The 57,671-nt window shown below is 44.6% G+C and carries 45 protein-coding genes, 1 tRNA gene, 1 pseudogene and 1 riboswitch (1 of these 48 running past the window's edge); of the genes and pseudogenes, 4 read left to right on the top strand and 43 right to left on the bottom strand.

Annotated elements, in window-relative coordinates; all coding sequences use genetic code 11:
- From DW251_RS12165 to DW251_RS12095, 15 genes are all read right to left on the bottom strand, one after another.
- Nucleotides 1-451 carry the 5' end (the start) of an efflux RND transporter periplasmic adaptor subunit gene (locus tag DW251_RS12165; protein ID WP_118301297.1) on the bottom strand. 1,250 nt of this gene lie to the left of the window's left edge, so the window shows 451 of its 1,701 coding nt (coding positions 1-451); it begins with the start codon at nucleotides 449-451; its stop codon lies off the left edge, out of view.
- A 10-nt stretch (nucleotides 452-461) separates the two neighbouring features.
- Entirely contained in the window at nucleotides 462-1,634 is a 1,173-nt protein-coding gene (locus DW251_RS12160; protein ID WP_021869127.1) for an S-layer homology domain-containing protein, read from the bottom strand.
- Between the two features lie 219 nt (nucleotides 1,635-1,853).
- Nucleotides 1,854-3,422, bottom strand: a complete 1,569-nt coding sequence (gene cls / locus DW251_RS12155) for a cardiolipin synthase (protein WP_118301296.1) — start codon at nucleotides 3,420-3,422, stop codon at nucleotides 1,854-1,856.
- Between the two features lie 251 nt (nucleotides 3,423-3,673).
- Nucleotides 3,674-5,014: a nucleobase:cation symporter-2 family protein gene (locus tag DW251_RS12150; protein ID WP_118301295.1), complete on the bottom strand. Its 1,341-nt coding sequence runs from the start codon at nucleotides 5,012-5,014 to the stop codon at nucleotides 3,674-3,676.
- Nucleotides 5,015-5,043: 29 nt separating this feature from the next.
- Complete coding sequence (xdhC, locus tag DW251_RS12145) at nucleotides 5,044-5,532, bottom strand: xanthine dehydrogenase subunit XdhC (protein WP_021869129.1); 489 nt, start codon at nucleotides 5,530-5,532, stop codon at nucleotides 5,044-5,046.
- Nucleotides 5,525-6,415 (bottom strand): xanthine dehydrogenase subunit XdhB, encoded by an 891-nt coding sequence (xdhB, locus tag DW251_RS12140; RefSeq protein ID WP_021869130.1) that lies wholly within the window; start codon nucleotides 6,413-6,415, stop codon nucleotides 5,525-5,527. The genes xdhC and xdhB overlap by 8 nt, the downstream gene beginning before the upstream one ends.
- Before the next feature lie 14 nt (nucleotides 6,416-6,429).
- Entirely contained in the window at nucleotides 6,430-8,856 is a 2,427-nt protein-coding gene (gene xdhA, locus DW251_RS12135) for a xanthine dehydrogenase subunit XdhA (RefSeq protein ID WP_118301294.1), read from the bottom strand.
- 208 nt (nucleotides 8,857-9,064) lie between these two features.
- Nucleotides 9,065-9,160: riboswitch (purine riboswitch) on the bottom strand.
- A 157-nt stretch (nucleotides 9,161-9,317) separates the two neighbouring features.
- Complete coding sequence (locus DW251_RS12130; protein WP_021869132.1) at nucleotides 9,318-10,595, bottom strand: aminotransferase class I/II-fold pyridoxal phosphate-dependent enzyme; 1,278 nt, start codon at nucleotides 10,593-10,595, stop codon at nucleotides 9,318-9,320.
- 206 nt (nucleotides 10,596-10,801) lie between these two features.
- Entirely contained in the window at nucleotides 10,802-12,109 is a 1,308-nt protein-coding gene (locus tag DW251_RS12125) for an O-antigen polymerase (protein WP_118301293.1), read from the bottom strand.
- Complete coding sequence (gene ptsP / locus DW251_RS12120) at nucleotides 12,109-13,830, bottom strand: phosphoenolpyruvate--protein phosphotransferase (RefSeq protein ID WP_021869134.1); 1,722 nt, start codon at nucleotides 13,828-13,830, stop codon at nucleotides 12,109-12,111. The genes DW251_RS12125 and ptsP overlap by 1 nt, the downstream gene beginning before the upstream one ends.
- 28 nt (nucleotides 13,831-13,858) lie before the next feature.
- Complete coding sequence (locus DW251_RS12115; RefSeq protein ID WP_021869135.1) at nucleotides 13,859-14,122, bottom strand: HPr family phosphocarrier protein; 264 nt, start codon at nucleotides 14,120-14,122, stop codon at nucleotides 13,859-13,861.
- Nucleotides 14,123-14,181: 59 nt separating this feature from the next.
- Nucleotides 14,182-15,531, bottom strand: coding sequence for a CdaR family protein (locus DW251_RS12110; RefSeq protein ID WP_021869136.1), 1,350 nt, complete (start codon nucleotides 15,529-15,531; stop codon nucleotides 14,182-14,184).
- Nucleotides 15,509-16,372: a diadenylate cyclase CdaA gene (gene cdaA, locus DW251_RS12105; protein ID WP_118301310.1), complete on the bottom strand. Its 864-nt coding sequence runs from the start codon at nucleotides 16,370-16,372 to the stop codon at nucleotides 15,509-15,511. Before cdaA ends, DW251_RS12110 begins: the two co-directional genes overlap by 23 nt.
- Before the next feature lie 78 nt (nucleotides 16,373-16,450).
- Nucleotides 16,451-17,434, bottom strand: a complete 984-nt coding sequence (locus DW251_RS12100; RefSeq protein ID WP_118301292.1) for an ABC transporter permease — start codon at nucleotides 17,432-17,434, stop codon at nucleotides 16,451-16,453.
- Nucleotides 17,431-17,853, bottom strand: coding sequence for a hypothetical protein (locus tag DW251_RS12095; protein WP_021869139.1), 423 nt, complete (start codon nucleotides 17,851-17,853; stop codon nucleotides 17,431-17,433). Before DW251_RS12095 ends, DW251_RS12100 begins: the two co-directional genes overlap by 4 nt.
- Nucleotides 17,854-18,127: 274 nt before the next feature.
- Here DW251_RS12095 and DW251_RS12090 point away from each other — a divergent pair, with 274 nt between their 5' ends.
- Complete coding sequence (locus tag DW251_RS12090) at nucleotides 18,128-19,417, top strand: glycosyltransferase family 2 protein (protein WP_021869140.1); 1,290 nt, start codon at nucleotides 18,128-18,130, stop codon at nucleotides 19,415-19,417.
- 171 nt (nucleotides 19,418-19,588) lie between these two features.
- On the opposite strand, the gene DW251_RS12085 is transcribed toward DW251_RS12090, so the two are convergent.
- From DW251_RS12085 to DW251_RS17985, 21 genes are all read right to left on the bottom strand, one after another.
- Nucleotides 19,589-19,921, bottom strand: a complete 333-nt coding sequence (locus DW251_RS12085) for an AzlD domain-containing protein (RefSeq protein WP_118301291.1) — start codon at nucleotides 19,919-19,921, stop codon at nucleotides 19,589-19,591.
- Complete coding sequence (locus tag DW251_RS12080; RefSeq protein ID WP_021870223.1) at nucleotides 19,922-20,605, bottom strand: AzlC family ABC transporter permease; 684 nt, start codon at nucleotides 20,603-20,605, stop codon at nucleotides 19,922-19,924.
- A 345-nt stretch (nucleotides 20,606-20,950) separates the two neighbouring features.
- On the bottom strand, nucleotides 20,951-21,475 hold the full coding sequence (locus DW251_RS12075; protein WP_118301290.1) for a 4Fe-4S dicluster domain-containing protein: 525 nt from the start codon (nucleotides 21,473-21,475) through the stop codon (nucleotides 20,951-20,953).
- Nucleotides 21,472-23,607, bottom strand: a complete 2,136-nt coding sequence (locus DW251_RS12070; protein ID WP_118301289.1) for a molybdopterin-dependent oxidoreductase — start codon at nucleotides 23,605-23,607, stop codon at nucleotides 21,472-21,474. Before DW251_RS12070 ends, DW251_RS12075 begins: the two co-directional genes overlap by 4 nt.
- A complete protein-coding gene (locus DW251_RS12065) occupies nucleotides 23,600-24,859 on the bottom strand; it encodes an NAD(P)/FAD-dependent oxidoreductase (protein WP_118301288.1) in 1,260 nt (419 codons plus the stop codon). Before DW251_RS12065 ends, DW251_RS12070 begins: the two co-directional genes overlap by 8 nt.
- A gap of 83 nt (nucleotides 24,860-24,942) precedes the next feature.
- Nucleotides 24,943-26,250: an APC family permease gene (locus tag DW251_RS12060; protein WP_118301287.1), complete on the bottom strand. Its 1,308-nt coding sequence runs from the start codon at nucleotides 26,248-26,250 to the stop codon at nucleotides 24,943-24,945.
- 2 nt (nucleotides 26,251-26,252) lie between these two features.
- The gene (locus DW251_RS12055) at nucleotides 26,253-27,434 is read right to left on the bottom strand and encodes a MalY/PatB family protein (protein ID WP_118301286.1); all 1,182 of its coding nucleotides are present in this window, start codon (nucleotides 27,432-27,434) and stop codon (nucleotides 26,253-26,255) included.
- Between the two features lie 297 nt (nucleotides 27,435-27,731).
- Nucleotides 27,732-28,457 carry a GntR family transcriptional regulator gene (locus DW251_RS12050; protein ID WP_021870230.1) on the bottom strand — a complete coding sequence of 242 codons (726 nt, stop codon included), beginning with the start codon at nucleotides 28,455-28,457 and terminating at the stop codon, nucleotides 27,732-27,734.
- Between the two features lie 387 nt (nucleotides 28,458-28,844).
- Entirely contained in the window at nucleotides 28,845-29,813 is a 969-nt protein-coding gene (dusB, locus tag DW251_RS12045) for a tRNA dihydrouridine synthase DusB (RefSeq protein ID WP_118301285.1), read from the bottom strand.
- Nucleotides 29,803-30,189: a DUF6145 family protein gene (locus DW251_RS12040; protein ID WP_118301284.1), complete on the bottom strand. Its 387-nt coding sequence runs from the start codon at nucleotides 30,187-30,189 to the stop codon at nucleotides 29,803-29,805. The genes dusB and DW251_RS12040 overlap by 11 nt, the downstream gene beginning before the upstream one ends.
- Before the next feature lie 188 nt (nucleotides 30,190-30,377).
- The gene (gene pfkA, locus DW251_RS12035) at nucleotides 30,378-31,352 is read right to left on the bottom strand and encodes a 6-phosphofructokinase (protein WP_021870233.1); all 975 of its coding nucleotides are present in this window, start codon (nucleotides 31,350-31,352) and stop codon (nucleotides 30,378-30,380) included.
- 87 nt (nucleotides 31,353-31,439) lie between these two features.
- Entirely contained in the window at nucleotides 31,440-34,919 is a 3,480-nt protein-coding gene (locus DW251_RS12030; RefSeq protein ID WP_118301283.1) for a DNA polymerase III subunit alpha, read from the bottom strand.
- A 111-nt stretch (nucleotides 34,920-35,030) separates the two neighbouring features.
- Complete coding sequence (locus tag DW251_RS12025; protein WP_021870235.1) at nucleotides 35,031-35,285, bottom strand: HPr family phosphocarrier protein; 255 nt, start codon at nucleotides 35,283-35,285, stop codon at nucleotides 35,031-35,033.
- A 51-nt stretch (nucleotides 35,286-35,336) separates the two neighbouring features.
- Entirely contained in the window at nucleotides 35,337-36,287 is a 951-nt protein-coding gene (whiA, locus tag DW251_RS12020; protein WP_021870236.1) for a DNA-binding protein WhiA, read from the bottom strand.
- A gap of 32 nt (nucleotides 36,288-36,319) precedes the next feature.
- Nucleotides 36,320-37,189, bottom strand: a complete 870-nt coding sequence (gene rapZ / locus DW251_RS12015) for an RNase adapter RapZ (RefSeq protein WP_021870237.1) — start codon at nucleotides 37,187-37,189, stop codon at nucleotides 36,320-36,322.
- The gene (murB, locus tag DW251_RS12010) at nucleotides 37,186-38,136 is read right to left on the bottom strand and encodes a UDP-N-acetylmuramate dehydrogenase (RefSeq protein ID WP_118301282.1); all 951 of its coding nucleotides are present in this window, start codon (nucleotides 38,134-38,136) and stop codon (nucleotides 37,186-37,188) included. The genes rapZ and murB overlap by 4 nt, the downstream gene beginning before the upstream one ends.
- Before the next feature lie 42 nt (nucleotides 38,137-38,178).
- Nucleotides 38,179-39,114: an HPr(Ser) kinase/phosphatase gene (gene hprK, locus DW251_RS12005; protein WP_021870239.1), complete on the bottom strand. Its 936-nt coding sequence runs from the start codon at nucleotides 39,112-39,114 to the stop codon at nucleotides 38,179-38,181.
- 102 nt (nucleotides 39,115-39,216) lie between these two features.
- The gene (gene uvrC, locus DW251_RS12000; protein ID WP_118301281.1) at nucleotides 39,217-41,136 is read right to left on the bottom strand and encodes an excinuclease ABC subunit UvrC; all 1,920 of its coding nucleotides are present in this window, start codon (nucleotides 41,134-41,136) and stop codon (nucleotides 39,217-39,219) included.
- A 21-nt stretch (nucleotides 41,137-41,157) separates the two neighbouring features.
- Entirely contained in the window at nucleotides 41,158-41,703 is a 546-nt protein-coding gene (locus DW251_RS11995) for a DUF1653 domain-containing protein (RefSeq protein WP_118301280.1), read from the bottom strand.
- A 182-nt stretch (nucleotides 41,704-41,885) separates the two neighbouring features.
- Nucleotides 41,886-43,505 carry a mannitol dehydrogenase family protein gene (locus DW251_RS11990; RefSeq protein ID WP_118301279.1) on the bottom strand — a complete coding sequence of 540 codons (1,620 nt, stop codon included), beginning with the start codon at nucleotides 43,503-43,505 and terminating at the stop codon, nucleotides 41,886-41,888.
- A 285-nt stretch (nucleotides 43,506-43,790) separates the two neighbouring features.
- Nucleotides 43,791-43,931 carry a hypothetical protein gene (locus DW251_RS17985; protein WP_182433615.1) on the bottom strand — a complete coding sequence of 47 codons (141 nt, stop codon included), beginning with the start codon at nucleotides 43,929-43,931 and terminating at the stop codon, nucleotides 43,791-43,793.
- Nucleotides 43,932-44,118: 187 nt separating this feature from the next.
- Here DW251_RS17985 and DW251_RS11985 point away from each other — a divergent pair, with 187 nt between their 5' ends.
- The gene (locus DW251_RS11985) at nucleotides 44,119-44,382 is read left to right on the top strand and encodes a helix-turn-helix transcriptional regulator (RefSeq protein ID WP_021870244.1); all 264 of its coding nucleotides are present in this window, start codon (nucleotides 44,119-44,121) and stop codon (nucleotides 44,380-44,382) included.
- 116 nt (nucleotides 44,383-44,498) lie between these two features.
- Nucleotides 44,499-45,371 (top strand): methionyl aminopeptidase, encoded by an 873-nt coding sequence (locus DW251_RS11980; protein WP_021870245.1) that lies wholly within the window; start codon nucleotides 44,499-44,501, stop codon nucleotides 45,369-45,371.
- 91 nt (nucleotides 45,372-45,462) lie between these two features.
- On the opposite strand, the gene DW251_RS11975 is transcribed toward DW251_RS11980, so the two are convergent.
- A complete protein-coding gene (locus DW251_RS11975) occupies nucleotides 45,463-46,863 on the bottom strand; it encodes an alpha-glucosidase/alpha-galactosidase (RefSeq protein ID WP_021870246.1) in 1,401 nt (466 codons plus the stop codon).
- 199 nt (nucleotides 46,864-47,062) lie between these two features.
- On the opposite strand from DW251_RS11975, the gene DW251_RS11970 reads away from it, so the two are divergent.
- Nucleotides 47,063-48,019, top strand: coding sequence for an AraC family transcriptional regulator (locus tag DW251_RS11970; RefSeq protein ID WP_021870247.1), 957 nt, complete (start codon nucleotides 47,063-47,065; stop codon nucleotides 48,017-48,019).
- Here DW251_RS11970 and DW251_RS11965 read toward each other — a convergent pair.
- The 6 genes and pseudogenes from DW251_RS11965 to DW251_RS11940 form a co-directional block, all read right to left on the bottom strand.
- The gene (locus tag DW251_RS11965) at nucleotides 47,998-49,452 is read right to left on the bottom strand and encodes a glycoside hydrolase family 32 protein (protein WP_118301276.1); all 1,455 of its coding nucleotides are present in this window, start codon (nucleotides 49,450-49,452) and stop codon (nucleotides 47,998-48,000) included. The genes DW251_RS11970 and DW251_RS11965 overlap by 22 nt on opposite strands.
- A 40-nt stretch (nucleotides 49,453-49,492) precedes the next feature.
- Nucleotides 49,493-51,487 (bottom strand): sucrose-specific PTS transporter subunit IIBC, encoded by a 1,995-nt coding sequence (locus DW251_RS11960; protein ID WP_118301275.1) that lies wholly within the window; start codon nucleotides 51,485-51,487, stop codon nucleotides 49,493-49,495.
- Nucleotides 51,488-51,840: 353 nt separating this feature from the next.
- Nucleotides 51,841-52,839, bottom strand: coding sequence for a LacI family DNA-binding transcriptional regulator (locus tag DW251_RS11955; protein ID WP_118301274.1), 999 nt, complete (start codon nucleotides 52,837-52,839; stop codon nucleotides 51,841-51,843).
- Between the two features lie 96 nt (nucleotides 52,840-52,935).
- Nucleotides 52,936-56,472: a pyruvate:ferredoxin (flavodoxin) oxidoreductase gene (gene nifJ, locus DW251_RS11950; RefSeq protein ID WP_021870251.1), complete on the bottom strand. Its 3,537-nt coding sequence runs from the start codon at nucleotides 56,470-56,472 to the stop codon at nucleotides 52,936-52,938.
- A 477-nt stretch (nucleotides 56,473-56,949) separates the two neighbouring features.
- Nucleotides 56,950-57,219 (bottom strand): annotated as a pseudogene (locus tag DW251_RS18345) (recombinase family protein); the annotation flags it as partial.
- Nucleotides 57,220-57,414: 195 nt separating this feature from the next.
- Nucleotides 57,415-57,488, bottom strand: a tRNA-Asp gene (locus DW251_RS11940).
- Nucleotides 57,489-57,671 lie beyond the last annotated feature (183 nt).

The raw sequence follows: 57,671 nt of genomic DNA, 5'->3' as shown, positions 1-57,671 counted from the left end.
GTTCCTTAATATAGCCTGTATCAGTTGCCTTATATGTATTTCCGCTGTAATCCGATGCTGCCTGGTTATAATCATCCAGTGCGTCTGCATAAGAGGTCTGGGACCGGGTAACAGAATTCTGGGCACTGTTTAAGTCTGTATCCATACTGGATCGGTCGATCTCATAAAGGACCTGATCCTTCTCCACCTGGTCACCTTCCTCAAAGTTGGCAGATACTACCTCACCTTCCACCATGGAAGTGATGCTGTAAGTATCCTTTGCCTCCAATGTGCCGGAAGAAGACAGCTGGGAACTGATGCTTCTTTTTTCTACGGTTGCTGTATTTTCTGCTGTTGCAGCTGCCGCTGCTGCCTTAGCCTTATGACTTTTCCATACAAAGATAGCTCTTGCTGCAATGGCGATCACAAGAAGGATGATCACCAGTTTGATCCACTTTTTCTTCTTTTTCATAATATCCCCCTTAGTATTCAAGTGCATCAACCGCTGTATAAGAGCTTCCGTTGCGGTTACATACCAGGACTACGTCATCGCCTACTTCCAGATCTCCATAAATAGAGAACATATACTGGAGTTCCGAAGAGTCAAGGCTGATGGTCAGGTAACCATCAGAGTCTACATCCTCGCTGGTATCAAAGCTGTCATCTGAATTTGCCTGATCTACTTCAATACGAACAGAAGTTGGTGTCATAACATCCGTGGATTTATAATAAATATTTTTGATCTCACCCTTTAAGAGGATATAAGAGTTATTGCCGGAATTATCATCATTGTCCCAGCCCATGGTGGTATAAGCCCAGATCGTCTTTGATTTTACATTGTAATATAAAACTGCAAAACCAGCCTGCTGCTGGGCGGATTTTACTGCAGATAAAGTACTTGCCACACCATTTAAGAACACATTTGCGTCTTCTGTATCAAAAGGTACAGACTGGGAAACGCTGAAGTTTTTATGTACCAGAATCGGGCCTTTCCGCTCATCATCCAGAATAGTGATGGGATTGATCTCACCGTCAGAATTTAACTCACAGTCTAAGATCGTACCATAGATCTCATTGCTGTCCTTTTTCTTGGTCTTTAACAGGTTATAAAAAATATTCATGCAGTCTGTCTGGTTCACCTCATCGGCAGCCTGACGGCTTACATCCTCGTTTAATTCCAGATAGTTAAACTTGGATATGCGGGAAGAGACCAGATCTCCTGTAAAATCATCATCTGTATAACCTAACATGGTAAGGATAGCCTTTACTGCATCTTTATAAAGGACCGGATCCTCCGGTTTGAATTTTCCACCTAAGTACCCACTCATCCAGCCTTCTCTTGCTGCAATGCGGATATACACTGCATTTGGATCCGTTGCCGGCACATCTGCGTAAACAGAAACATTGGAAGTTGGCAGATTTTCGCGGTAACTGGATGCCTTTACCAGCATTTTTGCAAAGTCCGCTCTGGTAACACTTTCCCTGAAACTGGATATCTCCATGATACCGGTCAGCTTTACAACCTGCTGGCGCAGATTAAAATTGGCTGTGGAAATATTGTCTGCCCATGCAGTTATACTCAGTATAGGAGAAATAGCCGCTGCAGCCGCCAGAGAGCCGCACAGGAAACGTGTGTGGTTTTTTCGTACTTTCATAATGGAAAACTCCTCTCAAACAATTCACATCTGTTTAAACAACTTTTTCGTATTTGTTCATGTTTCGTTCATTGTTTGAAAGTTTATCATTGGTTTGTGAACAAAATGTGTTCTGGTTGTGTTTTTTTGGTCAAAAATAGTCACAGGCGGGACCTTCGTTAATAGCCCAAGAAAAACAAATGCCACCTTGCGGTGGCGCTTGTTTTTCTTTTGGGCTTGTTACATGAGAGGTGCAATCAATCTTAAAAATCTTCCTGCCTTGGTCCCGAACCAGTTGTACTGTGCGCAGTCCTTTAACGTAACAGGAATACATTTTTCCAGTGTATTTTCAAAATCCTTCTCCACATCTGCAACTGTACTGTTTCTGTATAAATAGGTTCCACATTCAAAATGCAGATATAAACTTCTGAAATCCAGGTTGATGCTTCCCACTGCTGCCTTTTCATCATCACTGACAAAGATCTTTGCATGGGTAAAACCAGGCTCATACTCGTAGATCTTCACTCCGGAAGCGATCAGTTCCGGATAGTACGTCCTTGCCAGGAGATAAGCATACTTTTTATCCGGGATATGGGGCATAATGATCTTTACATCAATGCCACGCTTGGCTGCATAAGCCATGGCATTTTTCATCCCGTCATCCAGGATCAGATAAGGGGTGATAATGTGTACATAGGACTTTGCCTGGTTTAATATATCCAGATAGACCTGCTCTCCCACCTGTTCTTCATCTAAGGGACTGTCTGCATAAGGCATGACAAAGCCATCTGCCTTATATACCTCCGGCAGTTTGTAATCCGCCGGCACCAGATACTGCTCATAATTTTCTTCATTCTTACTTTTGGAGCTGGCTGCATCCCACATCTGCAAAAACATCATGGTAAAACTTTTTACAGCATCTCCCTTGATCATGATGGCTGTATCTTTCCAGTGTCCAAAACGTTCTTTCCTGTTAATATACTCATCTGCCAGGTTCACACCTCCTGTAAAGGCGGTATGTCCATCGATCACTGTAACCTTTCTGTGATCCCTGTAATTCTGGTGTGTGGAAAGCACTGGTTTGATTGGTGAAAACATCTGGCACCGGATGCCCATATTTTCCAGTTTCTGGGGATAATGATAAGGAAGGAGCATAAGACAGCACATACCATCATACATGACACGTACTTCTACTCCCTCTGCCGCTTTCTGCCTTAAAACCTCCAGGATACTGTCCCACATATAGCCCCGGTCAATGATAAAATATTCCATGAAGATAAAATGCTTTGCTGCTTTTAATTCTTCCATCAGCTGCTCAAACATATCTTCTCCCAGAGGGAAGAATTTCGCTGCTGTATTTTCATACACAGGGAAACCTGCAATGTGGTTCATATAATCTACCAGACGGCTTCCACGCACACTGGCTGCCCGCAGCCGCTTCTGCACCTGTGGGTCCTGGACAAGATAAGGTTTTGTTTTTTCAACAGACAGATTGACCCGTCTTGCCAGCGCCCTTGTCTGGAACTGGACCTGCACAAACACATATAAGATAATGCCGAAAATAGGGATCAGCAGTACCGGTATGATCCATGCCATTTTAAAGCTGGAATCCATAGGCCGGTTTAAAATAGCGATGACAACAGATGAGCTTACCAGTACATAAGTAATATAAACAAAATGAATATAATTTCCCAACCAGCGGAAAATGCTGAAGAAAAAGGCGATCTGCAAAAGCAATCCCAGGATCACAAAAGTGGTCCTTCCAAAAATGATCCTGAAAAGGCTTCTCGGTCTCGGCTGTGATTTCATGTATATCGCTCCTCATTTCACATTTTTCAACAATAAAATCTACTTCTATCATAACTTATTTAAACAATAATTATCCCACTTTTTTCCATAAAATGCAATGTACACATGTAAGATCATTGTCAAATCTATGTCAGATCACTGGATCACCCTGTTTTGATACACACAAAAGGCCCGGAGCCATATTCTGACTCCGGACCTTTGTCACGTTCTTTTTCCCGTATACATTATATATGTATGTTTTCCTATTTCCCTTATTTATCCAGTTTTTCCACTTCCATATTCTTTGGAAGGATCAGGTTCATGATAATTGCTACTACAAACACAACTGCTACTACGTTTGCAGAGAATACAGACTGAACAACTGGTGAGAATTCAGCCCAGATACCACTTTCACTGGTAGTGGTAAATCCAATACCAATGGATAATGCCATTGCAACAATAGTGATATTTCTCTGGGTAAATCCACAGTTAGCGATCATCTGCATACCAGATGTTAAAATGGTACCAAACATCATGATGGTACATCCGCCCAGTACAGACTGAGGAAGGGATGCAAAGAAGTTACCGATCGGTGGGAACAGACCTGCCAGGATCATTGCAACTGCACCAGTCATGATAGTGAAACGGTTTACAACTTTTGTCATTGCTACCAGACCTACGTTCTGAGAGAAAGAGGTAACTGGCGGGCATCCGAACAGACCGGAAATAAAGGAACCATAGCCATCACATGCTAAGGAACCGGAAATCTCTTCTCCTGTGATCTCACGTCCCAAACCGCCTGCTACCAGTGCAGAAGTGTCACCAATGGTCTCAGCAGCAGATACCAGGAAGATAATGCATGCTGACATGATGGCTCCTGCGTGGAATTCCGGTTTGATCGGCAGCAGATGTGGAAGTGCCACGATGCCGCCGGACATGATCATACTTAAATCTACTTTACCCATAAAGATTGCAACAATATAACCAACGATCAGACCAGCTAATACTGAAAGCTGTTTTAAATATCCCTTAGCAAACATATTCCAAAGCAGACAGGTTGCTAATGTGATCAGACCTAACAGCAGGTTTGAAACGGAACCAAAGTCGGTTGCATAGCCACCGCCAAAGGATCTGGCACCTACAGTAAACAGTGAGAAACCAATAGCGGTTACTACAGATGCTGCTACGATCGGGCTTATGATCTTTCTCCAGTACTTTGCAGAAAGTCCCAAAGTTCCTTCAAACAGACCACCGATCAATACGGCTCCTATTACTGCCGGATACCCGTAATTAGCTGAGATCGTACTAAGTACAGTTACGAAGGTAAAGCTGACACCCATTACAACGGGAAGTCTGGATCCGATCTTCCATAAAGGATATAACTGGATCATCGTTGCGATACCTGCTGCGAACATTGCGTTCTGAAGAAGCATACCAAGCTCTGCTCCGGTAACCGGTACCTTTGCGGCACCTGCGATCATGGTGATCGGTGCCAGGTTAGATACGAACATTGCCAAAATATGCTGAAGACCAAATGGAATGGCCTTTCCAATGGGCACCCGCCCGTCTAGTTTGTAAATGTTGCTGATACTGCAGTTTGCATTCTCTTTCATAGTTTTTGCTGCCTCCAATCTTCCCCCGATTATTCTTTATGGCTTACCTTGTAAACCTCCTCCACAATACGTTCCATGGCATTTAAGATATTCTCATATCCTGTGCAGCGGCACAGATGCCCGGAGATCAGTTTTTTCAGCTCCTCTCTGTTATATTTTTTTCCTGTTCCTACAATTTCTACTGCACTCATGATCAGGCCCGGAGTACAGAAGCCGCACTGCACAGCTGCTTCTTCAATGAACGCCCTTTGGATCGGAGACAATTCCCCGTTTGGTCCCTTCAATCCTTCTACGGTCATTACACTCTTTCCGTCTGCCCACATGGTGAGATATATACAGCTGTCAATGGCTTCTCCATTGACCAGCACAGTACAGGCACCACATTCTCCTACTTCACATCCTTTTTTTACGGATGTAAGTCCTAAGCGGTTGCGCAGTGTATCCAGAAGAGACTCTCTCTCATCCACTGCAAGTTCTGTTTCCTTTCCGTTTACTGTCATATGAATGATCTTAAGCATCCTCTTCACCTCCTGCTCTTCTTATAGCCTCTGCCAGGCCACGTTTTGCCAGCTCTTCGATCAGCTGAAGACGGAACTCCTTAGAAGCTCTCCAGGAAGATCTTGGATTTACTTCTGTGAGCGCCAGCTTGGCAAACTCTGCTGCTGCCTCTTTATCAGAAACAGCCTTTCCTCTTAAATACTCTTCTGCTGCGTGACATCTTAAAGGTGTAGGTCCGGCAACCCCGTATCCCAGTCTTACATCTTCAATGGTCTTTTTGTCAGCAGACAGTTTTACACGTACAGCGCAGCCTAAGGTCGCGATCTCCATGGCTTTACGCTTTCCATATTTAATATACTGTCCGTACCAGCCTTCATAGTCCTCTTTTTTGATAATGAAACCGGTGCAGACCTCACATCTGTCTCTTACTGTGCGTCCTGGTCCTGTATAGAACTCATGGATCGGCACCTCTCTGTGTCCTTCTGGTCCTTCTAACTGGATCAGCGCGTTTAGGGTCCACATACTTGCTGCGGAGTCTGCGGATGTAGCGCCGTTGCAGATATTTCCGCCAATGGTACCGGTATTACGGATCTGAGGTCCGCCTACCATATCTACTGCTTCGCCTAACATAGGAACCAGCTTCTGGATGGTGGGATCATTGGTAATATGGGAAAATGCAGTTGCAGCTCCGATCCACAGATCTCCGTTTTCCAGGACTTTTACGCCCTTTAATTCTTTAATATTGTGGATGGATACCAGGGCTCTTCCTGCATCCTTTCCCTCTCTTACACGGATGAGTACGTCGGTACCGCCGCTGATGACTTCTGCCTCAGGCTCCCGTACCAGTGCTTCCACTGCATCCTTTACATCTTTTGCTTCATAAAATGATTTAATATCAAACATACTCATTCACCTCCCTAGATCAGACCTTTTTCCTTGAATTTTTCGATCAGTCTCTGTGCTGTCATAGGACTTACGTTCATATGAACACCGGTAGCATTTAAGATCGCATTTCTTACTGCAGGCGCAACCGGGATTGCAGGTGGCTCACCCAGAGACTTGTTTCCATAAGGGCCTGTTGGGTCATCTAACTGGATAAACTCCACATGAAGATCCGGCGCATCCATAGCAGTCGGGATCTTATAATCCAGCAGGTTGTTGTTTAATGGACGTCCTGTCTTTTCATCCACTAATAATTCCTCGGAAAGTCCAAATCCAAGGCTCATGCTCATACCGCCATGTACCTGTGCCTCTGCTGTCTTTGGATTGATCAGGATACCGGAGTCATGAACATTGATGATATCCTTTACAGTTACCAGTCCCAGTGGCATATCTACTTCTACGTCTACAAAGCAGCAGCCGGAGGAGAATGTATTATCCAGACACTGGTTGGTCACTTCTGCAGTCAGATGAATGGATTTATCTAATGAATAGAAGGCTGTATCTGCTACTACTGCCACATCAAAGAGGACCGGATCACCACCGTGTACAACGATCTTGCTGTCAACGATGTCTAACATATCTTCCTTAACCTCATCTTCCGGATGGAGTCCTAATGCTTCACGAAGCTTTCCAGCTGACTCTTTTACCAGATCTGCGTACACAGTCTTGGAAAGATCCGTCACATCATGATTTAACATGTATGCTGCATAGTCCAGAATACGGTGTCTTAATTCCGTTGCACATTTCTTGCAGGCCATACCGGATACATAAGTCTGTCTGGAAGCATACGCACCTGTATCAAATGGTGTCAGGTCTGTATCCTGGGTGGATACGATAAATACCTTGTCAAAGGAAATGCCTGTAGTCTCAGAGGCCATCTGGCTGAATACTGTATCTGCGCCCTGACCGATCTCTGTAGCACCCATGGATACCTGCATGGAGCCGTCCTGGTTTAATACCATACGTACAGAAGATGTCTCAAGTGAGATCGGATGTACACCTGTCTTGTAACAGAAAATAGACATTCCCACACCACGTCTTACAGGACCGGTCTGGTTTGCATACTCTTTTCTCTTTTCATCCCAGTGGATGTATTTCTTTCCTGCTTCCATACATTTCTTTAAGCCATATGTATGGAATGTAATACCATTTGCAGGATCTACGAAACCGTCTTCCATACAGTTCTTCATACGGAATTCATAGGGATCCATGCCAATAGCTGTTGCCATATCATCTGTAAGACATTCTGCAAACCATGCTGCCTGTGGGATACCATATCCACGCATAGCACCGGCAGTCGGTGAAGAAGTATAAACAGTCCAGCAGTCAATCTCAGCACCTAAACGGTCTCTGTACAGATCCTTAAATACGTTTCCGCAGTTAGCGCAGATTGCATGGCCATGGGAAGCATAACCTCCGTTGTTTGCATAAGCGTCTAACTGTCTTGCAAGAACCGTACCGTCCTTTGTTACCAGACCACGGCATACACCTTCGATGGCATGACGGGTTCTGGTTCCGGAAATGGTCTCCTCACGGCTGATCTCCAGTCTTACAGGTCTTCCGCCTACGCTCATTGTCAGGAACGCATTTAACGGTTCATACAGCACATCCTGCTTATTTCCAAATCCGCCGCCGATATATGGCTTGATAATACGGACTTTACCGATCGGAATACCCAACGCCTGCGCTGTACAGCGGCGTACAATATGCGGGATCTGGGTAGAAGAAACAACGGTTACTTTTCCGTTTACATCTACATAAGCCCAGGAAACAGGAAGTTCGATATGGCAGTGGGAAATACGTGGTGTATCGTATACTTCATTGATCTCCACCAGATCTTCCTCTTTATATTTTTCTTTTGCCTGTTTTAAGCCGTCTTCAAAGGTAAAATCCTTTGGTCCCATAGTCATATGGGAGTGAACGATCACATTATCTTTACGGATATCCTGATGCAGTGGTGTTGCCCCCGGTGCCATAGCTGCCTTTACGGTAACGATCGGCTCATATTCCTCATATTCTACCTTTACCAGACGGGCTGCCTGTGCAGCTGCTACCTCATTTTCAGCTACAACTGCTGCAATATCATCTCCATACAGCCTTACTCTCTGGTTTAATACTCTTCTGTCGCAGATATCCTGATGCTTTGCCTCTACGCTCCATGGATGACCTGCAGTTGGAAACTGGCAGTCCGGTGCGTCAAAGCAGGTAAGGATCTTTACAACACCAGGTACCTTTAATGCTTCTGTAAGATCAAAGCTTTTTACAAGACCATTTGCAATAGTAGAATGGATCACCTTTCCATGAAGGATATCCCTTGGCTCTAAATCTGCGCTGTATTTCGCTTCGCCAGTTACTTTTCCATATGCATCAACACGGTTCAATCCCTGACCTACAACTTTCATAAACGCTTCCTCCTTTACTAACCTTATGTTCTCCCGGAATCTTTCTGTACTTAATCATGTGAGAAGTTTTTTGTCTGCTGTACCTGAGAGGACAGCCCCTATCTGATGAAAAACAGCCCTTTCCACTTCCCCATTTTGACCTGCCAAACCCCATCGCAGATGCTTACAGGATAACTACGGAAAATGTACCCTGAGGGTAGAAAAAAAGAGCTGACTACATAAACTATGTAGTCAACTCTTAAGGTAGTTGGTAGAGACTCTGGGCCGATCCCCAGGATATACATATCAGACAATTGGTTTATTTGATTGTCTTTATTATATATCTAACTATTTTTTTAGTCTAGATTGAAATTTCTCAAAAATATTTTATTGTATTTGTGCATATTGCACAATTTTATGTAGTTTTTATTAATGATTAATCGCTATTCTCAACAAAAAATAACGAATTTCTTTCATTTTGTCTACTCCAGAGCCTGCCGGATATCCTCAATAATATCGTCTGCACCTTCAATACCTACACTAAGGCGGATCATAGACGGGTCTACGCCTGCTTCTACTAACTGCTCATCTGTCAGCTGTCTGTGGGTATGGCTTGCAGGATGAAGAACAGCTGTACGGGAGTCAGCCACATGAGTCTCAATGGAGCACAGCTTTAACTTATCCATAAAGTCTGCTGCGCCCTTTCTTCCGGACTTTAAGCCAAAAGAGATAACGCCGCAGGTACCGTTTGGCATGTATTTCTTTGCCAGCTCGTAGTACTTATCTCCCTCCAGTCCCGGATAGTTGACCCAGGCAACATCTTCCCTGGATTTTAAGTAAGTAGCTACCTTTAAGGCATTTTCACAGTGCTTTGGCATACGAAGGTGCAGTGTTTCCAGTCCTACATTGATCAGGAAAGCATTCTGCGGGGACTGGATGGATCCCAGATCACGCATCAGCTGGGAAGTTGCCTTTGTGATATAAGCCAGTTTTCCAAACTTCTGTGTATAGATAATGCCATGATAAGACTCATCCGGCTCTGTTAAACCGGTAAACTTATCATGATGGGCTTCCCAGTCAAAGTTTCCACTGTCTACGATACAGCCGCCTACTGTCATAGCATGTCCATCCATGTACTTGGTGGTACTGTGGGTAACAATATCTGCGCCCCACTCAAACGGACGGCAGTTGATCGGGGTTGCGAAGGTATTGTCCACGATCAGAGGTACACCATGCTCATGAGCTACCTTTGCAAACTTCTCAATATCCAGAACTGTTAAAGCCGGGTTTGCAATGGTCTCAGCAAATAATGCCTTTGTATTTGGACGGAAAGCTGCTGCCAGCTCTTCTTCTGTTGCATCCGGGCTTACCAGAGTGCATTCTACGCCCATTTTCGGGATCGTAACCGTAAACAGGTTGGTGGTTCCGCCGTAGATTGCTGCAGAGCTGACTACATGGTCACCTGCCTGGCATAAGTTCATGATCGCATAAAAGTTAGCTGCCTGACCGGAAGAGGTAAGCATAGCGCCTACGCCACCTTCCAGAGCGCAGATCTTTGCTGCTACTGCGTCATTGGTTGGATTTGCCAGTCTTGTATAAAAATAGCCATTTTCCTCTAAGTCAAACAGACGTCCCATCTGTTCGCTTGTAGTATATTTAAAAGTAGTACTCTGATAGATTGGAAGCTGTCTGGGCTCTCCGTTTTTCGGCTGCCAGCCGCCCTGGATACAAATGGTATCTAATGATTGTTTCTTTTCCATGTTCCTTCTCCTTGTATGAGTTTAATGGCTTGCGAAAAACAAATGTCTGCTACGCAGCCGCTTATTTTTCTCTGCACTCATTCCATTATAAATCACTCATACAGGTGCTTCAACCAACCGTTTTGGTCTGTTAGTCAATGGTACAGCAGCAAAAAGGCCCTGCAGCCGCAGAGCCTAAACAGTTTATTTTTCAATTTTATCCATTATTAAGAATTCACATACACATACACGATCCCGGACACGATCAGGTAAAACCAGGTAGTAGGATTGGAAAACCATGTTGTAAAGAAAGACAACATCATGTACATGGCGATCTGGGCGTAGATCACATGACCGGCGGGGCAGGTGAGTTTTCTTCTGAAACGTCCCAACAGATAGCAGACACCCCCTAAAAAACCGCCGAAAAATACCATTCCCACAACACCAAAATCATAAAACGCATCATAAAACAGTGTTACTGTAGTCAGTTCTTCTTTTGTCACAAACAGTGGAAAATCTGCCAGTGACGGGAAGATAAATTTAAGTCCTGTCAGCGCCCATAACGGGAACAGTCCCTTAAGTCCAAAGGAGAAATGTTTTAACTCCGCTGCCATACAATTAAAGTTGTCATAGTTATTAGCGATATACATATATGGCTGAGTGATAAAAATCGGCATATGGCTATTCTTCATCTCAAAAATGCCGTTTAAGTACTCGACGCTATGGCTGCGAAGCACAGTCAAGGCAACATAAGCCGGGATCAGTGCCACAAACAACACTCCCACATAAACCAGGCTGAAGCTTCCTGTCATGGAAATGTAGGTAAATACAGCCATTCCCACTGCAAGGATCAGCTGGAAACGGGAAACGCATAACAGCGGGATCATCACTGCCACAATATCACAGATCACTGCCAGCCAGAAGCCCTTGTATCTTACCAGTCCTCTTCCTCTTCTTGCCATCATCAGACAGTATACGACGGAAAGACTTGGGACCAGTACGCAGGATACAGTAAAGTAATGGATCCCTTTAATATGAAAATAAGAATATGCATGTGGTACGCCATAGGAAAACATCGGCACAAAGCCCAGTCTCCATGCTTCAAAAGCAAAGGCCAGGATAGAAACCAGAGTGATCACTGCCATGGAGATCAGAATACGGTTTGCCTGTAAAGGGGAGTCAGCAGATGAATAATATTTGTATACAGAACCCATATCCGCTGCACTCCAGCCGTCATACAATCTGGTCAGCACCTCAAATACCCACCAGAATGCCATAACTGCCAGAAAGAAGCTGATCCATGTAATAAGCAGCCAGTCCGTCTGCAGATAGGAAAGCTTAAAGCAGGAAATTCCCTGCCCTCCTACAAAAAACAGACAGAACAGACCTCGCAGGTGGATCAGGTTTCCTGTCCGGATATAATCTCTGATATACAGCCATACTGCTGCTCCAACTAAAACAAGGCCGGACAGCACATATAAGTGCTGCCAGGCCAGAATAAAACTGATTCCATAACAAATAAGATAAACTGCCATTAACCTGTAATCTTCTCCACAAACTTTCTCATGTAGTCTTCTACTTCTGCTGTTGTTGCAAAGCTCATAGCCTTGTCAGCTACTGCCTGAAGTTCTTCTACACTGTATTCTGTTACCATCTTTCTTGCGCGCAGGATGGCGGATGCGCTCATACTGAATTCATTTAAACCAAAGGCAAGTAACAGCGGGATCATCATCGGATCACTGGCTGCTTCACCACACATACCTACCATAATGCCTGCTTCACGTCCGCATGCGATAATGTGGCGGATGCTTCTGAGTACTGCAGGATTGAAGGTAGAGTACAGATAGGATACCTTCTTGTTTCCTCTGTCTACTGACATGGTATACTGGGTCAGGTCATTGGTACCGATACTGAAGAAATCTGCCTCTTTTGCAAAGATATCTGCGATCAGGGAAGCGGCTGCTGTCTCTACCATGATACCTACCTGGATGTCTTTCTTGTATGCAATGTTCTTTTCATCTAATTCAGCCTTGATCTCTTCAATCAGTGCTTTTGCCTCTCTTAACTCGTCAATGCAGGTTACAAGAGGGATCATAATACGGATATTGCCATATGCGCTGGCTCTTAAAAGGGCACGCAGCTGTGGCTTGTAAATATCCTCTTTTCTGTCCAGGCACAGACGGATGGCACGATAGCCCAGGAATGGGTTCTCATCCTTTTCCAGTCCCATATACGGGATCTCTTTGTCACCGCCGATATCTAATGTACGGATGATCACCGGCTTGCCGTTTAATGCAATAGCTACTTTCTTGTATGCTTCAAACTGCTCTTCTTCTGTAGGCATGGCAGTACGGTCCATAAACAGGAACTCGGTACGGAACAGACCAACGCCTTCTCCATCGTACTGTAACACCTTGTCCACATCTTCCGGTTTACCGATATTGGCAACGATCTCTACCTGTACGCCGTCTTTTGTAACAGAAGGCTGTCCAATGTATTTTTCCAGTTCTTTTTTGTCTTTTAAGAACTGGCTTCTCTTTTCTTCGTATTCTTTTTCAACAGAAGCCTCCGGATTTACAAATACCTCTCCGGTGCTTCCGTCAAGGACTACACTGTCTCCGTCCTTTACTGCATCCATCAGGCCATTTACTGCAACTACTGCCGGGATCTCCAGTGCCCTTGCTAAAATAGCGCTGTGTGAGGTTTTTCCTCCCAGCTCTGTTACGATACCGGAAACATTTTCCGGATTGATGCCTGCTGTCATGGACGGGGTCAGATCCTTTGCTACCAGTATGCTTCCCTTTGGCAGTAAAGATACATCTACAGACTCCAGACCCATTAATGTACGCTGCATACGCACTTTGATATCCCTCATATCCGTAGCGCGCTGCTGCATCAATTCGTCTCCCATAGACGCAAACATATCTGCATACATATTGCATACATTTTCAATTGCAAACTCACAGTTTACCTTGTCATTTTTCACGCTATTTTCAATCTCCCCTGTAAGCATGGGATCTGATAACAGCATCATGTGTCCCTGCATAATCTCTGCTTCCTTCTCTCCCACGCGGGAAGCCAGATCGTCTGCCATCTTCTGTGTAGCTGCAATGGTCTTTTCCAGAGCCCCCTTAAAGCGCTGGATCTCAGCCTCTGCATCTGCTACCTCATTTCTTGTGATCACTAATTCTGCTTCTTCTACGATCACAGCTTTGCCAATGCCAATACCGGCAGAAGCACTTGTTCCCTTAAACATATGTGTGTCCTCCTTATTAATTTATGGTTTACTCCCCTAATCCGTCCTCCACAATTTTGATCATTGCTGCAAGAGCTTTTTCCTCATCAGGGCCGGTACAGTTAAATTCGATCTCTTCTCCGCATTTTACACATGCTCCAAGCACACTGAGCACACTTTTTGCATTTGCTGTCACATTGCGTACCTTAAAAGAGATTTTTGATTTATAAAGCAGAGCCTCTTTGCAAAGGATGCCTGCAGGTCTTAAATGAAGACCGGATGGGTTCTTGATCACTGTTGTTCCACTTACCATATTTATTCTCCTGATTTCCCGCAGCATATAAACTGCCTTTTTTCTTATTTTCCCCTTAATTAATGACTTGTTTCAGCCGCTGTTGTATGATTGGATGCACCGGAGCTGCTTTCAGCTGCTGTTGTCTCCCTTGTACTGCTTCCTGTCTCTTCCTGAGTAGGTGCCGGTACAGTATCTCCCGGTTCCCTGTCATGGACAATGATCTGAAGATCATCCTGACTTACCAGTTCATAAGCTGCACCCAGTTCAAATGTAACAGTTCCAGGATGGGTTCCAGGTCCCATATCGCTTACATCTACCTCTGCCTCTAAATCATCATCGGTCAGCTGGTCTAAATCTTCCTGTAAGCCCTTGATGCTTAAACGGATAGCATCTCTGTCATACTGGTAACTGTAACGGCTGGAAGCGCCTACCTGGCGGATCTTGCTTGTTTTTAACTCAATGGTCCTGGTCTCTAAAGGTTCTACCTTTAAAGTCACATGGATCTTGCTGTTAGAGTCTGCCAGTTCTACATTTTCCGGAAGATATTTGTTTAAATCAATGATCACTTCTTTGTCTGCAGAAGCACCGTCCATATTTAACTCTGACTTAGGAATGTTGATGGCATTGATCTCTGCCAGATCAGACTTAAGTCCTACTACATCTACGGAATTTACATTACTCTCGATCCCTGTAAAACGGTATCCGTCTGCAACTCTTCCCTCTGTCTCAAAATTCAGCCCCAGAGTCTTTACTTTTAAGATAGAAAGTGTGTAATCTGCCTCTGACCGGCTTAAAGTCACACGATCATCCAGAGTGATCTTATTGCGGTTCGCATCAAAGCACTGGATCTGGGCTGTACCGGAAAGATCAGAGTTTGCACCGTCTAAACGAATGGTGATACCAACGGTACTGATCCGTCCTACCTGTGATTCAGGTCCGCTTACATAAATACTGGTGGGCACGATATTGACGGTTCCCTCTCTGTACCCGGACTCGGTCTTTCCCTCTGTATAGGCAGTCAGGTCAAACTTTTTCTGCTGTACATCTTCCGTAGTCACACGGATCACCATAGGTTTTGCTGTTACAGCATCTACTTTATTATTCTTTACATCTACCTTAACAGGAACTGCTCCTGTAGGCTCGTACATATCTGCCAGATCGATATAGGCCCGGAAGTCAGAAGCAGAAATACTTCCTGCATCCAGTGTACGCACTTTGTATGCTACCGTCACTGTCGTGCGGTTGTCGATCAGTTCATAGGTTTTTCCGTTTGTGGAAAGCACATCTTCGTTCAGCACCTCCAAAGGTACTTCCTTGGTAGCAGTTACGTCCGGGTTGGAAATGTTGGTCACTGCCAGCCACACAAAAAAGGCAAGGAAAACGGAAAGTATCTTTAGTTTTAAGTTATTTGTCAGCTTTTTTCCCATTGATCAGCCTTCCCTTCCATATCTTAAACCGGTTGGAAGAAACCGGCTCTTCTTTCATCAGTCCGGAAAGAATATTCCGAAGTGCCTCTGCTGTTGGAACACTGCGGAGCATTCCTCCTTCTGCAACAGATACCCGTCCTGTTTCCTCAGAAACAACAATGGTAAGGCTGTCTGTTGTCTCGCTGACACCTACTGCTGCACGGTGTCTGGTTCCCAATGCCTTATTAATAGACATATTGTCAGAAAGAGGCAGGTAACAGGTAGCCGCTGCCACCCGGTTTCCGCGGATCACCACCGCTCCGTCATGAAGAGGTGTATTGTGTTCAAAAATATTGATAAGAAGCTGGCTTGTGACCAGTCCGCTGATCTCAATACCGGTCCTCTCGATCTCCTTTAAGGAAGTTCCTCTTTCAATGACCATTAAGGCTCCTGTTTTCACCTTTGCCATCTCAAAAGTAGCACGTACCAGTTCATTGACTGTGCGGTCATTAAATTCCTGACTGCTCTTTCCGTCATCCTGAGCCAGAATACCGGATAACAGGTTCTGGCTGCCTAACTGTTCCAGTGCTTTTCGCAGTTCCGGCTGGAAAACGACCAGAAATGCCGTTACTGCGATCGTTGTAATATTTTTAAGGATCCAGACAATGGTATCCAGACGTAAAAGGACCGCCACAATGGCAAATACCATGATCGTTAAAAGTCCCTTCAGTAAGGTCCATGCCCTTGTATTTTTTATCCAGAAAAGGATCTCATATACCAGGAATGAGATAATCGCTATCTCAAACAAATTCCGGAGGGAGATCCTTGGCAATAGCGTCAGCCAGGATGAGGCTTTCATCATAAGTTCTGTTAAGATTCCCACCTTATATCATCCTCCTTTAGTCTAATTATCGTTATCTTAATTATTTATCTTGATCATTTATCTTAATTCTCTTTCAGCCGTATTCCTGGCTGTATTTTTCTCTCTTGTATTCCGCTTTCTCCCGCTGATCCGCTGTACTTTTACATCGGTACTGCTTACTGCCATCTTGGGGATCGCTTTTACATAATAATAATAATCGTCATCCTCAAACTGTACATATTCTGTACGGGTATAATCTACAGAGAAGAAAAAGAAATTGTAGATCATAGCCAGCATCACAGAAACAAGCAGCCCGAAGATCAGCGTTCCTGCAGATACGGATACCCCGAAAACAAAATCTCCTACAAAGATCACCAAAAGCTGTGCTACTGTTCCAGCTACGATCGCTATGATCCAGGCATAATCTACAGACAGCCTGCGGATCAGGTATACCACCATGATCCCTACTGCACAGGCAGCGATCATCACCATCATTGTCTGGTTAAAGCATACGGACCGGATGATCTGACTGTAACGCTGTACGATATCTACGCTGCCCTCTCCTGTAAGGACGCCTGCGTTCTGCCGTATATACATAAGAAGATAGTATAAAAAGACTCCGCAGCTTACAGGTATTACAGAAATAAGACTGCCTCCCAGCCCTACTAAAAAAGCAACCGCATAAGGCACCTTAAATAAGAAGGCAAGGGGTGTCAGTATCATAAGCCAGCTGTCTCCCGGCTTAAACCCATAATAAAGAACAGCCACTACCAGGATCATCATCAGTGTGATCAGTGCCATTTCCATGGATACTGCATACACATGTGCTACCATCACACATCCTATAAGGAAGACGGCCCCGCTGTCCGGAAGCAAGGCTCCAAAAAAGCACAGCAGCGCTACAACGACCGGATTTTTCAATTTTGCCATATAGCCGATATTGGCATTCATACTTAAGATCGTACACAGGATCAACAGCAGACGGACCACAAAGCGGATCACATAGCTGTATTTATTATAAATTTCTTTCAGGTGCTCTTTCCACAGCAAAAGAACTGTCATAAAGCGGCTCCTCCTCTGTTCTCTTTTCCCCGGTCCTTTCCAAATTTACGGTCCAGATGTTTAAGCCTGGCCACATACATGGTCTGGCTTCTGGATGCAAAATCATACCGTCTGGAATAGATCTTCCATGTAATAAGAAGATATCCCCCCAGTCCGGTCACATAGGCCAGTCCCCAGTTGCGGATCCAGCCGATCAGCTGATCAATATCAGCTCCCTTCATGAGCACATCCAGTTTATAAAGGATCCACATAAGAAGGATCAGCGCAAAACTAAAGGTGTACCCGAAAAAAGAACGGAACAACTGCCCTCCTACATAATCACTTTTAAAGTATTGATTTACAGGGAAGATTTTTCTGCCCTGATGCTTTTCAAACACTGCCAGATCTGTCATTGCCTGGATTTTTTCTTCATTCAGCATAAAGCACTCCTTTTTCTTCTTCCCAATGCTATCAATTTAGTATACCACATCTTTTTTTGTTTTGCGACACCTTAAATGAATTTTTAGGAAGTCTTTTTAATACCGTTCATAATTGAATATTGTATGAAGCAATTATTAATTTTTTATGAATTTCTTTGTCAAGACTTGCATTATTCTTAAAATATGCTATTTTGTATTCTGCGAAAAAGATCACGCTAAAATCAGAAATATTATTAATTTGTCAAATATTTCAAGTATTACAAAGAGGTATATTATGAAAACACTTCAGATGATCCATTATTTTAATTTTGTGATCGCAACTGTATTTGTAGTCTTTTATTTTTATCAGATCGGTTATCTGCTCCTGGGGCTTCTTATGAAACACAGGAAAAATAAAACCGGTTCCCATCAGTTTCACCGTTACGCTGCTGTTATTTCTGCAAGAAATGAAGCAAATGTCATCGGTGGTCTGATTGCCAGTTTAAAGGCTCAGAATTATCCATCTGACCTTCTTGACATTTATGTGATCGCAGATAACTGCACAGATAATACCGCGCAGGTTGCTGCACAGGCAGGAGCAAGGGTGTACCGCCGTTACAACCATCAGCAGGTGGGCAAAGGTTATGCCCTTGACTATCTGTTCAAATGTCTTTCTGCCTCCGGTAAAGATGTATATGACGGCTACTTTGTATTTGATGCAGATAATTATGTAGATCCTGATTTTGTCAAAGAAATGAATGCCACCTTTGACAGCGGACATTTTGCTGCTCTTACAAGCTACCGTAATTCCAAGAACTTCGGTGCCAACTGGATCTCAGCTGGTTACGGCTTATGGTTCCTGCGGGAGGCCCGTTTCTTAAACTTCCCAAGAATGCTTCTGGGAACCAACTGTGCTATTTCCGGAACCGGCTTTCTGGTATCCGGTGAAGTGATCCGCGAAAACGGCGGCTGGCCATTCCATCTTCTTACAGAAGATATTGAATTTTCCGTTAACTGTGCCATTGAAGGCAAGGTCATCGGCTACTGTGATAAGGCTGTGATCTACGATGAGCAGCCTTTAAAATTTGGTCAGTCCTGGACCCAGAGACTGCGTTGGTCCAAAGGATTTTATCAGGTTGACTGGCATTACAGCTGGAGACTGATCAAGGGATTTTTCCAGGGCGGAAGAAAATCATTTTCCTGCTATGATATTTTCATGACCGTAGCACCTGGTATGTTCTTTACTCTTGCCGCTATCCTTATTAACCTGGGCATGGCATTTTCCTATATGACAGAACCTGGTTACATAGCAAGAATGATCGCAGCTGAGAATATTTCCTTCCTTACAAGGACCATTGTTATGTTCTACTTAAGTCTGCTGGTTTATGGTGCCATCACCATGATCAGTGAGTGGAAACAGGTGCAGCTGTCTGCATTAAAGAAGATCCTTTATACATTTACATTCCCGATCTTCATGTTCACTTACATCCCGATCTCTGCAGTTGCACTGGTTAAGAAAGTAGAATGGAAGCCGATCTGTCATGGAAACACTTCCGGAGAGTTGATCACTTCCAAGAGGAATTAAATTAAATACGAAAAATCTTCTTCCTGTAGTTGGAAGGAAGATCATAAAAAGCAAAAAGCGATGCATGGATACATATCATTTGGATATGCTTCCTGCACCGCTTTTTTATATGCTCTTTCTATATGTTTTTCCAATATGTATACATTCTCTGTTCCGCCAGATGCATGAATCTTACAACATAGCTGCCACTCGAAGAAGGATCATATATCCGGCCGTTCCTACTGCAATACTTACTAATGTATTATGCTTCCATTTATAAGACAACGCTACGATCACTACCGCTGCTATCTTTGGAAGTCCGATATGTACCACATCACTTCCCACATCTTTCAAACAGTAGACGATCAGCACTGCCATGATCGCTGAGGGAAGTGTTTTTCCCAATCGGTCCAGCCAGTCCGGCATCTTCTGTGATCCGCCGAAAGCCAGAAACGGAAGAGCCCTCAAAAAGAAGGTACAAAGAGCAGAAACTGCGATCATGATCAATATTCTTTCTGTACTCATCTATACTTCCTCCTTTCTCTTCTGTAACACCACTAATAATCCTGATGTAAGTAAAAGTGCCGGAAGCATAAAACCGGAAGCCCCAAATATGATCAGGCAGATAATGCCGATCCCAAGACCAGCTAAAGCCGGTGTATGTCTGTCTGCCTTCTCCCACTGGTCAATAAAAATGATCACAAACAGGGCTGTCATGCAGAAATCAATGCCTTCCATATCCCACGGGATCAGCTGTCCTAACATTCCGCCTAAAACAGAACCGATCATCCAGTAACAACGGCTGAAAAATGCCACCAGGAACATGGTATCCTCTTTTTCTTTCTGTGGCAGTTCCAGCGTACAGTTTACGGCATAGGTCTCATCTGTCATGGTATGGATCATATAAAGCATCCGTTTTCCCATTTTCTTAAAATCTTCCAGGAACGTAAGGCTGTAAAAACTCTGACGGCTGTTCATCAGCAGTGCTGTGAGAGCCACTGTTATAATAGAAGCTCCGCTGCTTAAAAATGTGATCAGCACAAACTGGAAGGCGCCTGTATACACGGTCAGGCTCACCAGCAAAGAATAATACCACTTAAAACCTGCATCTTCCATCATAATACCATAAGCCATACTGACAAAAATATAGCTGCACATAATGGGAATGGATTTGATAAACGCATATTTTCGGATCTGTGATCTTGTCATACCGTAGATGTCCTTTCACTCCGTTTTCTTTGCGCTTATCATATCTTTTAATTCCTACTTTGTCAATGGGTAAGTGGACTTTTCGTCTTTCCGATCCTTGGAATGATCTTTCCGGTCCTTCTCATTTCTTCGATCACAACTGCCTGGGCTTCTCTCTTTTTCAGAGCTTTTTCCATATGACCTTCTCCTGTTTATTTTTACAATATTTTCCATTTTTCAAATCCATGGCAATAAAAATACTGCCACAGACCAGACAAAAATGCCTAATCTGCGACAGTATCATTATAACAAATCTTTTTCTCACATGTAAAATAGGTTCTGGCTTATGGATGCAGTTATTTTTACTTACACCTGCTGCTTCAACATTCCCGCACTTGTCATCCTTAAAGAATGTTCCGGTGGGATCTGCGGTTCTTTGGCTTCTGTATCTACTAATTGCAGCGCCTTTACCGGACAGGCTTTTACGCAGGCCGGAAGCATTCCGTGATGGACTCTTACATAGCAGCCGTCACATTTAATCATCTTGCCATTTTCCCCAAAGGAAGGGATACCATAAGGACATGCCATAGCGCAGCTGTGACAGCCGATACAGTTAGTGGTATCGTAAACTGTAAGGTTGGTCTCCGGATCTTTGCGCAGACAGGCGCTTGGGCAGGCGGTAATGCAAGGCGCATCGCTACAGTGCATGCAGGCTAAAGACAGGTGGCTGTATTTTACCTCTCCTTTTTGCTCCATTTCCAGGTCAAATACATTTCTGAAAGGTCTCTGCCCTTCTTTTACCTGAAAGTCGTTCTGATCCATGCAGGCGATGGAGCAGGCTCCGCAGGAAATACACTTGGTAATATCCAGATCTATTGCATATTTCTTCATCGCTGCACCTTCTTTCTCATACCACATCTGGTAGAATTATAAGCCGGGAAACCGGAATATGGGTCTACATGGGTTCCGGACATCAGGGAGTTTACATCTGCTTCCGAATATCCATGATAGAAGAAGACCACATTTTTTTGCACCCTGTGTGTTGGATGTACTTTTACGGAAATGGTTCCTCTTTCTGTAAACAGTTCTATATCGTCCCCCTCTTTTAAGCCCAATGCCTGTGCATCTTCTATGGAAATATCTGCCATAGGATCCGGACGCAGGCTGCGTACCCACGGTACCTTGTGGAGACGGGAATGGATAGCATTTGGCAATCTTCCGCCGGAGCAGAGAATAAACGGATATACGGTTTCATCTGCTTCATCCATTGGCTCGCAATAAGTTGGAAGGGCATCTAAGTGCCATTCCGGATGAGAAGCGATCAGTTCTGAATATAACTCAAATTTACCAGTTGGAGTCTTGCAGCCTTTTTCAAGGATCGTTCCCGGAACATAAGGTTTTACCCCCCGCACTTTTACAGGCAGGTCACTGGAACGCAGTTCATCCATTGTAAGATCCAGGTTAGATAAAATCTCCTCAATGTTTTTCTCATAGCCTTCTTCCAGGCGCTTATCCCCCAGGTTCATTACTTTTGCCAGTTCACATAAGATCTCTGCGTCTGACTTGCTCTCTCCTACTCTGTCAATGGCAGGTTTGGTCAGCCATGCATAGCCGCCTGGATAAGTCTCTAACTCTCCTCTTTCATAGGAAGTGCACACCGGAAGGACAATATCTGCCATTTTTGCAGCGTCAGTCATAAACAGGTCTGCATCTACGAAAAAGTCCAGTTTCTCCATGGCAGACTTAAAATACTGGTCATCTGGAAGAATGCGGTAATTTAAGCCCAGAGCAAATAATGCCTTAACAGGATAAGGTGTTCCCTCATGGATCTGCCTTGGCAGGTCCACGCACTGCATCTCCCGTTCCATATGATACCACAACGGGAACCTGATGGCTCCTACTGGAAGGACTGCATCCTTTGGCTCTGTGCCGTCGGCAAATTCATCTTCCAGGGTAGTAAAACCTGCGATCTGGTGAGTAAATGTATGTTCTCCCGGCAGCTGTCCGCCTTTGCGGTCAAAATTGCCGGTCAAAGCTGAAAGCGCCATAATGGCACGGTAATTCTGGAAACCGTTTTTGTGGTGTGGAATAGGCGCACTGTTTTCGTTAATGGCCATGGACTTGCTTTCATGGATCATCTCGCAGGCCTTTACCACTAACTCATAGGGAACGCCTGTCAGCTTTTCTACATTGGTCTCATTAAATCCTGCTGCATACTGGGCATATTCTTTAAAACCATGTACATACTTGTCAATGTATTCTTTATCGATCCAGCCTTTCTGGATCAGTACATTTCCCATGCACAGGGCCAAAGCGCCGTCTGTTCCCGGATAAGGACGCAGATGCAGATCACACATTTTTTCTGTAGTAGGCGTGATCTTTGGGTCTACTACAATGACTTTCATACCTCTTGCTCTTGCTTTTTCTGCTCCCTGAGCCTTTAAGTAACCGGAATAATAAGGATTAAATGCCCAGCCAAGAAGCAGGTCACAGTTTGGCATATCCGGCTTTGCCAGCTGTCCGATGGCTGTTTTCCATGCCATCCAGCCAGCCGTCATACAGGTGCTGGACTCTGTACCATAGTTCATAGTTCCAAAAGAATGGGCAAACCGGCGCAGCCACGGACGGAACCATTTATTGTAACCGCCGAAAAATGCTACTGCCTGAGGGCCATCTGTCTCTTTAATGTGATTTAGCTTTTCAGCGATCTCCTTATAGGCTTCATCCCAGGTGATCGGTTCAAATTTTCCTTCTCCTCTTTTGCCAATGCGGCGAAGAGGTGTCTTGATACGGTCTTCTCTGTAAGCAAAACCACGGCCGGAAAGTCCTTTTGTACATAGACATCCCTTATTTCTTGGATGTTCATCCAAACCTTCCAGTTTTACCATTTTTCCATCTTTTACATAAGCGCATACACCGCAGTTGTATGCCGGAGAACAGATAGCACAGACCGTATTCTTTTTTTCAATGCCGGTCTCCGGTCCCGGTATCTTTGCTTTTTTTAAAGCCTCTAAACTATCCATGAATCTTCTCCTCAACTTCATCTATAAAAGGAACGGAAAGTCCCGCTTTTACCAGCATAGCCCGCTGATAATCCGGCAGAACAAACTGTTCACCAGCAAACAGCCGCAGCATATAGTTTTTAATAATGCCGCTGACACGATAATTGTCTAAAATATTAGCGCCTACAATGCGCTTTCCGTCTAATACAAGGCGGATATACAGATCTTCTGAAAGAGAACCGTATTCTAGGACCTCTCCCTGCATCCGGTTGTCTCCAAAACCAATAAAATCCATATTCATAAAATGGGTGATATTGTGAAGGATATTTCCCTTATAGGCCATATCTCCCCCCGCCATGTTGATACCGGCAGTTTCACCCTGGTGATTGGCATTGGCCCACAGACCAATGATCTGGTTCTGGCCGCTTTCCAGGTTGTTGCCTTCACAGCAGTCACCTGCAGCATAAATTCCGGGAACAGAAGTACGCATATGGTCATCTACCACAATACCTCTTCCAATCTCCACTTCTCCCTGAACGGTGTCTGTAATGGCTCTTGTACCAATACACAGGCCAACGATATCAGCAGGAATGCGGCTTCCATCTGTTAAAACAGCTGTCTTTTCCCCGTTTTCCTGTTCCATATGGTCAATGGTGACCCCAAACATCAGATGAACGCCCTGGGCTTCTACTCTCTTTTCGATCTCTTTTGCTACTTCTTTGTAGGCAGCCAGAGGGAAAATATAGCTTGCCAGATCTAAAAGCCAGGTCTCGATGCCATATTTGTGAAGGACTTCCACTACCTTGATACCAGCCATGGAAGCGCCGATCACAACGGCATGTTTAATATCATTTTTCTTTAGTCTGTCTTTAAAACGAAGGGCATCTTCTACTGTACGCATTAAAAATGCATCCTCTGGCTCCAGTCCTTTTACAGGAGGAGCAAATGCCCTTGCGCCTGTTGCGATCAGAATGCGGTCATACTGCTCTGATCCATTTTCTGTTTCTACCAGATGTTCTGATCCATGAACCTTGATCACCTGTTCCCTGCGAAGGTTAAAATCCACTTCTTTTTGTATCTGCTCCAGATCGCCGAAAGGAAACATTCCCTCATATTCCAGCTTTCCAAAAGCATAATAAGTCGTCAGCATAGGATTATAAGGGGCACGACCTGTATTGCTGTATACATCAATGCATCCTTCTTTATCCAGTTCACGGATCTTTTTCACTGCATGGTAGCCGGCTGTACCAAAGCCTACTACTGCATATTTCATAGTCTTACCTCCCATAACAGGGAACGCGGTGAGAATGTTATTGCCGCAACACCCCACCGCGTTTTCCCGGTATCAGACAGTGCTTACTGCTGATCCATTTTATCTTTTACGTTCTTATAACGAACTAACATCAGCACGATCGCTGCAAGGATAAACAGACCAATGTACAGGAACTGTCTTGCATTTAAGCTGGACAGGCTGACATAGGAAGTAGCTGCCAGTACAACGAATACAACTGCCAGAGCTACATTTAACTTTGCAGGGCTCATGTACAGAGCAGATTTTCTGTATTCTTCCGGGAATACCTTAGGCAGACGGAAGCAGGCATATACCATTAACAGGTCAGTCAGCTTACCACAGCCAGTACCCATGTTTGCGATATCAGAAGTATTCATACCAGTTACGATTGGAATAATACCAACTACAAAGAAGAATAATAACAGGATAACAGGTGTACCGCCCTTATTTTCCTTTGCACATGCCTCTGGCAGCCATCCGTCCATAGCAGCTCTCTGAAGAGAACGTGTGGTCCAGGATAAGGTACCATTTAAAGTGGTCAGTAATGCGAACCAGGCACCGCCGATTACGAAGAACAGGTAGATCGGTGCAGGGAATACGGATTTTGCTACTACAGAGATATTTACACCAGCTACTTCTTCTACAGGAAGAACGCAGGCAGCAACGATACCAACTAAAGCATAGAAAATTGCAACAAGCAGTGTAGAAAATACCATGGCTTTCGGAATAGTCTTTCCAGGATTTTCTACTTCACCGCCATTCTCAGCTAAGAACTTAGCACCTGCACATGCAAAGGAAAGCATTGCAGCACCGCGAAGAAATTTCATTGGACCGTTTGGCATAATATTTTCTTTATTCAATGCCAGTGCAGACCAGTCTACCTTAGGAAGACCAAATACAATGTAAATAAACAGAGAAATCAGCAATAATGCTACCATGAACTTCTGTACTTTTGCAGAAGTCTTAAGGCCGATCATGTTTACTACTACTGCCAGAGTCAGTGCGCCAAGTGCTACTAACTTCTGATTTACATCAGGGAAGATAACAGCTACATAGCTTGCAAAGCCAATAGCGAAGGTTGCGATCAGTACCTGCTGAAGAACGAACATCATTAAGAATACGAAAGATGCTCTTGGTCCGATCAGTTTTTTAGCATACACATAGCTGCCTCCGGTTGCAGGCATACTGGATGCCAGAGTTGCCATTGGAACCAGCTGACATACAGCGATCAGTGCTGCAAGAACAAAGCCGTAAGGTGCGCCGTGTCCGGTCAGTCCGATTACGATACCAGTCAGTACAAATACACCGGAACCAACGATCTGGCCAATACAGAAACTCATGCATTCCCAGAAATTCAGTTTTTTGTTTTCCATAGTTATACCCCTTTCTTATCTGCCACAAACTGTGCCAGTATTTCCATACCCTTTTCAAGAGTCTCTCTTGGACAGCCGATATTAAAGCGGAGGAAATGTTCTCCATTGCCCTGATATCCGGCTCCTCCTCCTACTGCCATCTTATATTCAGATGCCAGGATCTTTACCATCTCCTCGGAAGTCATGGAAAGTCCGCTGCAGTCTAACCACATCAGGTAAGTACCTTCTGGCTTAACAGGCTTGATCTGTGGTGCATGCTCTTTCAGATAGCTGGTAACAAATTCAGCATTTTCTGTAAGGTATGCATTCTGTTCATCTACCCATTCATCACCATATGTATAGCAGGCTTCAATGGCACTGTTTGCCATGCAGTTAGGGCTCATAAGCCATGCCTGGCGAAGGGTGTCTTCCTGGATCTTCTTGTACTCCGGATTTGGAATAATGGTACAGGAAGAATGAAGACCTGCCATGTTAAAGGTCTTGCTGATCGCGGTGTAGACCAGCATATGATCGTACACATCAGCGAAACGTGCAGCAGAAGTATACTGATGTCCGTAAAGGACTACATCTCCATGGATCTCATCAGAGAACAGCCATATGGAATATTTCTTACACAGTTCTACGATATTTCTGACCTCATCTTCTGTCCATACACGGCCTACCGGGTTGTGCGGGTTGCAGAAGATCATGGCCTTTACATCACCACCGGCTAATTTCTTTTCCAGATCTTCCCAGTCAATGGTGTAACGGCCTTCGCTGTAAACCAGTGGACAGTCAACCTGTTTTCTTCCCTGGTTGTTGATCACAGCGAAAAATGGGTCATATACAGGAGTAAACACTAAAACTCCGTCTCCCGGCTGTGTAAAGCCGCGGATTGAGAACCAGATAGATGTAACAACACCTTCAGAAGGAGAAAAAGCACTGACAGGCAGATCTACCTGATGACGGCGCTTATACCAGCCTCTTACTGTTTCCAAAGTTCTCTCTCCTGTCGTGGTATAGCCGAAAACCGGATGTTCCAGACGTTTCTTCATTGCCTCTACCGCTTCCGGCAATGTTGCAAAGTCAGTATCAGCGATCCAGAAAGGAAGAAGTCCTGTCTTTGTACCAAATTTCAGCTGTTTTTCCCACTTAATGGAGTCAGAGCCAATGCGGTCCTGTACTTTGTTAAAATCGTACTTCATTACTGCACCTCCAAAATAATGTAAAACTGAATGTGTTTTTCAACACTTTCATTGTATAATGCCAAATCCCCAGGCGGTACGGGCCCTGCACTGTCCGGGAAAATTACAGCCAAAGAATTGTGATACCAGGGTCAAAAGGTCGAAAAACCGACGCAAGCTTGCTTGCAGGAGGCTTTTTGACCTTGGGACCCGCCAAAAACATGAGTAAGTAGCCATTTTTTGAAGAAAAATGAGCGGATTACGAATGTTTTTAAGGATTGCGAGAGTGCATAGCACGTAGCAATCCGGTATCAGAGTTTACCTGCAGAATTCATCAAAATACTGCTTATATGTGTTATAAATCCAGTCGCAGTGGACTAACATATGAAAATATGCGTATTCACCATCATGGTTTTTCACTGCTTCCAGAATATTTCCATGCTGGATACGTACCTGTTCTCTGTTTAACTCCTGGTCTACAGGAAAAATAAGAGGCAGTGTACGGATCTCATTGGAAGGAAGGACAACTGCGTTCCATACCGGCTCTAACAGGGGATTTTTTACGATCTCCCATAAGCAGCCGTGGAAAGATTGAAGTCCTCTGCCCTCTTCCACATACAGATTCGGGCCTTCGATCACCACCTGGTCGTTTTCGTAAATACGCTCCAGTCTGGCAATATCTTCCGGTGTAGCCATAAACGCCGCCTGCTTTGCAATAGCAGGTTCGATGAGCCTTCTGGCCTTTGTGGAGAGTTCAAATTGACGCCAGTATTTTTCTGCCTGGTCTTTTAACTCTCCGGGATCCAGCAAATTTTTCCAGTCAACGCTGACGATACTTCCCTTTCCTTTGCGGGTCTCAATAATACCTGCATCAGCTAAAAGGCGAAGTGCCTGGCGGACAGTTACTCTGCTGACTCCCATACGTTCCATCAGTTCCTTTTCGCTGGGAAGCTGATCCCCGGCGCAGTAGGTACCACTGCGTATCATATCTTTGATCTGGTCAAACACCTGATCATATAAAGGTTTATTTGATAATTTATTCACAGTGTTGCCTCCTCTCCTGTCTGCAACTGTATGGTGTAATAACCATACACCATGTATTAAAATAAGTCAAGTGTATTTTAGATTTTTTTAACTTTTCTACAAGTTTTTCTTTATTTTTTAGGCACATTTTTCTAAAAACCCCCTATTTTTTCTATTTTCCTTTGGTTTATTCCGCCATATCTTGTATTAATTAAGACATGTGCTGTTCTACTTTATTTTCATAACATGTATTAAATTAAAATAAGTTATATCTCTAAAAAAGAAAGAAAGCAGGTAAGACTTTCCTTCTGTCCTGCCTGCTCTTTGCTGTCATTTCGTTATATTTTTATCTAAATAACGCTTTTTTATTTTTACCTGTTCCTGGTTTTATTTTTCTTTTACCAGCTCTTATTCTGCTTCCATCCGCTTTTCCAGAAGCTCTGCCAGACCTTCCAATGTCTCTACCTGGTTGATCTCACAGCGCAGGGCCGCGGAATTTCGCATTCCCTTGGTGTACCAGGCCATGTGGCTGCGCATTTCACGCATGGCAATCATCTCACCCTTATACTCCGTCAGCATCTTTCCATGGCGCAGGATCATATCCCGTACTTCCATAAGGGTAGGTCCCGGCAGCAGTTCACCTGTTTCCAGATAATGGGTAATGCGTTTAAAGATCCAGGGATTTCCCTTGGCTCCTCTGCCTACCATAATACCATCACAGCCGGTTTCATCTAACAGTCGTTTTGCGTCCTCAGGTGTAAATACATCTCCGTTTCCGATCACCGGTATCTTTACCGCCTCTTTTACCTGGCGGATAATATCCCAGTCTGCCTTTCCGGAATAATACTGTTCCCTGGTGCGGCCATGGACTGCCACAGCTGCTACGCCGCAGCTTTCTGCCATTTTTGCAAACTCAACGGCATTAATGTTCTGGTCATTAAAGCCTTTGCGGAATTTTACAGTCACCGGCTTTTTCACTGCCTTTACCATGGCAGTAAGCACTTTTTCTGCCTGGGCCGGATCTTTCATCAGAGCAGAACCTTCGTGATTGTTGACGATCTTTGGCACCGGGCATCCCATATTTACATCAATGGCAACATAGGGCCCGTCCTCGATCTGGGCTGCGATCGCTGCCATGATCTCCGGATCGGAGCCAAACAGCTGTACAGAAACAGGACCTTCTGCCGGATCCACTGCCAGAAGTTCTTTTGTGTTTTTGTTTTTGTATAAAATAGCCTTGGCACTGACCATTTCTGTCACTGACATGCCTGCACCCTGTTCCCTGCATAAAAGGCGGAAAGGCAGATCTGTCACACCTGCCATAGGTGCCAGAAATACGTTGTTATCTAAAAGGGTATCACCGATCTTAAACTTCATCTGTTTCTCCCTTATCGTCGCCTTCCTGGTCCTCTTTTTCCTCTCCCCAGTCTACATTTTCCCCTAAAAAGAAGGTTCTGTAATAAAGCTCCAACGCTTCCAGAAGCTCTTTCTTTGTCTCCTGGTACTCCTTGATCTTTAATACACTTCCGATCTCATCAAAGAGATAATCTCCCTCTTCAGAGATGACCTGAAAATCCAGATTTCCCTTTTCATCGTATTCCATAGTAAGGATACCGCCTACATCTTCTGTAAAAAGAACGCACATAATGTGCAGTTCATCTTTTACAGACTGAGGCAGGGACTGGAATTCCTCGTTGAAATAGTATTTCTGCTCATAGGAATTGGCTCCGCAGAGCACTACTTTATCTGTCATATTTTCTTTCCTTTCTATACATCACCCCACCACACTCACAAATCCGCACTGACGTGCTCTACTGCCTGTTTACGCAGGCGGTTTGTTCGTTAATGGCTTATGAAACACATGAAAGTCCGCTGCACCGGCAGATGCCGGTAACGGCGGACTTTGTATTCTTATCATACAGCTGGCAGACCAGACATTTATTATCTTGCCAGCAGCTTTGCGATCTCGTACTGCTCTTCAGGAATATCCTTCTTCATATTCAGTGCTTCCTGAATATCGTAATCTACAAACTCACCATGCTTGTAAGCTACCAGACGGTTGCTCTTTCCTTCTGCTAACAGTTCTGCCGCTCTTGCACCCATAATAGATGCGTATACACGGTCCTTACAGGTAGGTGTACCGCCACGCTGCATGTGGCCTAAAATGGTAGCACGGGTCTCGATACCGGTTGCTGCTTCAATACGCTTTGCCATGGAACCGGAATGTCCGATGCCCTCTGCATTGATGATGATGTTATGTTTCTTACCTCTCTTACGGTTTTCGATAATACGGTTGATAAGAGCCTGCTCGTCGCCGTCATAGCGCTCCGGAAGAAGAATATCCTCGGCCCCGTTTGCAATACCGCACCATAACGCGATATAACCTGCATTACGGCCCATAACCTCAACGATACTGCAGCGTTCGTGGGAGGTAGATGTATCACGGATCTTATCAATGGCTTCCATAGCTGTGTTTACAGCTGTATCAAAGCCGATGGTATAATCCGTGCATGCAATATCCAGGTCAATGGTTCCAGGAAGTCCGATGGTGTTGATGCCCAGTGCAGAAAGTTTTCCTGCACCACGGAAAGATCCGTCACCGCCGATGACTACGATACCGTCAATGTTATGCTTGCGGCAGATCTCTGCGCCTCTCTCCTGTCCTTCCGGTTTTGTAAATTCCATACATCTTGCTGTATAAAGAATGGTACCGCCCCGGTTAATGATATCAGATACACTGGTAGTATCCATATCCACGATCTCTTCATCCAAAAGTCCGGCATATCCTCTCATAATACCTTTTACTTTCAGGCCCTTATTGATCGCGCCTCTTACAACCGCACGAATGGCCGCGTTCATTCCAGGAGCATCACCTCCGCTGGTTAATACTCCAATGGTCTTTACTGACTTTGCCATACCAATCTACCTCCTTGTTTTAAGCACATCTCCAGGTCTGATGTGCGTTGCTTCTGTTCTTAAATAAATACACAACGCTATTCTAATTCATTTTCCCAGATTAATCAAGTTTTTTTCTACAAGCTTGACATTTTTTTCACCAAGTTTACAAATCAATGTTTCCATCAGCTCCCCTGCAGCCTCTACTTTCCAGTTTGCAGGCAGTATTTTCTTTGCCCGCTCCTTCTTTAAATAGATAACTACGCTGTCCGGGCCTTCACTTTCTTTTAAAATGCCTAAAATTTCCCCTTCCATGGCCTGATATATTTCTTTATCTTCAAACTGCAGCCACAGCTGTCTTGGAACCTTTGAAAATGGGATCACCTTCTCGCATACCAGTTTGCCCACCGGTTCATCTCCTAAGGACACTCTGCCCTTGATAAAGATCTTGGAGTCTTCTGTTAAAACATCCCGGTCCGCTTCGTAATTTTTCGGAAAAACGATCACTTCCACAGAGCCCATCAGATCTTCCAGTGTGATAAATGCCATCAGCTGGTTGCTCCTTGTGGTCTTTACCACTTTTCCAGCCACTAGACCGCCTATTACCACCTTCATGCCATCTTTTACCACTGCTTCTTCTGTCTCTTCATCTACAATAAAATCAGCAGATGTGGCAGTGATATTCTTTCTCCAGAGACCTTCATAATCATCTAATGGATGACCGCTGATGTATACGCCCAGAATATCCTTTTCAAAAGCCAGCAGCTCTTCCTTGGAATACTCTCCCACATCCGGGAAAGATACCTGATATTCCTTTTTCTCTTCCTCTGATACCAGGTCAAACAGACTCATCTGGCCTTCCCAGGCGTTTTTACGCTCCCTTGCTTTATTGTCAAGAAGGATCGGCGCCACTGCCACCTTCTGCCGTCTGGTGCCAGGAAGAGAGTCCATAGCTCCGGACTTAATAAAGTTTTCAATGGTACGGCGGTTCACCTCTTTGTTGGTCATACGGTTGATAAAATCTTCCATGGAACTGAAAATACCGTTTTTCTTCCGTTCTTCCAGGATTGCGTCTACGACCGGCCTTCCCACGCTTTTGATCGCAGAAAGTCCATAGCGGATACCATCTCCTGATACAGAGAAGCCGCTTTCTCCTTCGTTGATATCCGGCGGCAGGATGGCAATATCCATCATACGGCGGCAGGTTAAGATATATTCCGAAAATTTGCTTACATTATCCATAACAGAAGACATAAGTGCTGCCATAAATTCTTTTGGATAATAATATTTTAAATAAGCCGTCTGATAAGAAACCACAGCATAAGCTGCAGCATGAGACTTATTAAATGCATATTTTGCAAAATCGATCATCTCATCGTAAATATGGTTTGCCGTCTTTTCATCAATCCCATTGGCGATACAGCCCTTTACTCCCTCTGCCTCATTTCCATAAACGAAGTTCTGACGCTCTTTTTCCATGACAGCCGTCTTTTTCTTACTCATGGCACGGCGCACCAGATCGCTTCGGCCCATGGTATAGCCAGCCAGGTCACGGACGATCTGCATAACCTGCTCCTGGTAAACGATACAGCCATAGGTCGGGCTTAAGATGGGCTCCAGCTGAGGGCACTCATAGGTAATAGAGGTCTTATCATTTTTACCCTTTAAATAGCGTGGGATAAAATCCATTGGGCCCGGACGGTACAGAGAGATACCGGCAATGATATCTTCCAGGTTCTCCGGCTTCAATTCCTTCATGAACCCTTTCATACCGCCGCTTTCAAGCTGGAACACGCCTTCTGTACGGCCTGTACCAATAGACTCCAGTACCTTTTTATCATTGTAATCAATATGATCCATATCCAGCTTTATGCCGTAGTCTTTTTCTGCCAGACGCACTGCATTCTGGATCACCGTCAGTGTACGAAGGCCCAGGAAGTCCATTTTCAACAATCCCAGCTCTTCAATGGTCGTCATGGTAAACTGGGTGGTAATAGTTCCGTCTGCTGCCCTGGAAAGAGGCACAAACTCATCAATAGAACGGCTGCCGATCACAACGCCTGCCGCATGCATGGAGGTATGTCTTGGCAGTCCTTCCAGACGTTTTGACATATCGATAAGATATTTTACCTGCTCATCCTCATTATAAAGCTTCTTTAGATCCGGATTGGCCGTAAGAGCCTTATCCAAGGTCATTCCCAGGTCATTGGGGATCATTTTCGCAATGGAGTCGCACATGGCATAAGGCAGATCCAGCACACGGCCTACGTCACGGACTACACCTTTTGCTGCCAGTGTACCAAAAGTGACGATCTGTACCACCTGGTCCTTGCCGTATTTGCGCACAACGTAGTCAATGACTTCCTGTCTGCGCTCGTAGCAGAAATCCACGTCAATATCAGGCATGGACACTCGCTCCGGATTTAAGAAACGCTCAAAGAGCAGGTTATAACGCACCGGGTCAATATTGGTAATGCCAAGCGTATAAGAAACGATACTTCCTGCCGCAGAACCACGCCCTGGTCCCACCATAATATTCTGGGAACGGGCATAATTGATAAAATCCCATACGATCAGGAAATAATCCACATAGCCCATGGTTTTGATAACACCTAATTCATAATCCAGACGGCGGCTTAACGTGCCGTCATCATCCGGATAACGGGTCTTAAAGCCCTCCCGGCATAAGTGGTTCAAATAAGTCCAGGAGTCAAAACCTTCCGGTACCTCATATTTTGGCAGCTTGGTAACACCAAACTCGATCTCCACATTACACCGCTCTGCAATCTTATGAGTATTGTCAATGGCTTCCTGTGCATAAGGGAACAGCTTTCGCATCTCTTCTTCGGATTTGCAGTAATACTGTCCTCCTTCATAGCGCATGCGATCCTCATCTGTTACCTTTTTGCCTGTCTGGATACACAATAAAATGTCATGGGCCTTGGCATCTTCCGCAAAGGTATAATGAACGTCGTTGGTAGCCACCAGTTCCAGCCCCGTCTCCTGAGAAAGGCGCAGCAGTCCCTGATTTACCATTTTCTGCTCCGGTATACCATGATCCTGAAGTTCCAGATAAAAATGGTCTTTCCCAAAGATCTCAGAATATCTTAAAGCAGACCGCTTCGCCTCTTCATACATGCCTCTTGCCAGGTATTTCTGTACCTCACCTGCAAGGCAGGCGCTTAATGAGATAATGCCTTCATGGTAAGTTTCTAAAAGGTCTAAGTCCACTCTTGGCTTATAATAAAAACCGTCTACAAAGCCCTTGGAAACGATCTTCATCAGGTTTTTATAGCCTGTATTATTTTCCGCCAAAAGGATCAGGTGGTAATACCGGTCCTCGCCGGCACCATTTTCCCTGTCAAAACGGGAACCGGGAGCCACATAGACCTCACAGCCAAGGATGGGTTTGATCCCCACTTCCCTGGCAGCCCGGTAAAAGTCGATGACGCCGTACATAACGCCGTGATCAGTGATTGCCATGCTGTCCATTCCCAGCTCTTTTGCCCTGGCAGTCAGCTCTCTGATCTTGGAAGAGCCGTCCAAAAGACTGTATTCTGTATGGACATGCAGATGCGTAAATGCCATAAACCCTCCTTTGTGAAATACTTCTAAAATTTAAAAAGAGACCGCCCGTTCACAGCAGCCTCTTTTGCCTGTTTATATCGTACTATAAAAGTGTTGTCTCTCCCACACTCTTTACTGATTTTGCAGGTACTTCTCGATCTCAGCAACAGCCTGCTCCTCGTCAGTACCATCTGCCTCTACGGTAATGGACTCACCGGTTACCAGACCAAGAGTCATCATACCCATAATACTCTTTGCATTTACACGCTTAGAATCAGCTTCCAGGTAGATCTTGCTGTCATACTGACTTGCAACCTGTACCAGCATAGCTGCCGGACGTGCTTCCAGACCTGAAGACAACTCAATTTTAATAGATTTCTTGACCATAATTATCCTCCTCATTCCTGCCAATGGGATCTTCCCATCCAGGTACCTTGTTTAAGACCTTTCGCGGATATCCTGTGCTATGAGACTTAATTTTCTCAGTCTGTGATTAACACCGGATTTTCCTACAGGCGGTTCCAGAGCTTCTCCCAGTTCTTTTAAAGTGGCTTCCGGCCGTTCCAGGCGCATTTTAGCCATTTCCTTTAAATTATCCGGAAGAGATTCAAGCCCCACTGTGTCACATATATAGCGGATATCTTCCATCTGCTTCACCGCCGCAGAAACTGTTTTGTTGATGTTTGCGGTCTCACAGTTTACTTTACGGTTTACTGTGTTGCGCATTTCTTTTACGATCCGTATATTCTCCAGTTCCATTAAAGCGACCGGTGCTTCCATGATATTTAAGAGGTCAACGATCTGGCTGCCTTCTTTTACATATACCACAAAATAACGCTTGCGTAATACGATCCTGGCATCAATACCAAATGACGCCATAAGTCCCTGAAGCTGCTTTGCCTTCCCCATAGACGCACAGGTGATCTCAAAGTGATAAAACTTCTCCGGATCACTGATAGAACCTGCTGCAAGAAAAGCTCCCCGGATGAACGCCCGTCTGCAACAGGTGTTCTGCACGATCACGTTGTGGACTAAAGACAGGTCTTCTGCGATCTCACCATTTGCATCCAGTAATTTCGCTGCCTGTAAAACACGAAGGGCATCTTCATGTTCTCTCACTGCTACAACGTAAGTCCTGCTCCGGGCCGGTAACAGGCCCTGACGGATCAAAACATCAGTATTTATATTAAATGTTTTTTTCAATAATGTAAAGTATTTTCTTGCAACTGCCAGATTTTCTGTATGGATGGCAATGGCAAAGTGGTCGGATGCCGATATCTTCACCCGTCCGCAAAGGCTTAAGATAGCCGCCATTTCCGCGATCTGGCAATGTCTGGCAGTGGTAAGCTGCCTGGACAGTTCCTCTTTTACTGTGGAAGAAAATGACATTTTTACCTCACTGCTGCATCAAATCAAATGCTCTATGCCTTCTTGTTGTCTTTATCAATATCTCTGTGATCGATACGGATCCCGTATTCCCCGGCTGCCTCCAGATGCTCATACAAAGCTCTTGCAATAGTAACGGAACGGTGTTTTCCTCCTGTACAGCCCACAGCAATCACTAACTGGTTCTTTCCTTCATTTATGTAGTTTGGCAGAAGGAAATCGATCATGTCATACAGTTTCTTTAAAAAAGCATCCGCTGTTCCGCCCTGCATCACATAGTCCCGTACTGCCTGCACCTGACCTGTAAGAGGCCGTAAGTGTTCATCATAATATGGATTTGGAAGGAAACGCACATCAAATACCAGGTCTGCATCTTCCGGTATTCCGTATTTAAAGCCGAAAGAAAGAACTGTAACATACATGTTTTTATATCTGGCATCCTGTAAGAAGATCTTTTCCAGTTCTTTTCGCAGTTCCCTGGTAAGGAGCATGCTGGTATCAATGATATAATCTGCTTCTCTCTTTAAAAATGCCAGTTTTTCCCGTTCTTTTTCAATGCCGTTTTCCAGTCTTCCCGCACCTGCAAGAGGATGGGTACGGCGAGTCTCTTTATAACGTTTAATAAGGACTGCGTCATTGGCATCCAGGAAAAGTACCTGTACATCCACATTGCTTCTGCGCCAGTTTTCCAGGATCTCATCCAGATTTCCCAACTCTTCCCCGCTTCGTATATCCAGACCTAAAGCTGCTTTTTCAATACTGGTACCTTCTGATACAAGCTGTACAAATTTATCCACCAGAGAGATTGGCAGGTTGTCCACACAGTAAAAACCGATATCCTCCAACATTTTTAAGGCAATAGTCTTTCCTGCCCCGCTCATTCCGGTTACGATCACAAGTTTCATTTGAATTCTCCCAGCCTTTTTACTTCCATTTCCAGCTCGACCCCGCTTAAGGCTTTGACTTTTTCTCTTACCTGTCTGCAAAGTTCCATTACATCACTTGCTGTGGCATCATTGTAATTGATCACAAAACCGCTGTGCTTTTCGGAAACCATGGCACCGCCTACTGAGAAGCCCTTTAAACCGGCATCCTCGATCAGCTTTGCGGCAAAATATCCCTCTGGTCTCTTAAAGGTACTGCCTGCACTTGGGTATTCTAAGGGCTGTTTTTCCCTGCGTTTTCCTGCCAGTTCCCGCATCTGGCTGCTGATGGCTTCTTTGCTTCCCTTGGTCAGTTCAAACACAGCTTCTAATACAATATAATTTTTCTTCGGGATACAGCTGGTGCGGTATCCCAGTTCCAGTTCCTCTGCAGGAAGTTCCAGGATCTCACCCTCTGTTGTCATAACCTTTGCTCTGGATAAGACATTACAGATCTCTGAGCCATAGGCACCTGCATTCATCACCAGGGCACCGCCAATGGTACCGGGAATACCGGAAGCAAATTCCATTCCTGTAAGAGAACACTCCATAGCCAGTCTTGCGGTACGGCTTAAAAGCTCTCCTGCTCCTGCTCTTATAAGGGTCTTTCCCGCTTTCTCATCCTCTCTTAATACGCCGGAATAGGCCCAGCCTTCAGACATGGAAATAACCGCTCCCTTAAAGCCTTCATCACTGACTAACAGGTTGCTTCCATTTCCCAGGATGGTCCAGGGGATATTTTCTTCTTTTAACAGGTTCAGGACCTCTCTCAGCTCTTCTTCGGAACCGGGACTGATAAATACAGCTGCCGGTCCTCCAATGCGGAAAGTAGTGTGCCGTTTCATAGGCTCCATAAAGCGGAAGCTTCCTCTCTCTGAAGTCATAACTTCCTTCAGCTTTTCTTCCAGCTTTTCACAAAACTCTGACATGGGGTCTTATTCCTCTCTTACTCGTTTACTCTTCTTTGCTGCCTATTTTGACGGAGACATTCCCTTTAAATTAGCCTGTACACGGTTGTACAGTTCCTGTGCCGCATTGTAGCCCATCTTCTTCTGACGGTAGTTAACTGCTGCAGACTCTACGATAATGGCAAGGTTACGTCCCGGACGGATCGGGATGGTATGGCAGACTACCTTGTTGCCTAAAAATTCTGTATACTGGTCTTCCAGTCCCAGCCGGTCATATTCTTTATCCTTATTCCAGTCTTCTAATTTGATGACCATATCAATAGACTGGGTATCCTTAACACTTTCAACACCATACAGTGTCTTTACGTCGATAATACCAATACCGCGAAGTTCAATAAAATGTCTGGTGATATCCGGTGCGCTTCCGATCAGTGTATCATCGCTGACCTTGCGGATCTCTACTACGTCATCGGTAACAAGACGGTGTCCGCGCTTGATCAGCTCCAGAGCTGCCTCGCTTTTACCAATACCGCTCTCGCCCATGATCAGAACACCTTCACCAAATACGTCAAGGAGTACACCGTGGATACTGATACATGGTGCCAGCTTTACATTTAACCAGCGGATCACCTCTGCCATCAGGGAAGAAGTAGTCTTATCAGAGACAAGACATGGAACGCCGTAGTAATTGCAGTACTCAAGGAGATCGTCATCCGGCTCCTGGCTTCTGCTGAATACCAGACATGGAATCTGGCTGGAAGTAAGCTTATCAAACATCTGACGCTTTACATCACGCTCCATAGTCTTAATATATGCCTGCTCTACATATCCAATGATCTGTACACGTTCTCTGTCAAAATGATCGAAAAATCCGGTCAGCTGCAGTGCCGGACGGTTTACATCCGGGTGGGTCAGCACGATCTTGTCTGTATCGATCTGCGGTGTGGAATTTCGCAGGTTCATTTTCTCGATCAGCTCTGTAATAGTAACTCCATGCATAATGGTTTCCCCCTTATGTGATTATTCTACTTTATTGTACTTTTGATTTTTCCAATATTCACCAATTATTTATTCCTATACTAACACATTTTAAGGTTATTGTCATGTATTTTCGTTTCCGGCACCAGCCTGGGCATTGTCCTCCTGTATCTTTTCCGGCTTATGAAAGAAATGATACACAGACTCCGCTGCTTTCCGGTTCATCTGAGGCACCTGCTCTAATTCTTCTGCAGTGGCACTGCGTATGGTGTCTATATCCTTAAAATGGCGCATAAGGGCTTTTCTCCTGGTTGGCCCGATGCCCTCTATATCATCTAAAACAGACCTTACCTGAGCTTTTCCCCGCAGGCTTCTGTGATATTCAATGGCAAAGCGGTGGGCCTCATCCTGGATCCGTGTGATCAGCCGGAAGCCTTCGCTGTGACGGTCAATGGGGATCTCTACGTTATTATAATAAAGTCCTCTGGTCCTGTGGTTATCATCCTTTACCATACCGCACACAGGGATCGAAAGCCCCAGACGATCAAGGACTGCCAGGGCAATATTTACCTGTCCCCGTCCGCCATCCATCATGATCAGATCCGGAAAGCGGGTAAAACTTCCATAGGAAATATCCTTTCCCTTTTCACGTAAGTTTTCACTTTCCTGTATTCCATGGGAGAAACGGCGTGTAAGCACCTCTTCCATGGACGCATAATCATTGGGGCCCTGGACAGTACGTATCTTAAACTTGCGGTAATCGCTGCGCTTTGGCTTTCCGTCTTCATAGACCACCATAGAACCTACCGACTCTACACCACTGGTATTGGAAATATCGTATGCTTCCACTCTGCGGATCCCTTCTAACCCGATCCAGCTTCCCACCTGGTTCATGGCACCTATGGTACGCAGTTCTTCCCGTTTGATCTTTTCCTCGTCCTGTGTCAGTACCAGAGCTGCATTTCTGGCCGCCAGTTCAACCAGCCGCTCTTTATCCCCTTTCTGCGGAACCACCAGTTTTACTTTCTGTCCCTTTTTCTGGGATAACCACTGGCTGATGATCTCCTCGTCTTCAATGGGATACTGGAGCCACACTTCTCTTGGGATAAAAGGAGTTCCTGCATAAAACTGTTTTACAAACCCGCTGATGATCTCTCCTTTTTCTTCTGCCATTCCCACCTGGATGTAAAAATGGTCCCTGCCGATCATCTTTCCTTCCCTGATAAAGAACACCTGGACCACCACATCTTCCATGGCTCTTGCCATAGCCACAATATCCCTGTCTTCCCTGCCGCTGCTAGTGATCTTCTGCTTCTGGGCCACCTGTTTTACACTGTTTAAAAGTTCTCTGTATTCAATGGCCTTTTCAAACTCCATTTTTTCAGAAGCATCATACATTTTATCTTCCAGAGATTTCAGTAAGGGTTCATAATGACCCCCTAAAAAGTCCAGTGCCCCTTTGAAAGACTCCTGGTACTCTTCTTTTGAAATATATCCCTGGCAAGGAGCATCGCACTGATGGATGTGATAATTTAAACAGGGCCGCTCTTTTCCCGTATCTTTTGGCAGACTGCGGTTGCAGGTGCGGATGCGGTACAGTTTGTGGATCAGCTCCAGGCTGTCTTTTACAGCCCCGGCACTGGTATAAGGACCAAAATAGCGACTCCTGCCATCCTTTTTCATATCTCTTGAAAACAGAAGCCTTGGAAAATCTTCCCAGATCGTTGCCTTGATATAAGGATAGGTCTTATCATCCTTTAACATGGTATTATATCGCGGACGGTGTTCCTTTATTAAATTGCACTCTAAGACCAGCGCCTCCAACTCAGAGTCTGTCAGGATATATTCAAACCATGCAATATGGGATACCATCTGCTGGATCTTGGCTGTTTTATTGCGGCTGCTCTGAAAATACTGGCGTACACGATTTTTCAAACTGATGGCCTTGCCTACATAAATGATCTCATCCCGGTTATTGTGCATCAGATATACACCGGGGCTTGCAGGCAGCTTTTTCAGTTCTTCTTCCAGATCAAATAGCATTCGTTCACCTCATTTTAACCATCAGCGCAGTCTGCTGCCGTCATACCGGCGCAGCAGCTGTATATGGAGGCGCAGATCCATTACCTGCTCTGTTTTTGTCTTTCCTGTTTCCGGCTGCAGGTCCAAAGACAGAAAGATACAGTCCAGTTCTTTCTGTGTTACATGGCCTTCCATCTGTTTTAATACAGCCAGCTGATCTTCCGGGCGGTCAGCGTCCAGAAAACGTTCCAGCCATTCGTGGCCCATCGGTTCTTCTGGTTGCTGGGTCTGATCATATCCTGCCAGATTGCCGGTGGCCGGCTTATTTCCATTTTTTCCCAGTTCATTCATCTGTCCTGGAAATACCTGCTCAAAACGGTATTCCTGCTCCACATCCGGATATTTTTCCCGGTCTACCGGGCTTATAAACATCTCCAACGGTCTTACATACACCTGGTAATCCCCATAGAGAGCCTGATAGACCACCATTTTCTCTCCTGTTTCTGAATGAGTGGCCACTGCAATGACCTGATATAATTTATTTTTAAAATGCCTGTAAAAAGTTCCAGGCTGTGGGATCCTGTTCATGGTTATACTCCTTCTATCCGTACATATGTTTCCCTGCTAGTATAACACATGTCTTGGGAATATAAAAGGCGCTTCTTTCAGATGCATGGCAGCAAAAAGGCCGCAACATTTCTGCCACGGCCAGTTTTAACCTATTTATAACACAAACTTTTATTTACCTGTTGATGCAGGTAAGCCTTATCTTATGCCTCAGCCAGATGTCTCTTTAAAGTCTCTCTTACAGCGCCCTTTCCAGCGATCTGTTCTGCGAAGATGCTTTCTACATATTCGCCAAGACCTGCCTCATATAAGTTTACACCGAAGATCTTTGCATCACTTAAGATTGGGGAAAGAACAGCGTGTACGTCGCAGGACTCTCCTACCTTTACGCCTGCCAGCTTGCCAGCCAGTTCCTCATACATTGGATCCGGGCTTACTGTAAATGCGTTCAGTTCATCATCTACACCTAACAGATAACGGCACCATCCAGCCTGTACCATTGGGATGAACTTTAAGGATTTTACATCCAGTTCAGAGCTTGCCATGTATTCCTTAATGGTCTCACCAAAGCGGATGGACAGCTTCTGGGAAGTATCGCAGGCAATCCTCTGTGGAGTATCAGGCATAAATGGGTTTGGTACACGGATCTGAAGTACTTCATCAATAAACTTCTTTGGAGAAAGAATTCCAGGATCTGTAACAACCGGAAGTCCCTCTTTGTATCCAATGATCTCAACCAGTTTAACCAGGTCAGCATCCTTCATCTCATCGCTGATCTTGGTGTAACCTAACAGGCAGCCATATACAGCCAGTGCAGTGTGCAGAGGATTTAAGCAGGTGCATACTTTCATGCGCTCTACTTTTTCTACTGTCTCTCTGGAGGTGAACATAACACCTGCATTCTCTAATGCCGGGCGGCCGTTTGGAAATGCATTTTCAATTACAAGGTACTGAGCCTCTTCTGCGTTTACGAAAGGTGCTACGTAGGTATTCTTGCTTGTTACAATGCTTTCTGTATCAGTAAAGCCAGCATCCTCTAACATCTTCTTTACGCTTGCGTCAGGACGTGGGGTGATCTTATCGATCATGCTCCAAGGGAAGGAAACCTTTGCAGGGTTCTCAATGTACTCTAAGAAGCCCTTCTCTGCTTTTCCGTTCTCAGTCCATGCTTTTGCATAAGCATCTACTGCTGCGAACAGCTTATCTCCGTTGTGGGAGCAGTTGTCCATACTTACCAGTGCCAGTGGAGCTGCGCCCTGGGTATATCTCCAGTAGCATAATGCTGCCAGCTTACCGATGTAGCTGTCTGCATTTTCAGGACCTGCCTCAAAATCAGCCTTTACATCTGCGCGGAATGCACCGTCAGGAGAAGTGATACTGTAGCCCTTTTCAGTAATGGTAAAGCTTACCATCTGAAGGGTATTGCTTGCGAAGATCTCTTTTAAACGGTTCCAGTCTGCTGCGTCATGACGGTCTACAGTCAGTGACTCTGCAAGGCTTCCGATCACGGTCTTTTCAATGGTTCCGTTTGCCTTTAAGGTAACTAAAAGGCTTAAATCATCCTGTGGACGGTATGCTTTCTTGATGATCTCATAATCATAACCCTCTGCTACGATGATACCTGTTTTTTCAATTCCTTCATTTAACAGTTTCTGCTGTAATGCAGCTGGGAATGCGCGGAAAATATTACCTGCGCCAAAGTGTACCCACTGTGGGTTCTTCTTTGTCTCTTCCTTCATAGCCTGACGGTCAAACTGTGGAAGACTGATCTCAGCCTTCTCCCACTGTTCTTTGTTTTTCAGTTCGCTGTCCAGTAAATGCATAATGATACCCTCCTGTTTTGGTTTTATATTACTGTTATACTAATATATTACTTCTTAACTCTGTCTCTATTCTACCACATATTTTTTTATTTTCCATATGAATTTTTGTCAATATCATTGCAAAAGTTGCGTTTTCTATGTAAACTGTGAAAAATCCCGATCTCAGCCTGCTGCAACAAACTTCCTCATGGCGGAAATGCCCATTGTCGGCGTAAAAAGGATGTGCCTTGGCAGTACAAAAAAAGAGCCGCACACTGCGACTCTGTACCCGGACTCATGTCCCTCTTATTTTACTGTGATCGTCTGAACGGTCTGACCGTCCTCTGCGGCTTTATCCTGCGCATTGGCTGCCGCTGCATTTACAAGGATCAGCGCAGCTGCCAGGGCCACCCAGGCAAAACTACCTAAAACTCTTCTTAATTTCATGGTACTCTTCCTCCGAACCCCATTATACATAAGTTTTACAAAAATGCAAGATTTTTTCATTTTTTTACAGAAGGACGGGGATTTTTTACATTCTCTTACGTTTATTATTTATAGGTAAAAATACAGCAACAATGTCAAACATACAAAAATAAAATAAACTACTATAACAATAACAGAAAGGACCTTTATGATAAACTATCAGCCCTTCTGGGAAACACTGAAAGCCAGCGGAGAATCTACTTATTCGCTGATCCATGATTATTCCATCTCCAGTGCTACCATTGACCGTTTGAGGAAAAACCGACCATTAAGTACCAGCACCATCAATGATCTTTGTATCATTTTAGGCTGCAGCCCGGAAAACATCCTTGCTTTTACGCCTCCTTCCCCTGAGACTAAAGAAAACGATATCTTCCTAAAACACAGATCTCTGCCCCGTACAAGGGAATAATTCTCAATCCCCCTATGGCATTGTGTCCCCTGCTGTGCTATACTTGATACGCAGTGCTTTCCTGTTCCAGTCTATAGAGATCTAAATTTGCAGGAAGCCAGGTAAAGGAGAATATCATGCAGAAAATAGGAAGAAATGATCCCTGCTGGTGCGGCAGCGGACATAAATATAAAAATTGCCATATGGATTTTGACGTAAAACTGTCAGAATACCGTCACAAAGGTTCCAAGGTACCAAGTCATGCCATGATCAAAAATCCGGAGCAGATCGCAGCAATCCGCGAAAGCGCAAAGATCAATGTGTCTGTTTTGGATTATGTTGCAGAACATATCTGTGCCGGCATCTCAACCGAGCAGATCGATCTGTGGGTTTACGAACAGACTACTCACAGAGGCGGAATTCCGGCTCCCTTAAACTATGAAGGATTTCCAAAGAGCGTCTGCACCTCTGTAAACGATCAGGTATGCCATGGTATCCCTTCTGCTGATGTGATCTTAAAAGATGGTGATATCATTAATGTAGACGTTTCTACTATTTATAAAGGATACTACTCCGACTCTTCCAGAATGTTCTGTATCGGTGAAGTCTCCCCTGAAAAGAAGCGTCTGGTAGAGGTAACCAAACAGGCGATCGAAGAAGGTTTAAAACAGGTACGGCCATGGGGACACTTAGGTGATATGGGTCAGGCCATCAACGACTATGCTACTGCAAACGGTTATACCGTTGTCCGGGAGATCGGCGGTCACGGCGTAGGCCTGGAATTCCACGAAGATCCATGGGTAAGTTTTGTTTCTAAAAAAGGAACAGAGATGCTTATGGTTCCGGGTATGATCTTTACCATTGAACCTATGATCAATATGGGGAAAGCAGATATCTTCGTTGACGCGGAAAATGACTGGACCATCTATACAGATGACGGTATGCCTTCCGCCCAGTGGGAGATCCAGGTTCTGATCACAGAGGATGGATACGAGATCCTTTCCTGGTAACAGGATCCGGCAGCCAGATCTGTCTCTTACAGGTCTGGCTGCCGTTCTGTAAACGATATATCCGAAACATTCAAAAACTTATTTTCTATATTTAATTCCAGCCGTCTGGCAGATATTTTCTGGTGTTTTCGATCATATCATGTACCAGGCTGCGCACCTGTGCCTCCTGAGGCTGCTTTCCCTTTACAACAGGGTCATGCAGGAAAGCCTGTACTACCAGTTCTTCATCACAGGTAAGTGCTGCCTTTAAGGTCCTCTCATGGTTTTCAATGTGAGGCATCAGCAGGGCTTTTACATTTTCAGGTACTTTCCCTGCAGCCACCGGATGGATACTGTCTCTGTCAAACAGGGCGTTTGTCTCTACCAGGGCATTTTCCGGAAGATTTGGGATCTGACCGGCTGTATTTGGGATATTTACATTGCTGACTACACGTCCCAGTCCACACAGTGCCTTGATCAGAAGAATTCCCTCTTCTCCTGTTGGCGTCAGATCGATCTCCTCTTCTCCTGCTGCCAGTCTGTGACTTCTCTCCAGACGTTTCTTCAGATCTTCTTTTCTCCAGTCTACTGTTGTCAGACCGAACTTCCAGGAAGCAACTGTTTCCGGATCATTCAGATACTCATTTCCAGGCATAAATTCCGCCAGATGACGGTCTCCTGCTGCTGCGATCAGCCCATACCTGCAAAAAAGATCCATTTTTACACGATTGGCGCATTTAAAAGAAGAATTCATCCAGTTTTCACCTTCCAGCTGATAACCTTCTTCAAAATGATGATCTATATAATTCTTGTATACAGGGAATAAGTCAACTCCTTTATAACTTGCCTCCGTAAACCAGGTGAAATGGTTGATCCCCACTACATTTACATGAATATCATGCCAGTCTGCAATCTTGTCTCCTGTTTCTTCTTCGTAGATCCCCCTTAAAACCTTCTGGGTACCAAATACCTCATGGCAGCAGCCAAATGCCTTGATCTGCGGAAATACATGATACAGTGTTTTCACACACAGGGACATAGGATTGGTATAATTGATCACCCAGCAATCAGGAGCATATTTTTTGATCGCCTCTGCGATCTCTACAAACATAGGGATCGTGCGCAGCCCTCTTATGATCCCGCCTGGGCCTGCTGTATCACCTACTGACTGATAAATACCAAGGCGCTCCGGCAGATGTACATCGGAAGCCATCTCATCAAAAGTTCCCGGTAAAATAGAGATCACTGCAAAATCACAGCCTGTAAGAACTTCTTTCAAACTGTCCTTTACCTCAAACTTCCAGTCTCCCTTTGCCTCCGGTCGGTTCATCAGGTGATTGCCGATCACTTCATTGGTCTGTGCTGCTTTCCTGTCAATGTCATATAAACGGATGGTTCCGCTGATCTCGTCTTCCAGTGCCAGATCCGTCATAAATGTCCACGCCCATCCTCTGGAACCTCCTCCAATGTATGCAATCTGAATATCAGAAACTTTTCCTTTACTGTACTTCATATACGCTGCCTCCTGTTACAATATGTGTCCTTTATGTAGGTCCTTTTATGTAGGTCCTTTTATGTGTCTCATTTTAGAATAAAATATGTAAAATCGCTAACAAAATCAGATATATTTTTGTAGTTTTTATCTTATCGGCTACTTTTAAATGCAACTCTATGCTATAATAGGCGCAGCAGGAACAGGAGCACTTATCATTATGGAACAGGACACACTTTATCTTTCTTTCAGTGAAATACCTGACGCATCTGAAATTTTATTTAAAGGGGAAATTCCCGGCATTTTCGTTGAAGAAGCCATCCGCAGCCACAGTTTTTCCATGGTCACACGCCATTTTCATGAAAGCCTGGAATTATATTTTCTCATAGAAGGGGAACGTTTTTATTTCGTAGAACAGGATACCTATCATTTGCAGGAACATATGGCTATCCTGGTAGACCAGAACCAGATCCATAAAACCTGCCCTGCAGGTACAGGAAAAAAGCACCACCGTTTTCTGATGCAGTTAGAAGGACCTGTATTAGACCAGCTTCTCCGCCTGTGTGGATCTGTAAGTCTGGAAGAATTTGGAAATGCCTATCGTGGTATTACAAGATTTTCTGTGGATCAATGGGCTCAGATTCTTTCCCTTCTGACACAGATCAAGGAACAATTTACACTTATCTCATCCCGGACAACTCCTGGCAATAAACAGGACACAATGACTGCCAACGGTTTGATCCGTCTGTATACCGTTCAGCTTCTCCTTCTCCTGATCCAGATCAGAAGGACGCAGGAAGAGGGCGGCTGGAAGGAAAACCTTCAAAACAATCTGGTCCACACAGGTATGTATCAGCAGGTACATGATATTGCTATTTATCTCCAAAATCACTGCAGTGAGAAAAACAGCCTGGATCAGATCGCTGCCCATTTTTTCATCAGCCGTTCCTACTTGACCCGGATCTTTCGCAAAGTTACCGGTTTTACCATTACAGAATACCAGAACATCTGCCGCATCAAAAAAGCCCAGCTTCTCCTGCGAGAAACTGAGCTTTCCATGACGGATATTGCCCTTGAAGCGGGCTTTATAAATCTCCCCTATTTTGAACGAGTATTTCGCAAAACTACTTCTCTTACACCCCTTCAATACCGCCGTCAGATGCGGCCATATTCATAACCTGACATTTCATATACCTGGATTCGGGCATCACACTGCCCTTTAAGTCCTGCTTTTCCCTGTTTACCATACACACGGGTAGTAAATACCTGGCTTCCCTTATTAATAAACAGTTCCAAAGAAGTTGTGTCCGCAAACAAAGTAAGGTCTGTCAGTTCTTCGATCCATACCTTGCGGATCGTCCTGCCGCTTCCACAGTTACCCAGGTCCAGCGTCAGAACATGATCCATATAGGTCAGTTTTACTCCATCGCTGATGGAAAATTCCATATTTTTGCAATCCTTAAAGTCGATCTGCACTTTGGCACATTTGGGTAGTTCCAAATTTTGGAATTCTTCTTTGGAAAATGTTCTGCCATTCCGGCAAAGTTTCTCCAATTCCTTTACCGGCTCCTGATACAGCTTTCCATCCCTTATATGGAGCTGTCTCGGGATCGTTAAGGCATGCTGCCAGCCTTTTTTTACAGTAGGATTTGTATAATCTGCATCCGGTATTCCCATCCATCCGATCAGGATCCGTCTTCCCTGCTGATCCTCAAAGGTCTGCGGAGCATAAAAATCAAATCCCCGGTCTACCATCTGAAAATTATCTGTAGTCTTAATTACCCAGGTTCCCGGTGTAAAATCATAATCTAACGGAATACATACACACTGATGGACATTCCAGTAATCATATCCCTTCTTTTCTACACCCTGAGGGCAACAGATCAGACACAGCTGTCCATCCAGTTCAAAAAGATCCGGGCATTCCCACATATAGCCAAAGGCATTTTCTGTGGTGATCCGTCCATGATATTTCCAGTTTGTCAGGTCATCGGAACGGTATACCAGTACCAGGCCCTTGCTCTCTTTGTCCCTTGCTCCTAAGACCATGTAATAGCCATCTTCCCTCTTAATGATCTTTGGATCCCTTACATGGGCACTGATATCTGCCGGATAATCACTGTTGGTCATCAGGCATTTCTTCGGTGAAAAATGCATTCCGTCTTCGCTGGTGACATACATGGTATTGCTGACTCTTCCACTGTTGATGTAATCATAATCCGGGCGGTCAAACAATTTTACATTTCCTGTATAAAAGAAGTTGATCTTCCCATTTTCACAGAAAGCAGAGCCGGAATATACGCCATGAGCATCCTCATCGCTGTCCGGGAATAAGACCGGCTGGCACTGTTCATAGGTAACAAGATCCTTTGTTTTATAATGACCCCACAGTTTTAATTCTCCGGTTGGCTCAAAGGGGGTATACTGATAATAAATGTGGTATTCTCCTTTAAACTGACAGAGACCATTGGGATCATTCATCCAGCCGGTTTCCGGCATCAGGTGAAATGCAAGCCGGTCCGGGTCTTCTGCCACCTGTTTTCTGTATGCCTCATTTTCCCCATACCATGTTTCATAATCTTTCTGAAATACTTTCTCATATTTTTTCAAGGGATGCCTCCTGCTATTGCCAGCTGTATTATTTGTAGTCTTACTTTCTGGTTACTTTTACTGCCGCGGTATTCTCGTCTGCATTTTCACTGGAAAGTGGGGTAATATCCAGGTTCATTGCTTCCGGGAAGATCATCATAGTCTGTGGATTTAAACCTTTTTCCCGGATAAAGTCCAGGTCTGCTTTTAAAAGCTTATCGCCCTTCTTTACTGTATCGCCCTGGGTAACAAACGCTTCAAACCCTTCGCCGTCTAACTGTACCGTGTTGATACCTACGTGAATGAGCAGTTCCACGCCATCGGCAGATTTGATACCAACTGCATGTTTGGTAGGGAATAATAAAGATACAGTACCATCACATGGAGCATAAACGGTTCCGTCTGCTGCTTCTACTGCAATACCATCACCTAACATTTTGGATGCGAACATTTCATCTGCAGACTCTGTTACAGGAAGGACTTTTCCTTTCATGGGGGATGTAAAGGTAAGTTCCTGGTTTTCCTGTGCTGTTTCTGCAGTCTCTTCTGGTTCTGTTACAACTGCTTCCGGTTTGATCTCATCTGTTGTTGCTTTCACATCAGAATTCACTTCTGCTTCTTTATCTGCATCTGTAGTTTTAGCTTCTACTTCTGCTGTTTCTTTCTCAATTCCCATTTTTTTCCAGAATACAACAGTCAGTCCAAAGGATACTGCCATAGAAAGGATCAGACCGATGGCAAAGTGACCATAATCTTCCGGCTTCATGGAGATAAATCCAGGGAGTCCGGCTGCGCCTAAAGCCTGTGCCAGTGTTTTAGTCCATGCAAGATAAGCACTTCCTACACCGGAACCAATAATTGCTGCATAAAATGGATATTTCAGTTTTAAGGTCACACCAAACATAGCCGGCTCTGTGATACCTAAAAGAGCGGATACACCAGATGCGGAACAAATAGATTTTAATTTTTCGTTTTTGGTAAGCAGCAGCACTGCAAGAACAGCTGCTCCCTGTGCCACGTTATTCATACTAGCTGTAGAGAAGATAAAGCTTCCGCCTGTATGAACACTGTCTGCTAAAAGCTGAGTCTCAATGGCAATGAAGCTGTGATGCATACCAGTCATAGTGATCGGTGCATAAGTAAGACCGAAGATCGCGCCGCCTACAAAACCAAGAGAATTATAAAGCCATGTAATACCTGCTGCCAGAAGATTTCCTGCCTCTCTTAATACAGGTCCTACAAAAATGAAGGTAAGGAAGGAAGTAATCAGAATAGACAGCAGCGGAGTTGTCAGATTATCCAGCCAGGAAGGTGTTACCTTACGCAGGCGTTTTTCAATATTTGCAATGATCCATGAAACAGCCAGTACCGGAAGAACGGTTCCCTGATAACCAATAGCTGCCACATTCAGCCCCAGGATATTCCATACAGGCGGATCTGCAATACCAATCTGGTATGCATTTAGAAGATCCGGATGTACCATGATCATACCCATAGCTGCGCCTAAGAAGGCATTTCCGCCAAATTTCTTCGTAGCACTAAATCCGATGAGCACCGGCAAAAATGTAAATGGCGCGCTTGCAAAAGTATTTACTGCTGTTGCCAGGCCTGCCCACTGTGGATAAAGCTCAATGACACTGCTTCCATTTATTAAAGGGGATGTCAGCACATTGTTAAGGCCCATTAAAAGACCGCCTGCAACGATTGCCGGGATAATAGGAACGAAAATGTCACTGAGCATTTTGATAAAGCGCTGGATGGCGTTGCCGCTCTTCTCTTCTTTTTCATTAGATGCCTGCTCTTCTAATGTGCCTAACTGCTTCTGCACTTCTGCACACACCAGATTTACAGTGCCTGAACCAAAAATGATCTGAAACTGGGACTGTGTAAGAAATACTCCCTTTACACCCTCTAAATCACTTAAAGCTTCTTCGTTTCTCAGTGAATTATCACGAAGCTGAAAACGAAGTCTGGTAGCACAATGAGCTACTGATTTGATGTTTTTCTTACCGCCCACATACTGAATTACCTGTTCTGCAATTTTTGCGTAATCCATTTTTTACCTTCCCTTTCTTTTTAATGTTCTCTCGGATTTTTTGTTCCGGAGACATTTCACACAACTATTATTTATAGTGATATATGACCACACTTTGTGGTATATCCGGTACCAATCTTTGTTTTTCTGTCTCTATTGTAACTATCTCCCCTGTTTGTGATTGGTACCGGTTCCATATTTGTATCATATACCTTTTTGTGTCTAATGTCAATGTTATTTATGGTACCGGTTCCATTGTTGAGTGTAAAAAAATAAAGGTCATTTTTATGCAACTTGCACAAACACGACCTTTTTATTACTTTTCTTTGCTTTTGGACCCTTTTGGGCCCGGTTCTGCCCTGTCTATTTCCCGTTTATTTTACTGTATTTTCATTTCTCACACTTTTTCCAAGTATCATTTCAAAGCCTACGATCTGTTTTTTTGGTACCGGTTCCTCTCTTATCATCTTAAGAAGAGTCTCCGCTCCCAGATAGCCCAGTCCATAGGAGTCAAAACGCAGGGTGGTAAGCTGTGGAGACAACAATTCGCTTTCATCATAGCCGCCAAAACCGGCTACTGATACCTGCTCCGGAATTAAAATGCCATGCTTTTGCAATATACGGTATGCTCCAAAAGCCAGACGGTCTGTAGCGCAGATCACACCGTCAGGAATTCCTTTCTCAAGGACTTTTTCCATCATTTCCTGGCCGCTTACGTAGCTATAATCTCCTGTTTCTACGGTCATCACCTGGGATCCGCTCTCTTTGATCCCCTCTAAGACTCCCTGGCGGCGGAAAATTCCCACTGCCTCGTCTTCTTCCTCTACGCCTAAATAAGCGATCTTTCCACGGACCCTGCTTCCCATAAAACTTCCCATGGTCTTTCCTGCTGTGTAATCGTCCATAGTTACAGTAATTCCCTCTTCAAAGTTCTGGGCAAGAACTACTACCGGCACCGGCGAATTCATAAGAAGCTGCTTATGTTCCTCGGTAAGAGAAATGGCACTGAATAAAATACCGTCTACTTTCTGGGTAAAAAGGCGGTTGATATTTTCCAGTTCCAGCTTTGGGCTGTGATCTGAGTCCTTGATCAAAGCCTCATATCCCTGACTTCTCAGATAACGGCCAACGCTTGTGACCACACGGCTGGTCACTTTTGAGTTCAAAGTAGGGACGATCACACCAACTGTATTGCTTTCTTTGGCTTTCAGCCTTGCAAAACTGTTCGGGATATAGTTATTCTCTTTCACCACATTCTGGATCTTTTTTCTCGTCTCTTCTTTGATGCTTCCCCCGTTAAAATACCGGGATACTGTACTTTTGGTAACTCCCGCCAGCTCTGCAATATCAGCCATTGTCAGCTTTTCAGCCATGATGCATTTCCCTTTCTTTTTAAAAACCCCGGAGAGTTTTTACGCCCTCCGGGGTTGATTTAACCTAATCTATTCTAACTCACTTTGCAGGATGAATTAGTCATTTCCATAAAGTGCAACCAGCTTAGACAGATGCTCGTAACGCTCTTTTGCTTCTTTCTCGTTACGTGCGAACAGAGTAGCTGCTCTGTCTGGGTTCTTCATGGTTAAGGACAGGTAACGAACCTCGCCCTTTAAGAAGTCCTGATATCCTTCCATCTTAGGAGCCTTAGAATCTAAGGTGAACTTCTTCTCAGCAGCTGGGTTGTAACGGAAGTTGTTCCAGTATCCGCACTCAAGAGCCAGCTTCTCTTCGGTCATAGCCTTGTCCATACCCTTCTTGATACCATGGTTGATACATGGAGCGTAAGCGATGATCAGGGATGGTCCTGGATATGCTTCTGCTTCAGCCAGAGCCTTAACAGTCTGAGCCATATCGCCACCCATACAGATCTGAGCAACGTATACATAACCATAGCTCATTGCAATACCAGCAAGGTCTTTCTTCTTGGTCTCTTTACCGCCTGCAGCGAACTGAGCTACAGCACCGGTCTTAGTAGACTTGGAAGCCTGACCACCTGTATTGGAGTAAACCTCGGTATCGTAAACCATGATGTTAATATCTTTTCCGGAAGCCAGAACGTGGTCTACACCGCCGAAGCCGATATCGTAAGCCCATCCGTCACCACCGAAGATCCACTGGGATTTCTTAGCTAAGAAGTCCTTGTTAGCAACGATCTCTTTGCAGGTTGGGCAGTCAATGCCGTCTAATGCAGCAACTAACTTGTCAGTTGCAGTTCCGTTTAATGCGCCTACAGCGTAGGTATCTAACCATTCCTTGCAAGCAGCCTTAACTTCTTCAGAAGCGTTCTCGTTAGCCATTACAGATTCAACCTTGGACTTTAAGCCATCTCTGATAGCGTTCTGAGCCAGTAACATACCGTAACCAAACTCAGCGTTGTCCTCGAACAGGGAGTTATCCCATGCAGGACCCTGGCCCTTAGCGTTCATGGTGTAAGGTGTAGATGGTGAAGAGTTACCCCAGATAGAGGAGCATCCGGTTGCGTTTGCGATGTACATTCTGTCACCGAACAGCTGGGTGATCAGCTTAGCGTATGGAGTTTCACCACAGCCTGCGCATGCGCCGGAGAACTCAAGGAGAGGTTTCTTGAACTGGCTACCCTTAACAGTGTTCTCTTTGAACTTAGCGATAACTTCTTCCTTAACTGGCAGAGTCTCAGCGAAGTCGTAGTTAGCCTGCTCAGACAGACTAGCCTCTAATGGCTTCATTTCCAGAGCCTTGTTACCCTTCATACCTGGGCAAACGTTAGCACAGGAACCGCATCCGGTACAATCCAGAGCAGAGATAGCCATGGAGAACTTGTATCCTGGCATACCAGTCATATCCTTCATCTTCATATCTGCAGGAGCCTTAGCAGCTTCCTCAGCAGTCATAGCTACTGGACGGATAACAGCGTGTGGGCAGACATAAGAACAGAAGTTACACTGGATACAGTTATCAACGTTCCATACAGGAACCTTAACAGCGATACCACGCTTCTCGTATGCAGAAGAACCGGATGGTGTAGAACCATCAACGTAATCCTTGAATGCAGATACAGGCAGTGTGTTACCTTCCTGAGCGCTTACCTTGGTCTGGATGTTGTTTACGAAGTCTACAACTTCCTTTCTTCCCTCGGTAACTACCTTGTAGTCAAGTCCTTCATCTTCGCAGTTAGCCCAGCTTGCTGGAACTTCTACTTTGTGAACGCCCTTGGCACCAGCATCGATAGCTGCCCAGTTCTTCATAACAACGTCTTCACCCTTACGTCCGTAAGTTGCCTTTGCAGCAGCCTTCATCAGCTCGTTAGCCTTTTCAGCTGGGATGATTCCGGTCAGCTCGAAGAATGCGGACTGTAAGATTGTGTTGATACGTGTTGGTCCCATACCGGTCTCGATACCGATCTTAACACCGTCGATGGTGTAGAAGTTGATCTTGTGATCAGCGATGAACTTCTTAACCTGGCCTGGTAAGTGCTTCTCAAGGCCTTCCATATCCCATGCGCAGTTTAACAGGAAGGTACCGCCGTCAACCAGCTCCTGTACCATGTTGTACTTACGTACATAGGATGGATTATGACATGCTACGAAGTTAGCCTTGTGGATTAAGTAGGTAGACTTAATTGGGCTGTGTCCGAAACGCAGGTGAGACATTGTAACACCGCCGGACTTCTTAGAGTCATAATCAAAGTATGCCTGAGCATACATATCTGTATTATCACCAATGATCTTGATGGAGTTCTTGTTAGCACCTACGGTACCGTCAGCACCCAGACCCCAGAACTTACAGTTAGTAGTTCCTTCTGGAGTAGTAACTAATGGAGCACCGATCTCAAGAGACAGGTTGGTAACATCATCAACGATACCGATGGTGAATGGAGTCTTAGCTTCATTCTCATATACTGCTACGATCTGAGCAGGTGTGGTATCCTTAGAACCTAAGCCGTAACGTCCGGTTAAGATCTTAACCTGGTCAAACTTGCTTCCCTTAAGAGCAGCAACAACATCCAGGTACAGAGGCTCGCCAATAGCGCCTGGCTCTTTTGTTCTGTCTAATACGGAGATAGTCTTAACAGTTTCTGGAATAGCATCGATCAGAGCCTGTGCACAGAATGGTCTGTACAGACGAACCTTAACAACGCCGACCTTCTTGCCCTGCTTTGTTAAGTAGTCGATGGTCTCTTCAATGGTATCATTTACAGAACCCATAGCGATGATAACATGCTCTGCGTCTGCTGCACCATAGTAGTTGAACAGCTTATAATCTGTACCAAGCTTTGCGTTAACCTTGTCCATGTACTCCTGAACGATTGCTGGAAGAGCATCATAGTATGGGTTGCAAGCTTCTCTTGCCTGGAAGAAGATATCTGGGTTCTGAGCGGAACCTCTCTGGCATGGATGGTTTGGATTTAATGCATGCTTACGGAATTCAGCGATCGCATCCATATCAGCCATATCCTTCAGATCTTCGTAATCCCAGGTCTCGATCTTCTGGATCTCATGAGATGTACGGAAACCATCGAAGAAGTTGATGAAAGGAACTTTACCCTTGATAGCTGCCAGATGAGCAACTGGGGTTAAGTCCATAACTTCCTGTACACTGGACTCGCACAGCATTGCGCATCCAGTCTGACGACAGGCATAAACGTCGGAGTGATCACCGAAAATAGATAATGCATGGCTGGCAAGTGCACGGGCAGATACGTTAAATACGCCTGGCAGCTGCTCACCAGCGATCTTATAAAGGTTAGGGATCATCAGTAACAGACCCTGGGAAGCTGTGTAGGTGGTGGTTAAAGCACCTGCTGCCAGAGAACCGTGTACAGCACCTGCTGCACCAGCCTCAGACTGCATCTCTGTGATCTGAACTTCATGACCAAAAATATTGGTTCTTCCGTCTGTTGCCCACTCATCTGTAGCTTCAGCCATAGGTGAAGATGGGGTAATCGGATAGATAGCCGCTACATCAGTAAATGCATATGAAGCATGAGCTGCTGCATGGTTACCATCCATGGTTTTCATTTTTCTTGCCATTTTGATTTCCTCCTGCAATTAGTGAATGAAATATGTATATTATAGATATATAAGTATACATGTGGGTCTGTGCGGGAAACAAGCCCTCACAGACTGGCCTACGTTTATTATATCAATTATTCGTTAAAATGCAAATGTTTAATTCGTATTACTGCAAAAAATACAATGTATACAGTATAATTTGTGCATTTGTTCATATGTTTGTGATTTCGGCACGAGTTAGTCTTGGCAAACTCGTATAGAAATGGCAGGTGAGTTTTGTTAATATTTTCACCTGCCGTTTTATGGGGTTTTACTTATTTTTATACGTCCGCAAATAGGTTATTGGTTTTTTCTCTGTTCTATAATATTACCATCTGCATCATATTTAGTTTCTGAAATCCACTTGTGATTTTCATCATACTCTATTTCGTAAGAAATGCGGATATTTCTACTTGCATCATAATGTATTTCTCTGTCCAATGTATCCTTGTATTCATCAATGCCAATCTCTTTGGTCAGAACACGCCATTGCTTCTGGATTTCCTCGTAATTTCTCCCTAGACGGTCAATACTGAGAATATACAATAAATCTCCTGCTTTTAGTTTTCTCACCAACTTTTTGTAATATGATCGCTCAAAATCCTTTCCTGACTGCTTATCCATAAAGATTTTCTTTTCAGGTACGGAAACTTCCCGTAAAGCAGCAATCTGTCGATCTTCATTCTGATCGACACTGGATACCCGTACATATCCGTAAATGTTCATTCTAATTTTCCTCTACAATTTATCATTCATTATAAAAAACGTGAATTCCTAAAAGAAAAATGCAGGACAATGATAGACTGTGGAAGCACAAAATTAGACTCTGTCGTTAATTAAGGCTTATAATAAAAATAAGCAACAAAAAACCGCCTCATCAGCGATTCATTGTTGCTTACTATAATTCTCATTTTATAAAAACGACCCGGAACGGGATCGAACCGTCGACCTCCGCCGTGACAGGGCGGCGCTCTAACCAGCTGAGCCACCGGGCCATTAAAGGCATTTACATACCTTCAAAACCACATATTGAACTGTTGATCTTCCGAATTTCAAGTACAACTTTCTTTGCTTCAACTCCGCGGTGGTCATTCGAAAAATCTTCGATTTTCCTCATGTCATTGGCTTCGCCAATGTCTGAAGTCTTCCAGATCCGACCTTATGAAAGTAAACTTTCA

This window comes from Clostridium sp. AM22-11AC, assembly GCF_003473545.1.
Classification (GTDB): Bacteria; Bacillota; Clostridia; order Lachnospirales; family Lachnospiraceae; genus Enterocloster.
The sequence above is the reverse complement of the archived record's forward strand: the minus strand, read 5'-3'. Positions and strand labels throughout refer to the sequence as shown.

What these genes read in the sequence shown, in the direction of transcription:
- DW251_RS12160 (WP_021869127.1), bottom strand. Translation starts at nt 1,634, where the DNA reads ATGAAAGTACGAAAAAACCACACACGTTTCCTGTGCGGCTCTCTGGCG.
- cls (WP_118301296.1), bottom strand. Translation starts at nt 3,422, where the DNA reads ATGAAATCACAGCCGAGACCGAGAAGCCTTTTCAGGATCATTTTTGGA.
- DW251_RS12150 (WP_118301295.1), bottom strand. Translation starts at nt 5,014, where the DNA reads ATGAAAGAGAATGCAAACTGCAGTATCAGCAACATTTACAAACTAGAC.
- xdhC (WP_021869129.1), bottom strand. Translation starts at nt 5,532, where the DNA reads ATGCTTAAGATCATTCATATGACAGTAAACGGAAAGGAAACAGAACTT.
- xdhB (WP_021869130.1), bottom strand. Translation starts at nt 6,415, where the DNA reads ATGTTTGATATTAAATCATTTTATGAAGCAAAAGATGTAAAGGATGCA.
- xdhA (WP_118301294.1), bottom strand. Translation starts at nt 8,856, where the DNA reads ATGAAAGTTGTAGGTCAGGGATTGAACCGTGTTGATGCATATGGAAAA.
- DW251_RS12130 (WP_021869132.1), bottom strand. Translation starts at nt 10,595, where the DNA reads ATGGAAAAGAAACAATCATTAGATACCATTTGTATCCAGGGCGGCTGG.
- DW251_RS12125 (WP_118301293.1), bottom strand. Translation starts at nt 12,109, where the DNA reads ATGGCAGTTTATCTTATTTGTTATGGAATCAGTTTTATTCTGGCCTGG.
- ptsP (WP_021869134.1), bottom strand. Translation starts at nt 13,830, where the DNA reads ATGTTTAAGGGAACAAGTGCTTCTGCCGGTATTGGCATTGGCAAAGCT.
- DW251_RS12115 (WP_021869135.1), bottom strand. Translation starts at nt 14,122, where the DNA reads ATGGTAAGTGGAACAACAGTGATCAAGAACCCATCCGGTCTTCATTTA.
- DW251_RS12110 (WP_021869136.1), bottom strand. Translation starts at nt 15,531, where the DNA reads ATGGGAAAAAAGCTGACAAATAACTTAAAACTAAAGATACTTTCCGTT.
- cdaA (WP_118301310.1), bottom strand. Translation starts at nt 16,372, where the DNA reads ATGATGAAAGCCTCATCCTGGCTGACGCTATTGCCAAGGATCTCCCTC.
- DW251_RS12100 (WP_118301292.1), bottom strand. Translation starts at nt 17,434, where the DNA reads ATGACAGTTCTTTTGCTGTGGAAAGAGCACCTGAAAGAAATTTATAAT.
- DW251_RS12095 (WP_021869139.1), bottom strand. Translation starts at nt 17,853, where the DNA reads ATGCTGAATGAAGAAAAAATCCAGGCAATGACAGATCTGGCAGTGTTT.
- DW251_RS12090 (WP_021869140.1), top strand. Translation starts at nt 18,128, where the DNA reads ATGAAAACACTTCAGATGATCCATTATTTTAATTTTGTGATCGCAACT.
- DW251_RS12085 (WP_118301291.1), bottom strand. Translation starts at nt 19,921, where the DNA reads ATGAGTACAGAAAGAATATTGATCATGATCGCAGTTTCTGCTCTTTGT.
- DW251_RS12080 (WP_021870223.1), bottom strand. Translation starts at nt 20,605, where the DNA reads ATGACAAGATCACAGATCCGAAAATATGCGTTTATCAAATCCATTCCC.
- DW251_RS12075 (WP_118301290.1), bottom strand. Translation starts at nt 21,475, where the DNA reads ATGAAGAAATATGCAATAGATCTGGATATTACCAAGTGTATTTCCTGC.
- DW251_RS12070 (WP_118301289.1), bottom strand. Translation starts at nt 23,607, where the DNA reads ATGGATAGTTTAGAGGCTTTAAAAAAAGCAAAGATACCGGGACCGGAG.
- DW251_RS12065 (WP_118301288.1), bottom strand. Translation starts at nt 24,859, where the DNA reads ATGAAATATGCAGTAGTAGGCTTTGGTACAGCCGGCTACCATGCAGTG.
- DW251_RS12060 (WP_118301287.1), bottom strand. Translation starts at nt 26,250, where the DNA reads ATGGAAAACAAAAAACTGAATTTCTGGGAATGCATGAGTTTCTGTATT.
- DW251_RS12055 (WP_118301286.1), bottom strand. Translation starts at nt 27,434, where the DNA reads ATGAAGTACGATTTTAACAAAGTACAGGACCGCATTGGCTCTGACTCC.
- dusB (WP_118301285.1), bottom strand. Translation starts at nt 29,813, where the DNA reads ATGAAGTTTAAGATCGGTGATACCCTTTTAGATAACAACGTATTTCTG.
- DW251_RS12040 (WP_118301284.1), bottom strand. Translation starts at nt 30,189, where the DNA reads ATGACAGATAAAGTAGTGCTCTGCGGAGCCAATTCCTATGAGCAGAAA.
- pfkA (WP_021870233.1), bottom strand. Translation starts at nt 31,352, where the DNA reads ATGGCAAAGTCAGTAAAGACCATTGGAGTATTAACCAGCGGAGGTGAT.
- DW251_RS12030 (WP_118301283.1), bottom strand. Translation starts at nt 34,919, where the DNA reads ATGGCATTTACGCATCTGCATGTCCATACAGAATACAGTCTTTTGGAC.
- DW251_RS12025 (WP_021870235.1), bottom strand. Translation starts at nt 35,285, where the DNA reads ATGGTCAAGAAATCTATTAAAATTGAGTTGTCTTCAGGTCTGGAAGCA.
- whiA (WP_021870236.1), bottom strand. Translation starts at nt 36,287, where the DNA reads ATGTCATTTTCTTCCACAGTAAAAGAGGAACTGTCCAGGCAGCTTACC.
- rapZ (WP_021870237.1), bottom strand. Translation starts at nt 37,189, where the DNA reads ATGAAACTTGTGATCGTAACCGGAATGAGCGGGGCAGGAAAGACTATT.
- murB (WP_118301282.1), bottom strand. Translation starts at nt 38,136, where the DNA reads ATGTCAGAGTTTTGTGAAAAGCTGGAAGAAAAGCTGAAGGAAGTTATG.
- hprK (WP_021870239.1), bottom strand. Translation starts at nt 39,114, where the DNA reads ATGCATGGAGTTACTATTACAGAGCTGATCGAGAAAATGAACCTGCGA.
- uvrC (WP_118301281.1), bottom strand. Translation starts at nt 41,136, where the DNA reads ATGCTATTTGATCTGGAAGAAGAACTGAAAAAGCTGCCTGCAAGCCCC.
- DW251_RS11995 (WP_118301280.1), bottom strand. Translation starts at nt 41,703, where the DNA reads ATGAACAGGATCCCACAGCCTGGAACTTTTTACAGGCATTTTAAAAAT.
- DW251_RS11990 (WP_118301279.1), bottom strand. Translation starts at nt 43,505, where the DNA reads ATGCATTTACTGGACAGCGAACTGAAAAACAAAGAACAGTGGGAGAAG.
- DW251_RS17985 (WP_182433615.1), bottom strand. Translation starts at nt 43,931, where the DNA reads ATGAAATTAAGAAGAGTTTTAGGTAGTTTTGCCTGGGTGGCCCTGGCA.
- DW251_RS11985 (WP_021870244.1), top strand. Translation starts at nt 44,119, where the DNA reads ATGATAAACTATCAGCCCTTCTGGGAAACACTGAAAGCCAGCGGAGAA.
- DW251_RS11980 (WP_021870245.1), top strand. Translation starts at nt 44,499, where the DNA reads ATGCAGAAAATAGGAAGAAATGATCCCTGCTGGTGCGGCAGCGGACAT.
- DW251_RS11975 (WP_021870246.1), bottom strand. Translation starts at nt 46,863, where the DNA reads ATGAAGTACAGTAAAGGAAAAGTTTCTGATATTCAGATTGCATACATT.
- DW251_RS11970 (WP_021870247.1), top strand. Translation starts at nt 47,063, where the DNA reads ATGGAACAGGACACACTTTATCTTTCTTTCAGTGAAATACCTGACGCA.
- DW251_RS11960 (WP_118301275.1), bottom strand. Translation starts at nt 51,487, where the DNA reads ATGGATTACGCAAAAATTGCAGAACAGGTAATTCAGTATGTGGGCGGT.
- DW251_RS11955 (WP_118301274.1), bottom strand. Translation starts at nt 52,839, where the DNA reads ATGGCTGAAAAGCTGACAATGGCTGATATTGCAGAGCTGGCGGGAGTT.
- nifJ (WP_021870251.1), bottom strand. Translation starts at nt 56,472, where the DNA reads ATGGCAAGAAAAATGAAAACCATGGATGGTAACCATGCAGCAGCTCAT.